This window comes from Streptomyces sp. LBL, assembly GCF_029893585.1.
GTDB lineage: Bacteria > Actinomycetota > Actinomycetes > Streptomycetales > Streptomycetaceae > Streptomyces.
Genome location: NZ_JARXYX010000029.1, coordinates 56,407 through 112,028 on the forward strand (window position 1 = coordinate 56,407; position 55,622 = coordinate 112,028).

The 55,622-nt window shown below is 68.6% G+C and carries 53 protein-coding genes and 8 pseudogenes (1 of these 61 running past the window's edge); 37 read left to right on the forward strand and 24 right to left on the reverse strand.

Annotated elements, in window-relative coordinates:
- The first annotated feature begins 111 nt into the window (after positions 1-111).
- Together M2271_RS30345 and M2271_RS30350 are read left to right on the forward strand one after the other, a co-directional pair.
- Positions 112-621 carry an inclusion body family protein gene (locus tag M2271_RS30345; RefSeq protein ID WP_280890585.1) on the forward strand — a complete coding sequence of 170 codons (510 nt, stop codon included), beginning with the start codon at positions 112-114 and terminating at the stop codon, positions 619-621.
- 251 nt (positions 622-872) lie between these two features.
- Complete coding sequence (locus tag M2271_RS30350) at positions 873-1,169, forward strand: GYD domain-containing protein (RefSeq protein ID WP_280890586.1); 297 nt, start codon at positions 873-875, stop codon at positions 1,167-1,169.
- Between the two features lie 127 nt (positions 1,170-1,296).
- On the opposite strand, the pseudogene M2271_RS30355 reads toward M2271_RS30350, so the two are convergent.
- Positions 1,297-1,416, reverse strand: a pseudogene (locus M2271_RS30355) (Uma2 family endonuclease); the annotation flags it as partial.
- 378 nt (positions 1,417-1,794) lie between these two features.
- Between M2271_RS30355 and M2271_RS30360 the strand changes: the two are divergent.
- From M2271_RS30360 to M2271_RS30375, 4 genes are all read left to right on the forward strand, one after another.
- Complete coding sequence (locus M2271_RS30360; RefSeq protein ID WP_280890587.1) at positions 1,795-2,559, forward strand: (5-formylfuran-3-yl)methyl phosphate synthase; 765 nt, start codon at positions 1,795-1,797, stop codon at positions 2,557-2,559.
- 8 nt (positions 2,560-2,567) lie between these two features.
- Positions 2,568-3,968, forward strand: a complete 1,401-nt coding sequence (locus tag M2271_RS30365) for an aldehyde dehydrogenase family protein (RefSeq protein WP_280890588.1) — start codon at positions 2,568-2,570, stop codon at positions 3,966-3,968.
- Between the two features lie 2 nt (positions 3,969-3,970).
- Positions 3,971-5,074: an NAD(P)-dependent alcohol dehydrogenase gene (locus M2271_RS30370; RefSeq protein WP_280890589.1), complete on the forward strand. Its 1,104-nt coding sequence runs from the start codon at positions 3,971-3,973 to the stop codon at positions 5,072-5,074.
- A gap of 66 nt (positions 5,075-5,140) precedes the next feature.
- Positions 5,141-6,049 (forward strand): class I SAM-dependent methyltransferase, encoded by a 909-nt coding sequence (locus M2271_RS30375; RefSeq protein WP_280890590.1) that lies wholly within the window; start codon positions 5,141-5,143, stop codon positions 6,047-6,049.
- On the opposite strand, the pseudogene M2271_RS30380 reads toward M2271_RS30375, so the two are convergent.
- A pseudogene (locus tag M2271_RS30380) lies at positions 5,990-6,214 on the reverse strand (NADP-dependent oxidoreductase); the annotation flags it as partial. The gene M2271_RS30375 and the pseudogene M2271_RS30380 sit on opposite strands and share 60 nt — an antisense overlap.
- A 233-nt stretch (positions 6,215-6,447) precedes the next feature.
- Here M2271_RS30380 and M2271_RS30385 point away from each other — a divergent pair.
- The 3 genes and pseudogenes from M2271_RS30385 to M2271_RS30395 all read left to right on the forward strand — a co-directional run.
- Entirely contained in the window at positions 6,448-8,043 is a 1,596-nt protein-coding gene (locus M2271_RS30385) for an SDR family oxidoreductase (protein ID WP_280890591.1), read from the forward strand.
- Between the two features lie 17 nt (positions 8,044-8,060).
- Entirely contained in the window at positions 8,061-9,431 is a 1,371-nt protein-coding gene (locus M2271_RS30390; RefSeq protein WP_280890592.1) for a deoxyribodipyrimidine photo-lyase, read from the forward strand.
- A 354-nt stretch (positions 9,432-9,785) separates the two neighbouring features.
- Positions 9,786-10,115, forward strand: a pseudogene (locus tag M2271_RS30395) (hypothetical protein); the annotation flags it as partial.
- Positions 10,116-10,946: 831 nt separating this feature from the next.
- On the opposite strand, the gene M2271_RS30400 reads toward M2271_RS30395, so the two are convergent.
- Positions 10,947-12,845: a transglycosylase domain-containing protein gene (locus tag M2271_RS30400; RefSeq protein ID WP_280890593.1), complete on the reverse strand. Its 1,899-nt coding sequence runs from the start codon at positions 12,843-12,845 to the stop codon at positions 10,947-10,949.
- Positions 12,842-13,963 (reverse strand): sigma factor-like helix-turn-helix DNA-binding protein, encoded by a 1,122-nt coding sequence (locus tag M2271_RS30405; protein ID WP_280890594.1) that lies wholly within the window; start codon positions 13,961-13,963, stop codon positions 12,842-12,844. The genes M2271_RS30400 and M2271_RS30405 overlap by 4 nt, the downstream gene beginning before the upstream one ends.
- Positions 13,964-14,253: 290 nt before the next feature.
- Here M2271_RS30405 and M2271_RS30410 point away from each other — a divergent pair, with 290 nt between their 5' ends.
- Complete coding sequence (locus tag M2271_RS30410; protein WP_280890595.1) at positions 14,254-14,790, forward strand: SigE family RNA polymerase sigma factor; 537 nt, start codon at positions 14,254-14,256, stop codon at positions 14,788-14,790.
- Positions 14,780-15,748, forward strand: coding sequence for a hypothetical protein (locus tag M2271_RS30415; protein ID WP_280890596.1), 969 nt, complete (start codon positions 14,780-14,782; stop codon positions 15,746-15,748). Before M2271_RS30410 ends, M2271_RS30415 begins: the two co-directional genes overlap by 11 nt.
- Here the strand turns inward: M2271_RS30415 and M2271_RS30420 are convergent.
- Positions 15,709-16,254, reverse strand: a complete 546-nt coding sequence (locus tag M2271_RS30420) for a DUF4232 domain-containing protein (protein ID WP_280890597.1) — start codon at positions 16,252-16,254, stop codon at positions 15,709-15,711. The genes M2271_RS30415 and M2271_RS30420 overlap by 40 nt on opposite strands.
- Positions 16,255-16,562: 308 nt before the next feature.
- Here M2271_RS30420 and M2271_RS30425 point away from each other — a divergent pair, with 308 nt between their 5' ends.
- The 5 genes from M2271_RS30425 to M2271_RS30445 all read left to right on the forward strand — a co-directional run bounded on the left by M2271_RS30425 (position 16,563) and on the right by M2271_RS30445 (position 20,652).
- Positions 16,563-18,122: a helix-turn-helix transcriptional regulator gene (locus tag M2271_RS30425; protein WP_280890598.1), complete on the forward strand. Its 1,560-nt coding sequence runs from the start codon at positions 16,563-16,565 to the stop codon at positions 18,120-18,122.
- A gap of 325 nt (positions 18,123-18,447) precedes the next feature.
- The gene (locus M2271_RS30430) at positions 18,448-19,596 is read left to right on the forward strand and encodes a hypothetical protein (protein ID WP_280890599.1); all 1,149 of its coding nucleotides are present in this window, start codon (positions 18,448-18,450) and stop codon (positions 19,594-19,596) included.
- A gap of 27 nt (positions 19,597-19,623) precedes the next feature.
- Entirely contained in the window at positions 19,624-19,872 is a 249-nt protein-coding gene (locus M2271_RS30435) for a hypothetical protein (RefSeq protein ID WP_280890600.1), read from the forward strand.
- Between the two features lie 73 nt (positions 19,873-19,945).
- The gene (locus M2271_RS30440; protein WP_240865240.1) at positions 19,946-20,212 is read left to right on the forward strand and encodes a CopG family transcriptional regulator; all 267 of its coding nucleotides are present in this window, start codon (positions 19,946-19,948) and stop codon (positions 20,210-20,212) included.
- Entirely contained in the window at positions 20,209-20,652 is a 444-nt protein-coding gene (locus M2271_RS30445; RefSeq protein WP_280890601.1) for a PIN domain-containing protein, read from the forward strand. The genes M2271_RS30440 and M2271_RS30445 overlap by 4 nt, the downstream gene beginning before the upstream one ends.
- A gap of 1,436 nt (positions 20,653-22,088) precedes the next feature.
- Here the strand turns inward: M2271_RS30445 and M2271_RS30450 are convergent.
- Positions 22,089-22,463 (reverse strand): sensor domain-containing protein, encoded by a 375-nt coding sequence (locus tag M2271_RS30450; protein WP_280890602.1) that lies wholly within the window; start codon positions 22,461-22,463, stop codon positions 22,089-22,091.
- A gap of 171 nt (positions 22,464-22,634) precedes the next feature.
- On the opposite strand from M2271_RS30450, the gene M2271_RS30455 reads away from it, so the two are divergent.
- Both M2271_RS30455 and M2271_RS30460 read left to right on the forward strand, forming a co-directional pair.
- Positions 22,635-22,877, forward strand: coding sequence for a hypothetical protein (locus tag M2271_RS30455; RefSeq protein ID WP_280890603.1), 243 nt, complete (start codon positions 22,635-22,637; stop codon positions 22,875-22,877).
- A pseudogene (locus M2271_RS30460) lies at positions 22,874-23,305 on the forward strand (ATP-binding cassette domain-containing protein); the annotation flags it as partial. The gene M2271_RS30455 and the pseudogene M2271_RS30460, both read left to right, overlap by 4 nt.
- 61 nt (positions 23,306-23,366) lie before the next feature.
- Here M2271_RS30460 and M2271_RS42610 read toward each other — a convergent pair.
- Positions 23,367-24,656 (reverse strand): nucleotide disphospho-sugar-binding domain-containing protein, encoded by a 1,290-nt coding sequence (locus tag M2271_RS42610; protein WP_348539200.1) that lies wholly within the window; start codon positions 24,654-24,656, stop codon positions 23,367-23,369.
- A gap of 150 nt (positions 24,657-24,806) precedes the next feature.
- On the opposite strand from M2271_RS42610, the gene M2271_RS30470 reads away from it, so the two are divergent.
- On the forward strand, positions 24,807-25,697 hold the full coding sequence (locus M2271_RS30470) for a LysR family transcriptional regulator (protein ID WP_280890605.1): 891 nt from the start codon (positions 24,807-24,809) through the stop codon (positions 25,695-25,697).
- A 157-nt stretch (positions 25,698-25,854) separates the two neighbouring features.
- Here the strand turns inward: M2271_RS30470 and M2271_RS30475 are convergent, their stop codons facing one another.
- Together M2271_RS30475 and M2271_RS30480 are read right to left on the reverse strand one after the other, a co-directional pair.
- The gene (locus M2271_RS30475) at positions 25,855-26,040 is read right to left on the reverse strand and encodes a hypothetical protein (RefSeq protein ID WP_280890606.1); all 186 of its coding nucleotides are present in this window, start codon (positions 26,038-26,040) and stop codon (positions 25,855-25,857) included.
- Positions 26,041-26,315: 275 nt separating this feature from the next.
- Positions 26,316-26,741, reverse strand: a complete 426-nt coding sequence (locus M2271_RS30480) for an organic hydroperoxide resistance protein (RefSeq protein WP_280890607.1) — start codon at positions 26,739-26,741, stop codon at positions 26,316-26,318.
- Between the two features lie 300 nt (positions 26,742-27,041).
- Between M2271_RS30480 and M2271_RS30485 the strand changes: the two genes are divergently transcribed.
- Positions 27,042-27,974 (forward strand): helix-turn-helix transcriptional regulator, encoded by a 933-nt coding sequence (locus M2271_RS30485; protein ID WP_280890608.1) that lies wholly within the window; start codon positions 27,042-27,044, stop codon positions 27,972-27,974.
- A 954-nt stretch (positions 27,975-28,928) separates the two neighbouring features.
- Here the strand turns inward: M2271_RS30485 and M2271_RS30490 are convergent.
- Positions 28,929-29,432 (reverse strand): annotated as a pseudogene (locus tag M2271_RS30490) (mobilization protein); the annotation flags it as partial.
- Between the two features lie 329 nt (positions 29,433-29,761).
- On the opposite strand from M2271_RS30490, the pseudogene M2271_RS42615 reads away from it, so the two are divergent.
- Positions 29,762-29,893 (forward strand): annotated as a pseudogene (locus tag M2271_RS42615) (VapC toxin family PIN domain ribonuclease); the annotation flags it as partial.
- Between the two features lie 351 nt (positions 29,894-30,244).
- A complete protein-coding gene (locus M2271_RS30495; RefSeq protein WP_280890609.1) occupies positions 30,245-30,403 on the forward strand; it encodes a hypothetical protein in 159 nt (52 codons plus the stop codon).
- A gap of 5 nt (positions 30,404-30,408) precedes the next feature.
- Here M2271_RS30495 and M2271_RS30500 read toward each other — a convergent pair whose 3' ends face one another.
- From M2271_RS30500 to M2271_RS30510, 3 genes are all read right to left on the reverse strand, one after another.
- Entirely contained in the window at positions 30,409-31,851 is a 1,443-nt protein-coding gene (locus M2271_RS30500) for a DMT family transporter (RefSeq protein ID WP_280890610.1), read from the reverse strand.
- 356 nt (positions 31,852-32,207) lie between these two features.
- Positions 32,208-34,211, reverse strand: a complete 2,004-nt coding sequence (locus tag M2271_RS30505) for an ABC transporter permease (RefSeq protein WP_280890611.1) — start codon at positions 34,209-34,211, stop codon at positions 32,208-32,210.
- Positions 34,208-34,963: an ABC transporter ATP-binding protein gene (locus M2271_RS30510; protein ID WP_280890612.1), complete on the reverse strand. Its 756-nt coding sequence runs from the start codon at positions 34,961-34,963 to the stop codon at positions 34,208-34,210. Before M2271_RS30510 ends, M2271_RS30505 begins: the two co-directional genes overlap by 4 nt.
- A 118-nt stretch (positions 34,964-35,081) precedes the next feature.
- Here M2271_RS30510 and M2271_RS30515 point away from each other — a divergent pair, with 118 nt between their 5' ends.
- Complete coding sequence (locus M2271_RS30515; protein WP_280890613.1) at positions 35,082-36,335, forward strand: histidine kinase; 1,254 nt, start codon at positions 35,082-35,084, stop codon at positions 36,333-36,335.
- Complete coding sequence (locus tag M2271_RS30520; protein WP_280890614.1) at positions 36,332-37,018, forward strand: response regulator transcription factor; 687 nt, start codon at positions 36,332-36,334, stop codon at positions 37,016-37,018. Before M2271_RS30515 ends, M2271_RS30520 begins: the two co-directional genes overlap by 4 nt.
- A 25-nt stretch (positions 37,019-37,043) precedes the next feature.
- Here M2271_RS30520 and M2271_RS30525 read toward each other — a convergent pair whose 3' ends face one another.
- Positions 37,044-37,382: a DUF4333 domain-containing protein gene (locus M2271_RS30525; protein ID WP_280890615.1), complete on the reverse strand. Its 339-nt coding sequence runs from the start codon at positions 37,380-37,382 to the stop codon at positions 37,044-37,046.
- 284 nt (positions 37,383-37,666) lie between these two features.
- Positions 37,667-38,245, reverse strand: coding sequence for a TetR/AcrR family transcriptional regulator (locus tag M2271_RS30530; protein ID WP_280890616.1), 579 nt, complete (start codon positions 38,243-38,245; stop codon positions 37,667-37,669).
- 140 nt (positions 38,246-38,385) lie between these two features.
- On the opposite strand from M2271_RS30530, the gene M2271_RS30535 reads away from it, so the two are divergent.
- Positions 38,386-39,525: an NAD(P)/FAD-dependent oxidoreductase gene (locus M2271_RS30535; RefSeq protein WP_280890617.1), complete on the forward strand. Its 1,140-nt coding sequence runs from the start codon at positions 38,386-38,388 to the stop codon at positions 39,523-39,525.
- A gap of 409 nt (positions 39,526-39,934) precedes the next feature.
- Here the strand turns inward: M2271_RS30535 and M2271_RS30540 are convergent, their stop codons facing one another.
- On the reverse strand, positions 39,935-40,327 hold the full coding sequence (locus M2271_RS30540; RefSeq protein ID WP_280890658.1) for a hypothetical protein: 393 nt from the start codon (positions 40,325-40,327) through the stop codon (positions 39,935-39,937).
- A 91-nt stretch (positions 40,328-40,418) separates the two neighbouring features.
- Positions 40,419-40,478 (reverse strand): annotated as a pseudogene (locus M2271_RS42620) (hypothetical protein); the annotation flags it as partial.
- Positions 40,479-40,903: 425 nt separating this feature from the next.
- Here M2271_RS42620 and M2271_RS30545 point away from each other — a divergent pair.
- Positions 40,904-41,590, forward strand: coding sequence for a DUF4232 domain-containing protein (locus M2271_RS30545; RefSeq protein ID WP_280890618.1), 687 nt, complete (start codon positions 40,904-40,906; stop codon positions 41,588-41,590).
- Positions 41,591-41,884: 294 nt separating this feature from the next.
- Here M2271_RS30545 and M2271_RS30550 read toward each other — a convergent pair whose 3' ends face one another.
- Together M2271_RS30550 and M2271_RS30555 are read right to left on the reverse strand one after the other, a co-directional pair.
- Positions 41,885-42,256, reverse strand: coding sequence for a hypothetical protein (locus M2271_RS30550; RefSeq protein ID WP_280890619.1), 372 nt, complete (start codon positions 42,254-42,256; stop codon positions 41,885-41,887).
- A gap of 47 nt (positions 42,257-42,303) precedes the next feature.
- The gene (locus M2271_RS30555) at positions 42,304-42,444 is read right to left on the reverse strand and encodes a hypothetical protein (RefSeq protein ID WP_280890620.1); all 141 of its coding nucleotides are present in this window, start codon (positions 42,442-42,444) and stop codon (positions 42,304-42,306) included.
- Positions 42,445-42,500: 56 nt separating this feature from the next.
- Between M2271_RS30555 and M2271_RS30560 the strand changes: the two are divergent.
- A pseudogene (locus tag M2271_RS30560) lies at positions 42,501-42,653 on the forward strand (GNAT family N-acetyltransferase); the annotation flags it as partial.
- A 129-nt stretch (positions 42,654-42,782) separates the two neighbouring features.
- Here M2271_RS30560 and M2271_RS30565 read toward each other — a convergent pair.
- Positions 42,783-43,295, reverse strand: a complete 513-nt coding sequence (locus M2271_RS30565) for a PadR family transcriptional regulator (RefSeq protein WP_280890621.1) — start codon at positions 43,293-43,295, stop codon at positions 42,783-42,785.
- An 88-nt stretch (positions 43,296-43,383) separates the two neighbouring features.
- On the opposite strand from M2271_RS30565, the gene M2271_RS30570 reads away from it, so the two are divergent.
- Together M2271_RS30570 and M2271_RS30575 are read left to right on the forward strand one after the other, a co-directional pair.
- On the forward strand, positions 43,384-43,758 hold the full coding sequence (locus M2271_RS30570) for a nuclear transport factor 2 family protein (protein ID WP_280890622.1): 375 nt from the start codon (positions 43,384-43,386) through the stop codon (positions 43,756-43,758).
- A gap of 674 nt (positions 43,759-44,432) precedes the next feature.
- Entirely contained in the window at positions 44,433-44,978 is a 546-nt protein-coding gene (locus tag M2271_RS30575) for a hypothetical protein (RefSeq protein WP_280890623.1), read from the forward strand.
- Positions 44,979-45,181: 203 nt separating this feature from the next.
- On the opposite strand, the gene M2271_RS30580 is transcribed toward M2271_RS30575, so the two are convergent.
- Entirely contained in the window at positions 45,182-45,433 is a 252-nt protein-coding gene (locus tag M2271_RS30580) for a hypothetical protein (protein ID WP_280890624.1), read from the reverse strand.
- 276 nt (positions 45,434-45,709) lie between these two features.
- Between M2271_RS30580 and M2271_RS30585 the strand changes: the two genes are divergently transcribed.
- The 3 genes from M2271_RS30585 to M2271_RS30595 all read left to right on the forward strand — a co-directional run bounded on the left by M2271_RS30585 (position 45,710) and on the right by M2271_RS30595 (position 49,395).
- On the forward strand, positions 45,710-46,474 hold the full coding sequence (locus M2271_RS30585; RefSeq protein ID WP_280890625.1) for a hypothetical protein: 765 nt from the start codon (positions 45,710-45,712) through the stop codon (positions 46,472-46,474).
- 989 nt (positions 46,475-47,463) lie between these two features.
- Complete coding sequence (locus tag M2271_RS30590; protein WP_280890626.1) at positions 47,464-48,123, forward strand: HAD family phosphatase; 660 nt, start codon at positions 47,464-47,466, stop codon at positions 48,121-48,123.
- Positions 48,124-48,153: 30 nt separating this feature from the next.
- Positions 48,154-49,395, forward strand: coding sequence for a hypothetical protein (locus M2271_RS30595; protein ID WP_280890627.1), 1,242 nt, complete (start codon positions 48,154-48,156; stop codon positions 49,393-49,395).
- Positions 49,396-49,665: 270 nt separating this feature from the next.
- Here the strand turns inward: M2271_RS30595 and M2271_RS30600 are convergent, their stop codons facing one another.
- Together M2271_RS30600 and M2271_RS30605 are read right to left on the reverse strand one after the other, a co-directional pair.
- Positions 49,666-50,223 carry a hypothetical protein gene (locus M2271_RS30600; RefSeq protein WP_280890628.1) on the reverse strand — a complete coding sequence of 186 codons (558 nt, stop codon included), beginning with the start codon at positions 50,221-50,223 and terminating at the stop codon, positions 49,666-49,668.
- A gap of 279 nt (positions 50,224-50,502) precedes the next feature.
- Positions 50,503-51,630, reverse strand: a complete 1,128-nt coding sequence (locus tag M2271_RS30605; protein ID WP_280890629.1) for a DUF1152 domain-containing protein — start codon at positions 51,628-51,630, stop codon at positions 50,503-50,505.
- A 78-nt stretch (positions 51,631-51,708) separates the two neighbouring features.
- Here M2271_RS30605 and M2271_RS30610 point away from each other — a divergent pair, with 78 nt between their 5' ends.
- The 3 genes from M2271_RS30610 to M2271_RS30620 all read left to right on the forward strand — a co-directional run bounded on the left by M2271_RS30610 (position 51,709) and on the right by M2271_RS30620 (position 53,987).
- Positions 51,709-52,449 carry a GntR family transcriptional regulator gene (locus tag M2271_RS30610; RefSeq protein WP_280890630.1) on the forward strand — a complete coding sequence of 247 codons (741 nt, stop codon included), beginning with the start codon at positions 51,709-51,711 and terminating at the stop codon, positions 52,447-52,449.
- A gap of 276 nt (positions 52,450-52,725) precedes the next feature.
- Entirely contained in the window at positions 52,726-53,163 is a 438-nt protein-coding gene (locus tag M2271_RS30615) for an ATP-binding protein (protein ID WP_280890631.1), read from the forward strand.
- A gap of 95 nt (positions 53,164-53,258) precedes the next feature.
- A complete protein-coding gene (locus tag M2271_RS30620; RefSeq protein WP_280890632.1) occupies positions 53,259-53,987 on the forward strand; it encodes a GntR family transcriptional regulator in 729 nt (242 codons plus the stop codon).
- A 36-nt stretch (positions 53,988-54,023) separates the two neighbouring features.
- Here the strand turns inward: M2271_RS30620 and M2271_RS30625 are convergent, their stop codons facing one another.
- Positions 54,024-54,437 (reverse strand): hypothetical protein, encoded by a 414-nt coding sequence (locus M2271_RS30625; protein WP_280890633.1) that lies wholly within the window; start codon positions 54,435-54,437, stop codon positions 54,024-54,026.
- Positions 54,438-54,605: 168 nt separating this feature from the next.
- Here M2271_RS30625 and M2271_RS30630 point away from each other — a divergent pair, with 168 nt between their 5' ends.
- Positions 54,606-54,956: a hypothetical protein gene (locus M2271_RS30630; protein ID WP_280890634.1), complete on the forward strand. Its 351-nt coding sequence runs from the start codon at positions 54,606-54,608 to the stop codon at positions 54,954-54,956.
- A gap of 5 nt (positions 54,957-54,961) precedes the next feature.
- Positions 54,962-55,622: the 5' portion of an FtsK/SpoIIIE domain-containing protein gene (locus M2271_RS30635; protein WP_280890635.1), read on the forward strand. The gene runs 725 nt beyond the window's last position; the window shows 661 of its 1,386 coding nt (coding positions 1-661); its start codon is at positions 54,962-54,964; its stop codon lies off the right edge, out of view.

The following is a 55,622-nucleotide window of genomic DNA, read 5'->3' on the forward strand; positions in this document are numbered from 1 at the left end:
GACGGCCGGAGAGACCGGAGGGAAACAAGGGAAACGGGGACGCGCCAAGGCGGCGCGTCTCAGAAAATCCTCGGAAATCTCGGAAATTCTCGTATTCGAAGGAGGCAGGAAATGGCTGATCTCAACGTACTGATCGCGTTCGACGCGGCCACGATCGTCGAGCAGAATCCCAACGCGTCGAGGAACCCGGACGCGCCGACGTACGTCGACACCCGCCTGATCTACATGACGACGCGCCAGGATCACATCGTCGGCACGTCGGGGGCCGAGTTGAATCTCCGGGCCGAACCCGGGGACAGCATCAGGTGGCGGGAGACGACGCTGTCGCTCGGCAGCGACTACAAGGCACTGCTGTACAAGTACGTGAGCAGCGACAACAGCCACGTGCTCATCAGGACGCCGGAGATCGAGGTGATCGACGGCATCTATCCGATGCCGAAGGAGGGGGCCGAGGGCAGGCCGGATTTCGTGACGCAGAACTACGAGGATCACTACTGGCGGACGACCGTCAAAAGGGCCGGCAAGGTCGTGTACCACTTCTACTTCCAGATTTTGGACCACCACCGGCAATTGAAGGGGTATTTCCAGTGGGACCCCTTCATCACCATCGAAAACCCCTGACCTGACGGGTCAGGTGCGGGCGGCGGCCGACCCGGCCGCCGCCCGCACCTCGCGTGGACGGGCGCCGCCAAGCGCTGGAGCTGGGTCCACGTCGACGACCTCGCCGACGCCTACGTCCGCACCGTGATCAACCACTGGTGATCGACGGTGATCGACTGCCGTTGCTCATCAGGGCGCACACCTTGTGCGTGTTTCGGTCGCTACGTACAGGATTGACCTTGCGATGTGCTCCCTCATGAAGGTGAAAGACAATGTCGACGTATGTCATGTTGCTGAACTGGACCGATCAAGGGATCCGGAACTACAAGGACACCCCAGAGCGTGCCGATGCCTTCGCCGCAGCGACACAGAAGCTCGGGGCGAAGCTCCTGAACCTCTACTGGACCGTCGGTTCGTACGACCTCGTGGCCGTTGTTGAGGCGCCCGACGACGAAACCGTCACCGCGGTGCTCCTGCAGCTCGGCGGGGTGGGCAACGTCCGTACCACGACCCTGCGGGCCTTTGGCCGCAAGGAGATGGATCGCATCGTCGCCAAGGCCACTGGCTGAGCTGAGGGGGCCCGGCACGTCAGACCTTGATTCCAGGGCCCCCAAGACCAAAGCCCGCGCAGCCCGCGCAGCGCGAGCGGGCGCCGGACGCGGCCCGATTCCCGTTCCCGGCCTGAGGCGGCCCGGGTCAGATCTGGCCGAGGCCGATCTCCACCGGGAAGGGGGCAGTGACCTTGAGGACACCGGTGAACACGTCCCCGTCCCGGTAAGTCTTCGTCGCAGGGTCAAGGAGGTACGTGTACTGAAGTTCCCCCCTGATCTTGGACAGCGGGTGCTTACGCTGCGGGGGTGAGGTCTTGCTGCAGCCTGGCTCGGGTTTCCGTGCCATCCGATCGTTCGGGCCGGCAACGGCCACTGGCTGGTGTGCAGGTCTGATCCGGTCATCCGTGAACCGCGGAGATCACAGCGGCTGTCGGGCACCTGCCCGTGGCTGGTTCGAACGGGCGTAGGCGGCGCGCTGGGGGGGCGCGGGCACGTCATGGCAATGACCCGTTCGCACTCCGCGCGCCCTGCCGATGGCCACGGGCCGCAGTAATGATGAGCAGACCGCACGTGATCCAGGCGCCATCCAGGCGACTCCGCACACCTGCTCTTTGACAGGTGGACATGGTGGAAGGAATCCACGTTGTTGCTTCTCATTTCTCCGGACAGCGTCGAGGAGGCCCTCGACTGCGCGAAGGCGGTGGAGCACCTCGACATCGTCGATGTAAAGAAGCCCGACGAGGGCTCGCTCGGCGCGAACTTCCCGTGGGTCATCAGGGAGATCCGCGAGGCGGTCCCGGCGGAGAAGCCGGTGTCCGCAACCGTGGGAGACGTACCGTACAAGCCCGGCACGGTGGCCCAGGCGGCGCTCGGTGCGGCCGTTTCCGGAGCCACCTACATCAAGGTCGGTCTCTACGGATGCACGACGCCCGAACAGGCCATCGATGTCATGCGAGGGGTCGTCCGGGCAGTGAAGGACTACCGGCCGGACGCGTTCGTCGTCGCCTCGGGCTACGCCGACGCTCGCCGGATCGGCTGCGTCAACCCGCTCGCGCTGCCCGACATCGCCCGCCGCTCCGGCTCCGACGCGGCCATGCTCGACACCGCGATCAAGGATGGGACACGGCTGTTCGACCATGTTGCGCCCGACGCCTGCGCCGAGTTCGTCCGGCTGGCCCACGAGGCCGGTCTGCTCGCCGCCCTCGCGGGCAGCGTCAAGGTGGGGGACCTCGGCGTGCTGACCCGCATCGGCACGGACATCGTGGGGGTGCGCGGGGCGGTCTGCGAGGGGGGCGACCGCAACACCGGAAGGATTCAGCCGCAGCTGGTGGCCGCCTTCCGGGCGGAGATGGACCGGCATGCCCGGGAACACGCGGCTGCCGTCGCCGCCGTCGCCACTGCGAGCTGACCCCCGGCATGCCGACAAGCCAGACCCGTCGCGCGCCCGGGACCCGCGGCGAGCGCTTCGCCGTCCTCGATCCGGCAACGGGCGAGGCCTTCGACGAGGCGCCCGACCAGCAGCCGGAGTTGGACGCCGTCGTCGACCGGGCCCACGAGTCCTGGCGCAGTTGGCGGACCGACCCCGTCGCCCGGACCACCGCGTTGCTCGCGGCAGCCGACGCGGTGGAGGCGGCCGGGGCCGACCTCGCTCCATTGCTCACCCGCGAACAAGGCAAACCCCTGGCCGAGTCGTATGCGGAGGTCGCCCGCACGGCGGCCCGCCTGCGCTACTTCGCCGAGCCGGCCCCCGGGCCCCAGCCGATCACAGACGGTCGGCCGGTACGCAGCGAGATCCGCTGGAGACCGCTCGGGCCCGTCGCCGCGATCGTCCCGTGGAACTTTCCACTCCAGCTCGCGTCGGCGAAGTTCGCTCCCGCGCTCGCCGCGGGCAACACGATGGTGCTCAAGCCCTCGCCGTTCACGCCCCTCGCCACCCGGCTGCTGGGGTCCGTCATCTCCTCCGCCCTTCCCGAGGATGTGCTGACGATCGTCACTGGTCGTGAACCCCTCGGCGCCCGCCTCGCGTCCCATCCGGGGATCCGCCACGTGACCTTCACCGGGTCGGTTCCCACCGGACGGGCCGTCGCGGAGGGCGCGGCGGCCTCGCTCGCCCGGGTCACCCTGGAGATGGGCGGTAACGATGCCGCGATCCTGCTGGAGGACGTGGAGGTGGAGCGGATCGCGGACCGGCTGTTCTGGGCGGCGTTCCGCAACTGCGGGCAGGTCTGCATGGCGGTCAAACGCGTCTACGCCCCGGCCCGGCTCTACTCCCAGGTGGTCGAGGCCCTCGCGCAGCGCGCGAAGACCGCCGTCGTCGGAGCCGGGCTCGACCCGGGCTCTCAGCTGGGGCCGGTCAACAACGCCCCCCAACTGGCCCGGGTCGAGCGCTGCACGGCCCAGGCCCTGGCCGACGGTGCCCGAGCGGTGGTCGGTGGCCACCGGCTGGACCGACCGGGCTACTTCTTCGCCCCGACGATCCTGGCCGATGTCCCCGCCGACAGCCCGGTGGTGACGGAGGAGCAGTTCGGCCCGGTCCTGCCGGTGCTGCCGTACGGGAGCCTCGACGAAGCAGTCGAGGCAGCCAACGCCACCGAGTTCGGGCTGGGCGGCTCGGTCTGGGGGACCGACCTCGACCGGGCCGAGGCGGTGGCCGACCGGCTGGAGTGCGGGACGGCGTGGATCAACCACCATGCCGAACTGTCCCTCGCCCAGCCCTTCGCGGGTACCAAGAAGAGCGGTGTCGGGGTCGCGGGCGGGCCGTGGGGGCTCTACGGCAACCTCAGGCCGTTCGTCGTGCACCGTCCCGAGGAGACGTGACGATGAGGTTCGGCGCGGCGGTACTGCGCGCGTACGAGAGCCGATTCGCCGTCGAGGAGGTCATCCTGGACGCGGGGCCGGCCGACGGCGAGATCCTGGTCAGGATCGCGGGCTGCGGGATGTGCCGGACCGATCTCGCGGTCCGGCGTTCAGCGGGCCGCTCACCGCTGCCGGCGGTGCTCGGCCACGAGGGGGCCGGGGTCGTGGTGGAGACGGGCGGACCGGACACCGGCCTGAGCGTCGGAGACCATGTCGTGCTGAGCTTCGACTCCTGCGGACGCTGCCGGAACTGCGTCGGCGCGGCCCCCGCCTACTGTGACTCCTTCGCCTCGCTCAACCTCTTCGGAGGGCGCAAGGAGAACGCGGCGCGGTTCACCGACGCGGCCGGGAGCGAACTGGCCCCCCGCTGGTTCGGCCAGTCCTCGTTCGCCGAGTACGCGATGGTTCCGGCCCGCAACGCCGTCCGGGTCGATCCCTCGCTGCCCGTCGAACTGCTCGGACCGCTCGGCTGCGGCTTCCTCACCGGCGCCGGAGCGGTCTTCAACTCCTTCGGCGTCGGCCCCGGCGACAGCCTCGCGGTCTTCGGCGCGGGAGCGGTGGGCCTGGCCGCGGTGATGGCGGCCACCGCCGCCGGGGCGGTGACCGTGGCCGTCGACCGGCACCCCGAACGGCTGGCCCTCGCCGAGCGGCTCGGCGCGATCCCGCTGCACGCCGCATCGGCCGACCTGCCCGACCGCATTCAGCAACTGACCGACGACGGTGCGCAGTACGCGCTGGACACCACGGGCTCCGTCCAGCTGATCAACAACGCGCTCCGGGCCCTGCGCCCGACCGGCCACCTCGGTCTGGTGGCACGGCTCCACACCGCGCTGCCGCTCGAACCGGGGGCACTGGACCGGGGCAGGAAGATCTCCCACATCTGCGAGGGGGACGCGGTGCCAGGACTGCTGATCCCGCGGCTGACCGGGCTGTGGCAGGCCGGGCGGTTTCCCTTCGACCAGCTGATCCGTACGTACCCGCTCGACGACATCAACGAGGCCGAACGCGACTGTGACGCAGGGCGCGTGGTCAAACCCGTCCTGGTTCCGGAGGGGAGGGGCCGATGAGCGAAGCGCTCAACGTCGCTGCCCACCCTGTTCGTTGTCTGCAGTCGCGCCAAGGGAGGACGACACATGGTCGGCACCACACATCGGAACATGGGTGTGGAAGGCGTGGAAGGGGGCGTCGGCCTGACCGCTCTCCTGGTCGCTGCGGCACGGGCCATCGAGACCCACCGCCACGACAGCCTGGCACGGGACGTCTACGCAGAGCACTTCGTGCTCGCCGCACCGGCGTCCGAGGGCTGGCCGGTCCGCTTGCAACAGGTTCCGGACGGGGACGCGAACCCGCTGTGGGGGCGATTCGCGCGTTACTTCGGACTGCGGACGAGGGCCCTCGACGACTTTCTCCTCCGGTCGGTGCACGCGGGGAGCGCCCGCCAAGTGATCCTGCTCGGAGCGGGGTTGGATTCGCGGGCGTACCGGCTCGATTGGCCTCCCGGCTGCGTGATCTTCGAGATCGACCGGGAAGGCGTGCTGGCGTTCAAGCACAAGGTGCTCGGCGGGCTGTCGGCCACCCCGAAGGCAGCGCGCGTACCGATCCCGATCGATCTGCGCGCCGACTGGGTCGGAGCGCTGGCCGACGCCGGCTTCGACCCGGCCGCACCGAGCGTCTGGCTGGCCGAGGGGTTGCTGTTCTACCTGCCCAGCGCCGCCGAGACGTACCTCATCGACACGGTGGACCGGTTGAGCACGGGGGGAAGCGCTCTGGCGTTCGAGGTCAAGCTCGAAAAGGACCTGCTGGAATACCGCGACAGCCCGCTCTACACCGCGACGAAACACCAGATCGGCATCGACCTGCTCAGCCTGTTCGATGGAGAGCCGCGGCCCGACTCCGCAGGCGATCTGGCGGGCAAGGGCTGGTCCGTATCGGTCCACACCCCCTTCGACTTCACCCGCCGGCACGGACGCGGCCCGCTGCCCGAGCAGAACGACGCGCTGGCGGGTAACCGGTGGGTGTTCGCGAACAGGCCCCGGCCGTAGATCGAGGGCCGTCTGGACAGGGCCGAGCTGCCGCACCCGCCGGGCCCGGCCCTCGCCGTACGTCGCGGCGAGGGCACCCAGGGTCCGCGGACAGTCCTGGTTCGCGGCCCCGGCGGTGCCGACAACCGTGATGCCGCGGTCGCGGACGATCTGCAACACCGCCGTTCGCGACGGCGAGGTTGCGGTGCTCGTCCTCGGCCCCAAGCATGGCCTCAAGGGAACAGTGACAGAGCCCCTCGGAGACCTCGGAGGGGCACGTCCCGGGAAGACGTGAGAGCCATGACGTTTCGTGCGGCCCGGCCCGCCGGCCGTCGCCGGGGAAGGTGCCCCCGACCGGCATACGTGCGATCGGCATGCCCCCGACCGGCATACGTGCGATCGGCATGCCCTCGACCGGCATGCCCTCGACCGGCATGACCGGCGACGACCGGCCGCTGCGCTGTCTGGTCACCGGCGCCACCGGTTACCTGGGCGGCAGGCTGGTGCCGGAGTTGCTGGCGGCCGGGTACTCGGTGCGCTGCCTGGCCCGCTCGCCCGGCAAGCTGCGGGACCATCCGTGGGCAGGGCAGGTGGAGGCCGCGCGCGGGGACGTGACGGACGAGGAGTCCGTGCGCGCGGCCATGGAGGGAATGGACGTCGCGTACTACCTGGTGCACGCGCTGGGCACCGGGCGTGGTTTCGAGGAGAGGGACCGGCGCGCGGCCAGGATCTTCGGTGAGCAGGCGCGTGCCGCCGGAATCCGGCGGATCGTCTATGTCGGCGGGCTGACTCCTGCCGGAGTACCCGAGTACGCGCTGTCGCCCCATCTGCGGTCCCGCGCGGAAGTGGGCCGCATCCTCCTGGCCTCGGGTGTGCCGACCGCCGTACTGCGGGCGGCTGTGATCATCGGCTCGGGTTCGGCCTCGTTCGAGATGCTGCGCCATCTGACCGAGCGGCTCCCCGTGATGGTGACCCCGAGCTGGGTGCGCACCCGTATCCAGCCGGTCGCCGTCCGCGACGTGCTCCGCTTCCTCGTGGGGTGCGCGGGGCTGCCGTACGACGTGAGCCGGGCCTTCGACATCGGCGGGCCGGATGTCGTCACGTACGAGGAGATGATGCGGCGGTACGCCGTCGTCGCCGGGCTGCCGAAACGGGTCATCGTCCCCGTTCCGCTGCTCACCCCCCGGTTGTCCAGCCTCTGGGTCGGTCTGGTCACACCGGTGCCGGGCGCTCTCGCGCGTCCGCTGGTCGAGTCGCTGAAGCACGAGGTGGTCTGTGCCGAGCGGGACATCGTCCGTCATGTGCCGGACCCGCCGGAGGGACCGGTCACCCTCGACCGGGCGATCCGGCTGGCTCTGCGGCGCGTGCAGGACGCGGACGTGGCCACCAGGTGGTCCTCGGCCTCGACTCCCCGCGCCCCCAGCGACCCGCTGCCGAGTGACCCGTTGCCCGGCGATCCGTTGCCGAGCGACCCGTTGCCGAGCGACCCCGACTGGGCGGGCGGGAGCCTCTACACGGATCACCGCGAGCGGACGGTCGCGGCGTCGCCGCAGGCGCTGTGGCGGGTGGTGGAGGCGATCGGCGGCGAGAACGGCTGGTACTCCTCGTCGATGGCCTGGTCCCTGCGGGGCCGGCTGGACACCCTGGTGGGCGGTGTCGGCCTGCGCCGGGGCCGCCGGGACGCGACCCGGCTGCGGGTCGGCGACAGCCTGGACTTCTGGCGAGTGGAGGAGATCGAGCCGGGCCGGCTGCTCCGGCTGCGCGCGGAGATGCGGCTGCCGGGCCTGGCCTGGCTGGAGATGGCCGTCGACCGGGATCCACAGGGGCGCACGGTGTACCGGCAGCGGGCCCTGTTCCATCCGCACGGCCTGGCCGGGCACGCCTACTGGTGGGGCGTGGCCCCCTTCCACGCCGTGGTCTTCGGCGGCATGGCCCGCAACATCGCCGCCGCGGCCGAGTCGGCAGCCCCTGAACCGGCCCGTACCCACTCCCGCACCCACCCCCGTACCCACTGAGGGAGGTTCAAGGGACCGTGCGCGTCTCCGTCGCCCTGTTCACCGCGGACCTGCGGGTGCACGACAACCCGGTCCTGCAGGCCGCGCTGAGGGACGCGGAGCGCGTGGTCCCGCTCTTCGTCGTCGACACCGGCATCCGCCGCACCGGCTTCGCCGTACCCAACCGCGCGGTGTTCCTCGCCGACAGCCTGGCCGACCTCGACGCGGCCCTGCGGGCTCGGGGCGGCCGACTGGTGGCGCGCGTCGGCGACGTGGTCGAGGAGACCTGCCGGGTCGCGGCGGAGACCGGGGCCGCCGCGGTGCACATCGCGGGCGGGGTGAGCCACTACGCGGCACGGCGCGAGGACCGGCTGCGGGCGGGGCTGGCCGGCGACCGACGCGAACTACGCGTCCACGACGCCTCGTTGACGGCCGTACCCCCAGGGGCGCTGACACCCGCGGGCAAGGACCACTTCGCGGTCTTCACCCCGTACTTCCGCCGATGGGAGAGCTTCTCCGTACGCGGCGTCCTGCCGGCGCCGGACGCCGTACGGGTACCGGACGACGTACACTCGGCCGGCCTTCCCGGTACGGAGTCCCTCGCGTCGGGCTCCACGTCGCCGAGCCTGCCCGTCGGCGGTGAATCCGAGGCCCGCCGCAAGCTGCGGTCATGGCTGTCCGGCCCGCTGTCCGCATACGACGACCAGCACGACGACCTGGCCGCCGACGCGACCTCCCGGCTCTCCCCTTACCTGCACTTCGGCTGCCTCTCACCCACCGAACTGCTGCACCGGGCCCGCGCACAGGACAACCCCGGGGCGCATGCCTTCGTCCGCCAACTGGCCTGGCGGGACTTCCACCACCAGGTCCTGGCGGCCCGCCCCGACGCGGCCGACCACGACTACCGCTCCCAGCACGACCGCTGGCGCCGCGCCACGAAGGAGATCGAAGCCTGGCAGGACGGCCGTACGGGCTACCCCATCGTCGACGCGGCTCTGCGACAGCTCCGCCACGAGGGCTGGATGCCGGGCCGGGCCCGCCTGCTCGCGGCGAGCTTTCTCGCCAAGACGCTGTACGTGGACTGGCGGGTGGGAGCCCGCCACTTCCTGGACCTCCTCGTCGACGGCGATGTCGCCAACAACCAGCTCAACTGGCAGTGGGTCGCCGGGACCGGCACGGACACCCGCCCGAACCGGATCCTCAACCCACTCGTCCAGGCACGCCGGTTCGACCCCCACGGGGAGTATGTACGCCGCTGGCTCCCCGAGCTCCGGCACCTCGACGCCACGACGGTCCACCGTGTCCCCCACCTGGACGAAGCCACCCGTGCGGGCCTGGACTACCCCGCCCCGATCGTGAACCTCGCGTCGGCCGCCGCCCGATTCAGGGAGCGGCGGGGAGTCGGCTGACCGTACTCCCCGCCCCAATCGGACTGGACAACAACGAACTCCAGGTCACTGACCTGGGGTTTCCTTATGGGCGGGTGACGAGGGGCACGGCTTCGCCCGGACAAGTCATCCGTCATTGACTGTCAATGACGTGACGCCTCGTCAGAAAAAAGGGTGATGTTTTCCCAACCCGCTGACACTCCGGTCCGTCTCTAGGGCGAGCTTCCGGCGAACGGGTGAGGCTCCGGGGTCTCCGGGGTTTCCGAGGTTTCCGGGGTTTCCGGGGGCGCAGGACGCTCCTGTCCGATTTCCGAAGTGGCTGGAGTTCAGGTGGGGTTACGCGCAAGACCAAGGCGTGCGGTCGTGGTGGCAGGGATGGCTTCCACGGCCCTTCTGCTGGGCGGGGTGGCCGAGGCCACGCAGCCCGGCGGGTCGACCGACGGGCGTTCCGGGGCGGTGGCCCAGCGGGCCGGCGGCCCAGGTGCCGCCCAGGTGGTGAGGACCGTGACGCTGGTCACCGGCGACCGGGTCCTGGTGGACGGCACCGGTCGGGTCACCGGGGTGGAGCGGGCGAAGGGCCGGGAACGGATACCGTTCTCGGTCCGGGTGGTCGCCGGGCACACCCATGTGGTGCCCGGTGACGCGGAGTTGCTGCTGGCGCGGGGCAAGCTGGACGCGCGGCTGTTCGATGTGACCCGGTTGTTGACATCCTCGCCTGCGTGAACGCAGGTGATTCCGGTCAGCACCGCTACGCGGTGCTCCCTTGGGTTCCTGCTTCATCGGCCCCTGCCACCCGAGGGTGGTCTGACAAGGTCTCCACAGGCTTGACGTCCCGCCAGTCCGGCGGTAGGTCCGCCAACTACGTTGTCGGACAAGGCGAATTTAGCAGTGCCGCTGCGGCCCTCCGGGCCGCTGGGCTGAGGATGCCCTACACCTCCACCCTGAAGGGTGGAGCCCTGGGCAAGTGTTCGGTAGCGGACGGCTACGACGACACGGGCCGCGCCGACCTGCCGCTGATCGTCACGTTCCGGGGCAAGAAGGCGCCCACGATGAGCCCGTTCACGCGAGCGGGGACCACCATCGGCCGTGCGCTGCCGGTCGTCAACGGCAAGGCGATGCGTCCCGTGAAGAAGCGTGGCGCCGCGTTCTGGGACGCCGTGACCGGCAGCGGCAGCGGCAGTGGCACCGGCGCCGCCGATCGCGATGCGGTGGGAACGGCGGAGTTCACCCCTTCCACGGCGGTGGAGAAGGTGTGGCTGGACGGCAGACGCCGGGCCGCCCTCGACAAGAGCGTGCCGCAGATCGGCGCACCGACGGCCTGGGCCGCCGGTCACCGCCGTTGGCTCGTAGTCCCGGGCAAGGGGGCGCCGGCCACGTCCAGAAAGTCGATAAAGTCGATCGGGACGTACGAGCGATGGCACGACCTGCTCCAGGCCGCCCTGGAGCAGGTCGTGCCAGGTCCGACAGCGGTCTCGCCGACAGCTGCTTCACCGCCCATGCGCTGCTCGCCGCCACCTTCCACGTCAGTTCGCCGCGTCAGTTCGCCGCGTCAGGCTCCGGGGCAATCTTCGCGTCTCTCTCCGCGGCACTCTTCGGCACGCCCTCCGTGGCGGCCTCCCAGATCCGCGCCGCCACCCTCTGTGAGAACTCCGTCGGCGACGGATCGTTCGGCAGCTGCGCGGGCACCGTCGTGCCCTTCCTGCTGCCTGCCCGGTCGGCGAACAGCGCGACCGTCAGGGCGAGCCGCCCGTCGAACCCGGTGGTCCACACGGTCCGCCGAGTGATCCCGCCGCCCGCCCCGGAGATGGCGAAACCCATCGGCTCCGCCGAGCCTGCGTTGCCGTTGCCGTTGCCGTCGGGGACGGCGACGGCAACGGGCTTCGGTCCGGCCCCCGATCGCAGGCCCGCCATCAGCGCCTCCTTCTCGTCCAGGACCTGCCGCACGTCGGGACGTGCCCGGTAGACGGTGCGGCCCCCCTGGGTGATGCGTGCGACGGTGTGCGGGGTGGCGTACCTGCCGTCCGCCGCCACCGTCGCGTACGCCGACGCCAGGTCCAGCGGGGTCGGCGCCGCCGTCTTCAGCAGCTTGCTCAATGGCTCGCCCACCTGCCCCACCTCGCTGAACGGTTCCAGGGCCGTCCCCGCCTCCACCGCCCCGCTCACCGCGTCGTTGAACGACTGCCGCGCATAGTCCGAGCCCCCGTACAGCAGCCGCACCGCTCCGTCGCCGGGCACCATGCCCACGATGGCGGTGTGCACCCGCATGCCTTTGCCCCCAGGATGCTCCTGTACCAGTTGTGTGGCTCTGTCCTGCAGCGCCAGGTCGAAAGTGGTCGTCACGCTGTAGCCGCCGCTCGCGAGCCGGTCCTCGGTGATGCCGAGCCGGTCGGCGGCCTCCTTCGCGGCGACGTCGATCAGGTACTGCCGCTGCCCCTCGGTCTCGCCCGGCGGATAGAACCGGAACGCCGGGAAACGCGCCGCGGCCCGCTGCTTCGCCGTGATGCTCCCGCTCGCGGCCATCGCGTCGAGCACCCACTCCCAGCGGTTCTCCAGCTTCGCGGTCACCTTCGGATCGGAGCCCGCCTTCTCGTAGTACGAGGGGATGTTGACGATGGATGCCAGCGCGGCGCCCTGCGCGACCGTCAGGCTCTTCGCGTCCACGCCGAAGTAGTTGCGCGCGGCGGACTGGATCCCGGCCGCACCCCGCCCGAAGTACACGGTGTCGAGATAGCCCTCGAGGATCTCGTCCTTGGTGCGGGTGCGGTCCAGCTTGATCGCGATGAGCGCCTCACGCGCCTTGCGGGCCAACGAGTGTTCCGGGCTCAGCAGCGCGTTCTTCACGTACTGCTGGGTGATGGTGGAGCCGCCCTGCGGGGCGCCGCCCGTCAGCGTCGCCAGCATGGCCCGGGTGAGGGCCCGCGGCGAGATCCCGCTGTCCGTACGGAAGGAGCGGTTCTCCGCGGCGATCACCGCGTCCTGCACATACCGGGGAACCGCGGACAACGGGATGTCCTGCCGGTCGACCGGCCCGCGCCGGCCCAGATAGGCGCCGCCCGAGTCGAGGAACACGGTGCTCTGGGTGACGGTCTCGGGGTGTGGCTTCGGAACGGACGTCAGGTGGTACGCCACGACGGCCGCCGCACACAGCGTCGCGAGCAGCGTGAGGAAGGCGTGGAACAGCCGGCGAAGCCGCCGACCCCGGTTGCGCCGGAACCGGATCCGCAGCGGTGCGCGCTCGTGGTGCCGGCGCTGGTGCCGGCGCTGGTGCCGGCGCTCCGACAGCAGCCCCTTTCTCGGTCGCCGTGGCGTGCGCGCCGGTCGCGGCAGCCTGTCCGGCCCGTTCCTGTCCTCGGTCGCGTTCCCGGTGCTGTCCTTGGTCCCGTGCCCGGTCCCGGTCCCGTGCCCGGTCCCGGTCCCGTCCCCGATCACGTTCATATCTGCCCCCAACTGCGGTCCAACCGTGCGGCGACCCTGCCCGAGGCGTCGTACACCGTGACGATCCGATCGTCCCCGCGCTCGGAGAGGAGCGCCTGCACGGTCTTCCTGGGCAGTGGCGTGCTCGCGTACCAGATGCCCCACCCCGGACTGCCCGCCAGGACGAGGACCTTCGCGGGGGTCCTGCCGCCGTCGCCGGTTCTCACCTCGACGCGGCCCGGATCGCCGCTCAGGCCGTGGAAGAGGCCCGACATGAAGAACCCGCCGTTCACGCTGTCCACCCGGAGGGAGACGCCCGGTTCGTCGAGTGGGCGGACGCTGTCGTCCCCGGGGAAGGGGCCCGACCGGACGGGCACGGACCAGTGCCCATCGGCGGCCGTCAGCCACATCCGTACGCCCGTCCCTGCGGTCACCCGCTCGCCCGGCGACACGACCCGGATCGGGCTCGTGGCCTGACGACCGCCGTCCCCTGGCCGGGCTCCGGACGTCCCGTCCTGCGCACCGCCACCCCCGAGACGGTCGCCGGCGAAGAGGGCGACGGGTATGAGCAGCGCCGCGCAGGCGGCCGAGGCCACGGCAAGGCGGCGTCGTCGCCGAATGCGGCCCCCTGCCTGGAGGTCGGCCAGCGGCACCTCGGACGGGACGGTGTCCCGGGCGGCACGGGTGAACACCTCCCGCAGCTGCCCGGGGTCTGCCCCGGCCTCCTTCAGACCGTGTCTGGCATGGGCACGCACCGCACCCACCGAGCAGCCCAGCAACTGGGCGATCTCCGCGTCCGCCAGCCCCTCCCAGACCCGTAGCACCACAACGGCCCGTCGGCGCGCGGCCCACCGTCCGCGCAGCCGACGACGCAGGTGGTTACGGACCAGACAGCGCCGCACGTGGAAATCCACGTCGTTGCGCGGAACGCGTCGCCACCGCGCGCACATCCGCACCAGCGTTCTCCGCGCCAGTTCCTCCGCGGCACCGGGGTCGTCGGTGAGCAGCCGAGCGGTCACGACCAGCCCGGACCAGTGCTTCCGGGCGTACGCGGCGAAGTCGTGGCCGGTGGGGAGCACGGGGAGTACGGGGAGCACGGGGAGTGGGGGTGCGGGGAGTACGTCGGGGGTCGGTGGCACGTGGGCGGTCCTTCGGCTCGGGAACTCGGTCGTGGCCGGACGCATGGGGCCGTCCGTCCTGGTCGGGCAACCCGTCGGTCGTGCAAGTAGGTTGAGCAGGCAGCGAGCCAACACCGTGAGGAAAGAGGGAGCCTGGAACCCGTGTGCGCCGTCTTCCTGGTGGGGTTGCGCTTCGCTGGATGCGTCCTACGCGTCCTGCGCGACCTACGAGACCTACGAGACCTACGCGATCTGTACGCACGGCGGAGGTGGCCAGGTTGCAAGGAAAGGGCAGAGATTCCGGTGGGGGCATGACCGAGGAAGAGTTCGACGTTTTCTACGCGACCGCGTTCCCCCGGCTGACCGGACAGCTCTACGCCTTCACCGGAGACCATGACGAGGCCCAGGACGTCGTTCAGGAAGCGTTCGTACGGGCCTGGGACCGGCGACAGCATTTCCTGTCGGACAGCGCTCCCGAGGCGTGGATCCGCACGGTGGCCATGCGGCTGGCGGTGAGCCGCTGGCGGCGCGCGAGGCGCTGGCTGGAACTCGTACGGCGCACTCCGCCGCCCGCCTCCACCCCGGGACCGGGTCCTGAGCACACCGCGCTCGTGGCCGCCCTGCGCGAACTGCCCCAGGCTCAGCGGATGGCGGTCGTACTGCACCATTTGTGCGACCTGAGTGTGGAGCAGGTAGCCTCCGAGACCGGCGCGCCCGTGGGAACGGTCAAGACGAGGCTGTCCCGGGGGCGGGCGGAGCTGGCGAAGCGTCTTGCGGGGGACGGGGCCGACGGGCCCGTCGACGGGGCCGCCGGGACGGTCCGGAAGGAGAGCCGCCGTGTCCGATGAACTTTCCGTCGCGCTACGCGAGTTGGCCGCCGCCCGGGCGACCGCTCCGATCGTCGGCGGCCCCGCGACACGTGTCCGGGCGATGCGCCGCAGGCGCCGCCGCCGTGCCGCCGCGGCCCTGGGTGCGGGGACCGCGGCCCTCGCGCTGCTGGGCTTCGCCCTGACCCTGCAGCTCGGCGAGGACCCGGACCACCCGGCCGGGCGCCGAACCTCCGCCGTGCCACCTTCGGTTTCCGCCTCGCGGTCGGCGGCCACCCCGATGCCCGTCCCCGGCACACTCGACCTGCCCGGGAGCGACCTCACGTTCGACGGTCGGGTGATGCGGATCCTCTCGAAAATCGACCTCCCCCCCGGGTCCACGAGCACGACCTCGATGACGGTGGTCGCGAAGCCGGTCCGGATGGCAGTGACCGTCGAGGTGCCCTCCAAAGGCTCCGCCGTGGTGGACGTCGCGCATGCGGTCGAGTTGCGCGACGGGGAGGGCGGCCCGCTCTACGTCGGAGCCCTCGCCCCCGACATCAGGTCCTTCGGGGACCACGACGCCAGAGGTGGCGTGATCGGCCTCAGTGCCGAGGACGCACAGTGGTTCTACGCCCGGATCCGCCTCGGCGCCAGCATCTCGGTGACGACCGGCAGCCCGCCGACAGTCACGCCGCCGACAGTCACCCCCTCGGCGCCCGACCCCTCGGCGCCCGACCTCTCGGCGCCCGACCTCTCGGCATCCGACCTCTCGGCATCCGACCTCTCGGCATCCGACCTCTCGGCATCCGACCTCTCGGCATCCGACCTCTCGGCACCCGCTGCCACAGCGTCTCCGGCCGACGAGGCACACGTCGCCGCCGCCAACGGCACCGCGTCCCCGGTGAAGGCGGGACACCCGGTGCGGCCGGACGGCGGCTGTGTCGTGGGGCGTCAGGGCTACCAGGTGAGGGCGTCCGCCGCGTTGTCCTGCCAGTAGGTGACGGCGGCGGCGCTGTTGAAGAAGACACCGCCGTTCGGCAGGTTCAGGGTCTTCTCCTGGTCCATCGCGTTGCCCTTCTTGTCGGCGAGGAACACGCCCAGGGTCTTCTCCGTGCTGCCCCCTTCGCCGTCGGGGGAGTACGTCAGGATGCCCGCGTACGCCGACTGACCGGGCTCGAGCGTCACCACGGCCTGCGGCGTGCTCTCCTCGACCCACGCCATCACGGACTGGGCATCGGCGCCGGCCCTCAGGTAGGGGGCGCTGTAGGCGAAGCAGGGCTTGGTGCCCGTGTTGGTGGCCTTGAGCAGCAGGTGGTTGATCGGGCGGGCCGCCTCGGTGACGGTCAGCTTGGTGTTCGCCGTGGTGCAGGTGACGACCGAGGCCTCCTTCGTGGCGGCGGAGGCAGTCTGCCCGGCGGCCTGGACGCCGACGAGCGCGAGGGCGGCGGCGACAACCATGGAGGAGGCGGACGCGCGGGAGACGAAGCGAGTGGCGATACGCATGAAGAGACTGCTTTCTCTGAACATCGGAAGGTGACCTTCCGGTTATGAACTGTGCGGTCGGTCGGCCTTGTCCCGGTCGTGCTGCGTGGCGTGCGGGTGGGCGCGCCGGAAGCGCGGGCCGTGACAGCGGAGTTGAGTGGGACCGATCACCGAGTCCGGCGAGGCGCCGTGCTTGGATGACCCGAGCCTGTGCCATGCGGCGTTCCATCCGCCATTCCATCGGGAATTTCGGAACGCCGGGACGCGCGAACCGACTCTCACCTGGAGAAACATGACCCTCCTGGGACGTCGAACGGAATGGAGGACTGGTGGAGGCGGCTGAAGAGATCGCGGATTTCGCGGCGTTGCTGTGCGAGTTGAAGCAGCGATCCGGGCTGAGCTACGAAGCTCTGGCGAAACGGGCGCACATGAGCACCACGACGCTGCACCGGTACTGCAAGGGGGAAGGAGTACCGGGCGACAACGCGGCCGTCGCCCGCTTCGCCCGGGTGTGCAGGGCGACCCCCGAGGAACTGGTCGAGTTACACCGGCGCTGGGTCCTGGCGGACGCGGCACGGGAACGCGCCCGGCGGGCCGCAGCGGATTCGGAACCGGACTCCGCGGACCGGGCCGGAGCGTCCACGTCCGTCGCAGGCCCGGAGCCACGCGCGGCGCAGTCCCGCACGGACCAACCCCAGCCGGAGGCCGCGTCGGACCCCCGGCCCGCATCCGCGCTGCCGCCCGCACCCGCGCTGCCGCCCGCACCCGCGCCGCAGACCGCACCCGCGCCGCAGACCGCACCCGCGTCGCAGACCGCACCCGCGTCGCAGACCGCGTCCGCGACTGCGCCCACATCCATGAGCGACCCCGGGAACCCTCCCGGGTCCGTCACCGAACCGTCGCCCGAGGCGGCTGTCCTCGCTCGCCGCACGCCGACGCTCATCCGGACAACTCGCAGGCGGTGGGCCCTGATCGCGGCGAGCACCGCCGCCGCCGTCGCCGTGACCACCGCGCTCACGCTCGACCTGAAGGGCAGGGCCACGGACCTGGCGGGGAACGGCCGGCCGACCGACACCGCGACCTCCTCCGGACAGCAGTCCTCCGCCAGGTCCGCCTCCTCCGTCCCCTCCACGACGCCCCCACCGGCGTCCGTGTCCCCCTCCGTGCGTCCGAGTCTCTCCCTGTCTCGGGTTCCGGCCCCGGCCCCGTCCTCCCGAACGACCGACGACGCCACCCCGTCGGCCCGCAGCACTGACACGGGCCGTGCCCAGGACGGCGACGCGGTCCCGCTGACGGTGAGCACCCGCACCTATGCCTGGGAAGACCCACAGTGCGAGGGGAAGTACCTGATCAACCGGCCTCCCGGTGAAGTCTCGCCGCCGGTGATGGGGCAGGACGTGCCGGGCTGGGTGAAGGCGCACGGCGCCATCGCCGCCGACGGGCAGCGGGTGGCGCTGACCGTTCAGGGCACCGGGGACGAAACCGTCGTCATCGAGTCCCTGCACGTCCGTGTGGTCGACGAGAGCGCGCCCCCGGCCTGGAACGCGTACGCGGGGTCGTCGGGTTGCGGCGGAGGTGTGGAGACGAGGTCGTTCGGCACCAACCTCGACGCCGGTCACCCCACCATCGTGCCGAAGGCCGGCCAGCGCGGTGTCCCCTACAAGGTCAGCCAGTCCGATCCCGAGGTGCTGTACATCACCGCCCATGCCAGTGCCCACGATGTGAAGTGGTACGTGGAGCTGCAGTGGTCCAGCGGCGGCCGTCAGGGAACCATACGGATCGACGACCACGGAACCCCGTTCCGCACCAGCGGCAGCCAGGGTCGCCCCCTCTACCAGTACCTGCTCGGAGGCACCGAATGGTTGCGCGTGGCGGAGAACACCGTCTAAAGGTACGAATGCATCAGAGGATCACAAACAAGCCCCAGGTGGCGGCGGGCCTGACCTGCGGCGGAGGGGCGCAGGCGCTGGGTGGACGCGGGATGGGCTCCGGCTCCCCGCTGTTCACCGTGGTTCCCCGTACGACCTGGCACGCATCTGGCGCAGGCCTCATCGCGAAGGCGGCTTCGCCACATGGCTCAAGGTGACAAGCCCGACATCCAGCACGCCTGGCGGTCATCACCCTCGCGGGGACGAACGGTGCTGACCGCGCACCGATTCCCATAGTGGATAAAAATGGTAGAAACACATACGCCAAATCTGCGGAGGCGTGGCGATGCGCGGCAACGCCGAGAACGACGAGGGCTCCGTCGAGGAGTACGACGACGAGCACGGTGACGAAGTCGACGCTGAGGACAGTGACGAGTACGCCGACCTCGAGGATGACGGCGAGGAGTCGGCATCGTACGAAGAGGAGCCGGTGCCCTACGACGAGGAGGACGCAGCCGGTGCGAACCCTGACGTCTTCCTCGACGTTCCGATCCTGAAGGTCGACGAGATCGACCTGGACGTCGAGGACCTGCGGGCGCATGTCTCGCTGCAGGCCGAGGTGCTGGATCTGCTCAAACTGAATGTGGGCGCCGACGTCACACTCGGCCGGGTGCACCTGGGCATCTCGGGCGTCGAGGCACAGGCTCAGCTCAAGGTGCGTCTCCACCACGTCGCACAGATCATCGACCGAGTGCTCACCACGCTCGACCGCAACCCGGAGATCCTGCATGAACTGGCGCGTGGAATCGGGTCCGCCGTGCAGGACGTCGGCGGCGGAGCCCGCCAGGCCGTGGGGGAGCTGGGTACGGGTGCCGGAAAGGCCGTCCAGGAGGTCGGCCAGGGCGCGGGGACCGCCGTACGGGATGTGGGGCAGGGCGCCGGAGCTGCCGTACAGGACGTGGGCCGGGGCGTCGGGTCCGTGGCGCAGGATGTGGGGCAGGGAGCCGGGAGGGCCGTCCAGGAGGTCGGCCAGGGCGCGGGGACCGCCGTACGGGATGTGGGGCAGGGTGCCGGAAAGGCCGTTCAGGACGTGGGCGGTGGTGCCGGGCGTGCGGTGGAGGGCGTCGGACATGAGACGAGCCGGACCGTCGGAAGCGCCGGAGAGGCGGTGGGCCGCACCGCCGGGAGCGTGGCCGGACAGGCCGCGGGAGAGACGGAAGCGGCGGGGGACACGGCACGGGACGGCGGCCACGCCGTTGCGGACGCTGCCGAGACGGCGAACGCCACCGGGGAAGGGGCCGAGCCGGCCGAGCCGCGTGCGGTGCGCAAGGGCGCGAAGGGCGCGAAGGGCGCGAAGGGCGCGAAGGGAGAGCGGAGTCGAGCCGGCCGGAGCCAAGGCGGCACCCGCACGCGCCGGGTGCGCGGAGAGGACGGGAAGCTGCCACCAAGGTCCAGTCGCCTTCACGTCGGCAGGGGGTCGGAGGAGCCGCCCTGAACGCGAGGCACGGGAGTCGGGAGCCCGGTGGGGGACATCTCGTTCCGGTCGACGGTCCACGCCGAACGTCTCCGCTTCACGCAGGGACCCCAGACAGCCGTCCGCTTCCCCGGCACCGGGAAACGGGAGTCGACGAGCCACAGCGATCGCACCCACCTACCGGACCCGGTCGTCCCCGGTCAGGACTACCAGGACGTCACCGCCGCCTACCGCCTTGCGACCAGAACGCGCTCCCGCTTGGTGAGGTTCTTCGGCGTCGGGCGTCCGCTGGCGTGAGCCCAGGCGTCTGACCGGGTATGGATGAGGCGTGCCGGATACATCAATCCGGTACATGGACTACTCTTGGTACATGTCCATGAAGCGCACGAACGTCTACGCGGACCCCGAGGACCTGGCGATCATCAAGGAGGCCGCCAAGCGCCGGGGTATAAGCGAGGCCGAGATCATCCGCCAGGGCATCCACCTTGCAGCCATGGCGAACCGGGTCTGGGACGAGCCACTGTTCTCACGCACCTTCGAGGGGCCGGGGCGCACGCTGCCCAGGTCGGAGGTCCGCGACACGGTCGCCGAGGCCGTCCGGCGTGAGACCGGCTCGGGTTCCGGATCCGCCGCGTGATCATTGTCATCGCCGATACGTCCGGCCTTCTGGCAGCGCTGGACTCGGCTCATCCAGAACATGGGGCGGCGAACGAGGCGATCATGGCGGCGGGCCTGCTGGTCATGTCTCCGCTCCTGTTGGCCGAACTGGATCACGTGGCGACGCGTGAGCTCGGCAGGGCGGCTGCCCTAGGCGCGGTCGACGACCTGCGGCGCTGGATGAGCCGGGGTCGTGTCGTCCTGCCGGAGATCACGGAAGACCACCTGGGCGCAGCCCAGTCCGTCCGTGTCCGTTACCGCGCGCTGGACCTCGACCTCGCCGACGCGGTGAACGTGGCGCTTGCCGCCGACTACGACACGGACGCGATTCTCACCCTGGACCGACGAGACTTCCGGGCCGTACGCCCGCTGGGCCGTTACAAGGCGTTCCGTGTACTCCCCGACGACCTCCCGCTCTGACGCAGGACCCAAAGCGGTCAAGTGCCTGCTTCCACAAGGGGTTTGGGCGCCGCCCACGACGAAGACATGCAGGACGGGTGTCCGCCATCGCCCAGGAACAGCGGGCTGAGGGCTCGCCTCCGGCTCATCTACGTGAAAGTGCAGGTCAGCGCCACGCTGCGACGTGATGGGGGCGCCCTCTCAAGGCGCGCGTGCCCGCTGCGTGCCCCATCTCGGGGTACAGGAGTACTCGCAAAACGCAGCAAAGGCTTCCCAATGAAACAGCCCCAGGCCGCTGACCTGGGGCTTCAAAAAGAGCGGGTGACGAGAATCGAACTCGCACTCTCAGCTTGGGAAGCTCGGGTTCTTTGGCGGTAGTTGCTGCTCTGACCTCCGGCGAAGCTGCTGTGAGACGTGGCGAGCCGACTCGTGTTCCCCGCCATTCCCCGTGGTCCCCCGCACGACCTGGCACGGATCTGGCACGACCTCTTCGTCCCGAACTACGGGCAGGTAGGTCGCTGAGGTTTGCAGGCCCGCTCAGTTGGCCTCTGGTGGCTATAGGCGTTCGCTGATGGTCGGGGTGGTTGCGGTACACCGTTGCTGTACCGCTCCCGCGCAGAGAGCCGTCATCAGCTCTAGAACATTGACGAAGGTGGTCGCCACGTCAGCGACCGCATGCCAGGTGATCACTACGACCACGACAACTGTGACGCCCCAAGGCCTCAAGTTGGGGTTTGACAAGCTCCATGGTGTAGGGGACAGACTCATTCCTGGACCTCCAAAGGGTTCGTGCCCGCCTCGTCGCCTCGCCGGGAAGCCTGTGCGACTGGGCGGGTTTTCCGTGCCCTCAGGGTGGCGCATGTGGTTCGTCGACGCGAACCTGTAGATCCCGATACCGCCCAGGCCGTACAGAATGCCTGAGTAGCCGGCGTGTCGACGACGGCCCCAGCCACGGGGCATCTCCCCCGGTAGCGAGGTAGCCCGCGGGGAACCGTCGCCGCGATCCGGCCTTCTCGGTAACACAAAGCGTCGTTGGCCTGGTGTGCGGCAATCCCCGCTGTTCCTAGGCAAGTGCCCCCGGCAGGATTCGAACCTGCGACACCCGCTTTAGGCTCCGTCATGCTGGACTATACAGAAGACGACGACGAAGAGATTGCCATGATGCTGCTACAGGAAATAGGTAACGAGGGTTTCGAGCCTATTCTGATCGCAAACAAAGAGCGCAGAACGTGGCAATCTGAAGGGGTATTTCCTGCGCATCAGCTGCTTGGTGAACTCCCAGCGTCCCGCGACGAAGACTCTTACCATAGAGGCGTCCGCTCCATCGAAGAGTTCGCGCTAGCTCACGAGTATGCCCACCACCTTCTAGGTTACACGAATGACGAATACCCGAGATCGCACTACATTAACGGAAGACTGGATCGCGAACTCGTCGAACTGGGGGTTGATCTAACCGTCTACGATGTCAACGCGATGCAGATAGTGCCTCGTCGGGGGTGCCCGCGGTCGCCGACGAGAGCGGCCCGCAGCTGCGTCGGCGGAGGCTCGGGGGCGACGACCTCGGAGCCCCAGCGGCCGAGCCGTTCGCGCTCCTGTCCGGCCAGGGAGTGCAGGGCGCGCAGCACGACGGGCACCATGAGCAGCCCCACGCCGACCAGGCTCGTCACGGCGGTGACGGCCAGCCAGAGCAGCACGAGAACGGCCAGGAACGCGGTATTGAGTCCGGATGCGAGCTGCGCGATCGCGATGCCGGTGGCGCTCAGGGCCCGTACGACGTTGTCCTTGAGCCCCGTACTCCGCTCACCGGCCGCGGCGTCCTGGTGGATGGCCATACGTCCTCCCTTCGTCGCGAAGGACCTTATGCCGGTGGACCGTTCGCCGTCAGCCCGGGGGCCGAGGAGTACAGCCTGCTGTACCTCGAACCGGGCGGGCTACGGGATCGGCCGAGGGGGGCCGCGATCCATAGCGTCGGTGACGACAGCCGACCTCAGGAGGAAGCCCCCATGCCGAACAACGACCCCTACCGCCTGACCGGTGCCGACGCAGCACCCGGCGCACCGTCGCCCGCCCTCACCCGCGGGGAGATCGCCCGCTCGCTGCTGTGGATCCTGGTGGTGATCAGCGCGGTCGCCAACATGGCGGCCTCCTACGGCGAGGCGAACACCTGGGTGCACCTGGCCTGCGGCGCGGTCACCGTGCTCTGCGGCGGAATCCTCATCGTGCGCAACCTGCGAGGCCGTCGATGAGGCCCGCCTGTGCCAGCGCCCCGCGCCCGGCCACGACCGCGGATCACACACCCGCGCCGGCCATCGTTCTGGACCGGGTCGGCAAGGAGTACCCGGGAGGCGTACGCGCCCTCGACGAGGTGTCGCTGACCGTGGAACGCGGCATGTTCCTCGCCGTGATGGGCCCCTCGGGCTCCGGCAAGAGCACGCTGATGCGCTGCGCCGCGGGTTTTGACTCCCCGACGTCCGGCAGCATCCGAATCGACGGTCACGAGATCGCCGGGCTGAACGAGACCCGCCGCACCGAACTGCGCCGTGAGCGCATCGGGTTCGTGTTCCAGACCTACAACCTGATCCCCTCCCTCACCATCGAGGACAACATCACGCTGCCCCTGCGGCTGGCGGGACGCACCCCGGACATCGAACGCCTCCCCCAACGGCACGGGAGCCACGTGCGTTGCCCACACCACCAGCATCACCCGATCAGTGGCCGTACTGAAAGCGCTCCGTCTACCGGCCGAGTTCGGTCACGGTTTCGTGTATCGCGGTCAGCGCGTCGTGCCGGGCGTACTCCGCCGCCAGCTCCGCGGCGCGCTCTCGATAGGCCGTCTCGGTCAGCACCCTCTCGACCGCCACGCGCACGTCCTGCGCCTCCGGGCGCTGTGTGGCCAGGTTGATCGCAGCGCCCACCCACGCGGCACGTGCCGTCACCTCGGCCTTGTCCTCCGTCTGGCCGGCCAGGACCATCGGCACGCCGTGGCCGAGTGCCTGCTGCACCCCGCCGAATCCGCCGTTGCTCACCAGGACGTCGGTATGCGGCAGCAGATCCCCGAAGGGGATGAACTCAGCGACTCGGGCGTTCGCCGGCACCCTCTCCAGCTCGGCGTCACGTCCCAGCGTCGCGACCACCAGCACGTCCAGATCGGACAGGGCATCGAGCGTCGGCTGGACCAGCTCGGTGAAGTCGACGTTCGCCGCGGTCCCTTGAGACACCACGACCACGCGGCGCGCTGACGCGACCTCGTCCCACCACGTCGGAAGGTCCGCCTTCCGGCCCGCCCCGGCAGGCAACGCGCCGACGTAGCGGATCGAGTCCGGCAGGTCGCCGCGCGGATAGTCCAGCTGCGCGATCGACAGCTGCAGGAACCGGTCCGGCAAGCGTGACATCCCGTCCATGACGAACGGTGCCTGCTCTGTCGCCCCGCAGGAGGCGAGCATCTTCACCAGGTGCTCCTGCGTCGAACCGAACAGTGTCTCCTGCACCATCGTGTTCGCCGCCCGGTTGCGCTCCCTGCCCTCCGGCGAGCTGTCCGGCGGGAGCCCGAGTCCGAACGGCGCGGTGTCCTGACTGCTGATCGTCAACGGCACCACCCCGAGCCCGACCACCGCGGCCGGCCGTGCCCCCGCCGCCCCGAGCAGTACCGGCCACGCTCCGAGGAAACCCGTCTCGTGCAACAGCACCACCGGCTCGCCGTCGGCCGCCGCGAGCAGCCCCTGTACTGTGCGGTGCTGATCCGGAACCGGATCGATGAACAGGTGTCGCAGCCCGAAAGCTATCTGCTCCGGCCCCGGCGCGATCGAGAGAATCTCCGGGAACAGCGCCGGCACGTCGTCGCCGTCGAAGTCGGCCGCACCCAGCAATGGCGCGAACTCGGCGCCGACCGCCTCCACCGCCTCGCGATAGTTCGAGCCCGTGGTCACGGTGACCTGGTGACCGCGCCGCACCAGATCGGCGGCGATCCCACGCATCGGCGCGAAATGCCCGTAGATCGGTGACGCAGCGACAACGACTCGTGTCATGAAAGGAGCCTCTTCCTTTGGGATACCCCGGGCCGTTCCGTCAAGCCGGGCTTCATGGCCTTCCCCCGCACCATGATCAGGCAGACCGGACGACATCGGAAACGAATATGATCGCTATCGCTTATCGCAGATCGTGATGAAAGGTCGACGATGGAGCTACGGCAGATCAGGGCGTTCGTCGTCGTCGCGGACGAGGCGAGCTTCACCCGCGCGGCGGCCCGACTGAACAGAGTGCAGTCGGCGGTCTCGGCCTCAGTACGGAACCTGGAACGGCAGTTGGGGGTGGAGCTGTTCGAGCGCACGACCCACCACGTGCATCTGACCGAAGCAGGCCGGCTGTTCCTGCCCGAGGCCAGGCGAACGCTCGCCGCTGCGCAGGAGGCCCAGCATGTGCTCGAACAGTTGCGCGGCGGACTGCGCGGCGAGGTCCGACTCGGGCTGATCCAGACCCCCCGGCACATCGTCGTCCAACCGGCCCCGCTCATCGCGGAGTTCCGCGCCAAACATCCCGGCGTGACCGTGTCCGTACAGGCCGCCGGCAGCGTCAGACACGCGGAAGACCTGCGCAAAAGACGCCTCGACGTCGCCTTCGTGATCCTCCCGCCCGAAGCCACGGCCGGACTCGACCTGCATGTCCTGGCGTCGGAGAAGATCCAGCTGCTGTGCCGCGCCGACCATCCTCTCGCCGAACGCGACCAGGTGGAGCTGGTGGAGCTGGTGGACCAGCCGTTCATCGAGACCCCGACCACCTGGGGCAACCGCCTGGCGACCGACACGGCCTTCGCCCGCGCCGGACTCACCCGCAAGATCGCCTACGAGATCGGCGACGCGGCCGGCCTGGCCTCCCTCGTCAAACACGGACTCGGAATAGCCCTCGGCCCGATGTCGTTCATCACCGAGGACGAGATCCGCGCGGTCCCCCTCGCTTCCGACGCACCCAGTCTCGCGCTGTCGCTGGCCGTGCCCGCCGGACATGCCGTGAGCGCCCCCGTCAAGGCTCTGCTCGAAACGGCCCGGGAGTTGTCCCGGCCCACGGCGTAAGGTTCGACGGCGGGGCAGTGAGCTTCTTCGGGTTGGCCACCGATCGGGTGACGCTCCACAGACCGCAACGAGCGAGGCCCCCGGGGCTGCCGATCGAGATGCCTGACGTCTCAACCACGCTGCTCGGGGGCCTCGTTGCCCATCTGACCTGCCGCTCTCAACCTGCCGCATGCGCTCGTGGCAGCAGGAGAGGTCCGAGTACGGCGAAGCCCAGGCAGTTGCGCCAGAAGGCCATGGCGAGCGGCGAGGCGGAGGCGGCGGCGGTGAGCGGGGCGGTGGCCGCGACGGAGACCACGGTGACCGCCATCGCCGCCATGGACAGCGGATCGAGCCTGGACTTCACGCCTTCGTACCGCCGTCCGCGGTATGTCCGATATTGGTCACTGGGCACGCGGTTTCTGGGAAGTCGGGGCGGCGGCTCAGGGCTTCGCCGGCGGAAGTGAGACGGTTCGGCGCCGACGTGAGCCGAGGTTGCCGGGCGACCCGACGGGGAGAGTCCTCACCGGCCGAACAGCCCCCGGCTGTGGTGGCCAACGGGCCTGGTGGGCACGGCTGCCGCCACCACGCGGCGGCGGCAGCCGCTGAGTTTCTTCGGGGGCGTCGGCCGTCCGAAGTCCCTTACTGGACCGTGGCCGTGAGGGTCACCTCGATGTTCCCCCGGGTGGCGTTGGAGTACGGGCACACTTCATGGGTGGCCTTCATCAACTGGTCGGCGGTGGACTGTTCCAGGCCCGGCAGGTGCGCGGTCAGCGACACGGCCAGGGTGAAACCGCCGGCCTCCCGCGCCAGCAGGCTCACCTTCGACTGCACGGTCGAGGCCGGCAGTTCGACCCCCTGTCCGCGCGCGATCAGGCGGAGTCCGTTGTGGAAGCAGGCGGCGTATCCGGCGGCAAAGAGCTGCTCCGGGTTGGTCCTGTCGCCGCCGGGGCCGCCCATCTCCTTCGGGACCGCCAGGACTTCATCCAGGACGCCGTCGAGGGACCGGACTTCGCCGTTGCGACCGTCACCGGTCGACAGGGCCTCGGTGGTGTACAGCGCAGACATGTTGTTTCCCTTTCGTGAGACGCGGTCCGGCCGGTACGCCGGACATCGCGTCCGGGACGTGGTGGGCGGGGATGCCGTGGCCAAGTGAGTCGGGCCGAGCCGAAGCCGGGACCGCGTGGACGGCGAAGCCGCCGTGCCGGGTTCCGGGCCGGTGACGCCGGTTGACCCCCGCCCGTGTTCCGTTCCGGGGGCCGACTCTGCGTCCTGCTCGTGGGCTCCGAGTGTGCTGGCGCCGGCCGCTCGCAGCCTGCCCTTACCAGGGGCAGGCTGCCTGGCGTCCCGGTGATCGATACTCGGCGCATGGACAAGAAGCCGCGGTTGGGGGAGTTCCTCAAGATGCGCCGGTCGCAGTTGCAGCCGGCGGACGTGGGACTCCCGGATTTCGGGGAACGCCGTCGCGTGCCGGGTCTGCGCCGTGACGAGCTGGCACAGCTCGCCGGGGTGGGCCTGTCCTACTACACGCGGCTGGAGCAGGGGCTCTCGCTCAACGCGTCACCGGAGGTGCTGGACGCGCTGGCTCGTGCCCTCGGGCTGGACGAGGTGGAGCGGGCCCACCTGCACGACCTGGCCCGCGCCTCGCGCCGCACCGGCACCCGGCGCAGGCCCGCGCCGGAGCGGGCGGGTGACACGACCCAGCAGCTGCTCGGCGCGTTCGGCGACGCGCCCGCGATCGTGCTCGGGCGCCGCAGCGACGTACTGGCCTGGAACCGCACGGGACACGCACTGTTCGCCGGGCATCTGGACCCGCACATCCCCGATCAGCCCGACCAGCGCCCGAACACGGCTCGGCTGGTCTTCCTGGACGCGCACACCCGGGACCTGTACGTGGACTGGCCGAAGAAGGCCAGGGACGTGGTGGGGAAGCTGCGGCTCGCCGTCGGACAGCATCCGGACGATCCTCGGCTGGCCGCGCTGATCGGTGAACTGGCCATGAAGAGCGCGGAGTTCGCCACGATGTGGTCCGAGCACCGGGTCAGGAAGTGGGACCTTGCGACGTACCGCATGCACCATCCGCTGGTAGGCCGCATGCAGCTCAACCTCCAGACCCTGAACGTCCCGCAGGAGGAGGGCCTGCGCATAGTCGTGGCGACCGCCGACGCCGGCACCACGTCAGCGGCAGCGCTGTGCCTACTCGCCCAGACCGGCGTCCCGACAGCTATTCCCACCACACGGCAGGCGGGACGCATCGAGACTCCGGAATCCCCACGGGACGGGGCCGACAGCCGGAGCTAGGCGCTTATGCGGAAGCGATGACCGCGCCGCGCCACCCAACGAGACCGGGCCGACACAGGGGGCGGCCGCCGGCGACTTCGCCTTCTCATCGCAACCCGTTCCACTACTGCCACATCTCTGCGATCGACCCGCTGCACTCTCTCGGCCGTAGGGACCCTGTTTTGACACGTTCGATGACTCTGTTGCTGAATTCGTCAGCCGGCGAGTTGGTGGCTGAGGCGCTCGAGTCGGCTGGTGCGAGGCTTGCGTAGGGGGTCGGTGGTCCACCAGGCGTCGAGGCGGACGATGTTGAGGGCGGTGGCGGAGTAGATGCCCTCGTCGTCGGCGTCCCGCTTGCATCGGCGAACAACGAGTCGTCGAAGACCTCGGCAAGGTGGTCACGCAGGCGCATGGGCAGGCTGCCACCAGGGAAGGCGGCGCGAGCCGTCCTGGCGGTCTGTTCAGGAACAGGCGGCAATTCCCCCGGTCGCATGGACACTGCACCGACCCCCTACGGCCGGAGCAGACAGAACGACCGCACCAACGATCATGCCGGGCCGCCCCGCACCCCGGCAGGCAATTCACCAACAGAGTCACAACCTCAACGACCGCCGAGGACACGGCAGTTACGCCCCCGGATCACTCCTCGCGACGACCGCCGGCAGCCGTGCTGGTCACAGGCGCATGATGAAGCGGCCGTCGGGAAGCTTGCGCAGCCAGCCCCGCTCAGGGAGCTTGGTCAACTTCCCCCGCAGCGGCTCCAGTCTGCCCCGCACGCCCGTGTCCAGACCCGGCAACCTCGCCGACCGCCCGGGTCGCCACCGGCGCCCCGGCCTGGCAAAAGCCATCCTGTACCCGGAGGCCGACGAGCCGTCGCCCCCAGGTCCGGTGCCGAAGCCGCTCGGCTCCGGCACCGGCAAGCACCGCAAACCTCCGGCACCCAGGCCGGATGGTGGCGGTCGGGCGCAAGGGTGATCAGCGTCGCCGCGCCTGCGGCTCCTGTGGAGCGGCGGAGTGCACCACGGCGTGATGCGCATTGGGTGCCTGGGCTCGTGGGCCGGGTGCGTGGCGTTCACCGAGGCGTTGGATGCGCCAGGTGAGGGTACGGGCGGTGGAGCGGGCGTCGTCCAGTGCACGCTGGTCGGCGGCGTGTTGGAGGAGTTGTCGGGGGTCGTGGCCGGCGGTCTCGGCTTGGGCGAGGGCGGCGGCCAGGGCGGGCCAGGCGGGGTCGTCGAGGACTTGCTCGGCGTGGTCGGGCAGGACGGCTCGTAGGTGCTGGGCGTGGCGTTCCACGGTGTGGGCGGGTGGCTTGTGCTGGGCCAGGGCGGCCAGCGGTGAAGCCGCGGCGTGTTCGTAGGCCGTCTGGAGGTAGGCCAGGGCCTGGTGGGCGGCGGCGACCTGCTGGTCATGGTGGCGGGCTTGGTGCCAGCGGGCTGCGGCGATCACGACCAGGATCGCGACATCGCGGAACATCGCCAAGACAACAAGCAAACCCCAGGCCGCTGACCTGGGGTTTCATCATGGAGCGGGTGACGAGAATCGAACTCGCACTCTCAGCTTGGGAAGCTACGGCGCTTGGGCGGCCGTATGGTCGCTGACCTGGTCAGATTCGTTGTGCTGCGGCAGCAGTGAGCGTCTGATGACACCACTATTGACCGTGGTTGTCCGCTCTTACGGGCACACTGTGGGCACGGGCGTGACCAGCAGCCGGGCCGTACAGCCCGTAGTGCCGGCGCTGACCGGACCGCATCGTCTGTGGGGTATCTGGAGGGTCCGTCGCGACTGCATACACCGGAGCCGACGGGTGGAGCCGTGACCTCGTCATCGCCGCTACTGCCGCCCACCACGGCTTGGCTGTCCTCCACGACGATGCCGACTACGGCACTGTCGCCCGGCACGCATCCGACCTGACCGAGCACCACATCCACGACGTCGTCTGAGGCGATTCCAACGCCTGACAGGTTGTGGAGTTGTCCTCACCGTCAGGCGCAGGTGGCGATCAAAAGCGGAACTCACCAGGGATACGAGTCCAGGGATGCCGTCGCATTTGGTCAGGATCTGTTCCAGCGTGGTCCTTGCCACGCTGATCTCGATCGCGCCAAGGTTTGTCCGACGTCGACCGGGCGGACGCGGCCCCCTTTTGCCCGGCTCAGAGGCCGCTTGACAAAGGCGCTCGGATTGCTGATCCGTAGCTCTGAAGAGTTCGGTCATTGGAGGTCATATCACTCGCCATGGCCCTGGACCGTATTGGAGGGCACCGTTCGTCAGCGCCGTTCAGTCAGGATGACGGCATGGCGGACTTCACCCTGACCGGTCTGCGCGTCGTCCACGCAGTCGCCTGGCTCGGCCGAGCCGTCGTCGCCGTCACGGTCCGCGACCGCTCTCCCGAGGTGACGGCCACCGTGGGGGCACTGCGCCACGAGGCCGCACAGCTTCGTGCGGCCCCCTGAGGTGCTCACTCCTGATGGGAGTGAACGGGCTTGTGCAGCGGGCGTCTGTCCAGGGCGGCAAGCATCTCCGTGCTGTAGTACGGGTCCTGCCGGCACATTGCCCGTAAAGCCGAGGCCAGTTCGTCGATGACATCTTCGTCCGTCACGCTGCACCACTCCTGGTAGGCGTGGTCGAGGCAGGTGCGAGTGCTGGGGAGATCCCGGCGCGCCGAAGAGGAGTGGAACCGGGCGGCGGTCAGCCACAGCCGGGCGGAGAGGGCGTGGTCCGCGGCGATACGGGCGACGACGGCGCGTACCTCGATCCAGTGCGTCGCCTCGGTGGACTTGGTGCCGTGAACGCGGACGGCCTCGTTCTCCAGACTTCTGATGGTGTCCTCGACCGCCCTGAAGCGCCCCCTGTGCGCTTCGCGCCACAGAAAGGCGTGGATGTCGCCACCGGGTATGTGGTTCAGGGCGAGGAGCGGATGCTGCGGGAAAGCGACGAGAGCACGTACCTCGCCTGTGGTGTCCATGTCCGTGACAGTGTCCGTCGCCGGATCCGCGCGTCGCGCGTCCGCGACCACCACCGCGGTCACTCCCAGCATGATCATGAGCAGTCCCGGCCACGCTGTCGCAGCGGGCAGCTGGCCGAGCCACAGCCAGGCGATCAGTGCGGCCACGGGTGCCTCCAGCAGCAGCAATATGCTCACCGCCGTGGCCGGCGCCCGGCCGAGCACGAAATTGAGGGAGAACAGGCCGAGCAGCTGAGGAAAGATCAGCAAACCCAACAGGGCGAGCCAGGTGCCACCGTTGAAGGCGAACACAGGCGTTCCGGTCACGAGGCAGAGGATCAGCAGTTCCACCGTGCACACCGAGGAGCACAGCACCGAGTACACCATCGTGCTGACATCGGGCCGGGCCTGTTCGCTGATCGCCGTGTAGCCGGCGAGTGCGATCGCGCCCGCGAGGGCGAGCGCGTCACCCACGACCGCTTCGGTGCCCGCCCGCCCGTCCATACCGCTGGCGATCGCCGCGCCCGCCACGGAGACGCCGAGGCCGGCCCAGGTCGCGCGCGGCAGCCGGTGGCCCTGCAGCGTCGAGATGAGGGCCTGCCAGACGGGCTGGGTGGCGACCAGGGCGGTCGCCATGGCGACACTCGTCATCCGGGTGCTGGACATGAAGGTGGCGAAGTGCGCGGCCAGCGCGGTACCGGCGAGAGCGCCCAGGAGAGCGCCCCGGCGTTGCTCCTTGCGTACGAGAAAACGCTCGCGCCGGAAGACCTTCCCGAACTCGCGCCGGCGGATCAGCGCGACCACCGGACCGAGGGTCAGGAGCCCCAGCGCGTTGCGGCCCAGCGCCAGCGCGAGCGCGGAGCCGGTGGCGAACGCGGTGAGAGGCGCGGTCGCGGAAAACGCGCCGACCGTCACCAGCACGGCGGAGAGGGAGATGGCATCAAGCTTTGTGCGCACGGCGTGGGGGAACCTTCTCGTGACATGGGGTTCAACACCTGCCCATGACAGGTGGATTGGTCTGGTTTCAGCCCGTCAAGAGCGATCAGCAAGGCCAAGGTCGGCGACACAGTCCCGGCTGGTCCCGGCTAGTGCCGCGACAGGCAACGTTCGCCCCGTCGCGACGCCTGGCACGCTCCCCCAGCCTTCGGCCGGGGGACCCCCACTCGCCGCACCGGGCGAAAGCCCAAGTACGTCCAGTACGAGGGCTTCCGCCCGGCACGCCGAGAGCACGCTCCCCCACTCTCGGCTGCGCTCGAGCGGGGGGACCCCCACGACGCCGCTCCTTCTCGGGCAAACATTGCCTGTCGCGGCACCTAGTCCGGGCGCGGGCCCGCTTCCCTCGCGACCGAGCGGAGCAGTGGGCGGCTCGCCGCGCTCGCGCCGGCCAGGCCCGCGAAGCCCAGTGCCAGGCAGCCGGCGAGGAGCGCGGTGCCGGGGCCGTCGAGCTGCGGGGAACCTCCGGCGAGCGTCAGCGGCGCCGCGCAGAACAGCCCCGTGATCACCGCGCCGCCCACGAGCACGGCGGCGGGCAGCACCGACTCCGTACGCCGGGCCGCGTCCAGGACCCGCAGCGAGGTGCCCGCGAGGTGCAGCAGGCCGTACGTGCGGCGGCGGTCCAGGACGGACGAGGCGGCGGTGATGCCCGTAGCGGCGATGGCGATGGCGAAGCTCGCGCCGAGCACGGCCAGTGTCACGAGGTGGAAGTCGCGGTTGAACTGGCGCGACTGCCAGTCGACGTCCGGGCCCGTGAGCGGGTACTGGCCGGGTACGAGGCCGGTGAGCGCACCGCGCGCCGCGTCCAGGCGGCCCGGGTCCGTGGCGGTCGCGGTGACCTGGCGCTCGCCACCGCCGCCCACGCCGGTGGCGACCCAGTCGTCGTTCGCGCCGACGGTGGCGTGGATGCCCGAGCGCTCCAGGCGGGCGGCGGCCTGCTGCCGCACGGCGGCGACGCGCTCCTTCGGCACGGACAGCGCGAGTTGGTCCGCGCTGCCCCACGGCGAGTCGCCGCCGAGGCTGAACAGCGCGAAGAAACCGGCCACGAAGGCCGCCAGCGTCAGCGCCGACACCGCACGCCACACGGACTTCGGGTCGTCGAGCAGGCGGCGCCCCGCGAGCAGCGTCGCCGGTCGCCGCGCCGACTGGGCGACGAGGCCGCCGAGTACGCCGACGACCCAGGGGCCGATGACGGACAGCGCGGCGAAGACGGCGGCGCAGCAGTACACCACCGCGTCGATGTCCATCGACTTGCCCTTGGACAGCTGCCAGTAGCCGAGCAGCACTGCGACGAACAGCAGAGCGCGTACGGCCTTCAGACGGGGCGTGCGCGAGCGGCGCACGACGCCGAGCGGGCCAACGACCACCTGCCGCAGCCCCGCCAGCGCGCTGGCCGCCACCATCAGCACCACGCCGGCGAGCACGATGAGCAGGACCCCCGTACCGACCCAGAGGTCGGAGGCGTACCAACGTCCGCCTTCCAAGGGGACCTTGGCCGCGACCGGCAGCAGCACCGCATAGCCCAGCGCGCCCGCGACGGCGCCCGCCGTACCGGTCAGCGTCGCCTCGGCCACCGCGATCCCCGCGATCCGGCCCGGCGCCGCACCCAGCAGCCGTAGCGTGGCCAGCCGGGTGTCGCGACGCGAGACGGACAGCCGGGCCGAGGAGGCGCCGAGCACGAGCAGCGGCACGATCAGCAGTGCCGTGGCGATCTTCACCAGGGCCTGGTACTGCGCGCCGAGGCCGTCCGCCGTGCGCTTGCCCGCGAAGTCCGCGACGGGCGTGGGCGTGACGATGTCCCCCGGGCGGCGCGGGTCGGTGCCGCGCTTCACCGTCATCGCCGGGTCGTCGGCGCGGTGCCCGACGACGGCCACCTTCTCGCCGGGCCTGACCAGCGCGGCGCGGCCGAGCGTGCCGGTGGTGTTCCTGCTGCCGGGCAGCTTGCCGAGCGCGGGCGACGTCCACACCTCGCCCGGCTCGGGGAAGCGCGGCGTACCGGGAGGCGCGGGCACCTCGCCGCTCCGGCCCGGCAACGCGGCGACATCGACGACGGTCACGGGCTCACCGCCGATGAAGGTGGTACTCACCGCCTCGACGGCCACCGCGCGCGAGAGCTCGGCCTCGGCGGGGGTACGCCAGTCGGCGTGCGCGGCGCGTGAGGCGAAGCCGAGGTTGGCGCCGACGCACAGGAGCAGCAGCGTGGTGCAGATCGCCGCGGCGGCGACGGACAGCCCGGCGCCGAGACGGCCGTGCCTGCCGCCGCCGCGCAGCAGCCGCCAGGTCAGGGTCCAGGTGGTGCGGTCCAGGGTCCTCGCAGTCCTCATCGCGCAACTCCGCCGGGCACGCACGCCGTTGAGCCGATCACGCCGGTCCAGGACGGGCCGGCGTCCGCGTCCCGTACGATCCGCCCGTCCCGCACCTGCACCGTACGGTCGCACCAGCGGGCCACCGACCGGTCGTGGGTGACCACGACCAACGCCGTGTTCTGCCTCCTGGTGACCTCCGTCAGCATCCGGATCACCTCCTGCCCGGTGGCCTGGTCGAGCGCGCCGGTCGGCTCGTCGGCGAAGACGACCTGGGGGCCCGCGACCAACGCCCGTGCGAGCGCGACCCGTTGTGCCTGCCCGCCGGACAGTTGGCCGGGGCGGCTGTCCTCCTTGCCCTCCAGTCCCAGCGGCACGAACCACTGGCGCGCGCGCCGCTCCGCCTCGCGGCGCGAGGTACCGCCGAGCATCAGCGGGAGCGCCACGTTCTCCACTGCCGGCAGTTCGGGCAGCAACTGCCCGAACTGGAAGACGAAGCCGAAGCGGGTACGGCGCAGCTCGCTGCGGTGCGGCTCGCGCAACTGGTCGATGCGTTCGCCGTCCAGCAGCACTTGGCCGCTGTCCGGGCGCTCGATGTTCGCGAGGCAGTGCAGCAACGTCGACTTGCCGGACCCGGAGGGGCCCATCACGGCCAGCGACTCGCCCGCCTGCACGGCGATGTCCACGCCGTCGAGCGCACGGGTGGATCCGAAGGACTTGGACAGTCCGATGCCGTTCAACACGGTAGGCGGCCAGGAGGTGTTGTGGGTCATGTGCTCCAACATCCGTCTCGGCGACGGCCCTTCACCTCGGCCGGCCGACCGGTTCGAAGCCGCCGCGTCGTCCTTTCGGCCGAGGCCGCACGGCGGGGGCCGCCCCTACGCTGCGGATGTGCGAGACGCGAGATACACAGACGATCACACCAGGAACCCCCCGCTGCTCCAGCGCACCACCCTCACCGCCCTGGGGGTGGTCATGGCGCTGTTGTGGGTGGTCGACGTGACCGGCGCCGCGTCAGACGCCGGACTCGAAGGCGGCAGCGCATGGTGGAGGCTGGCCCCGGGCCTCGCGGCGGCCGTCGCGCTGCTGCTGCCCCACAGACAGCTCGCGCCGGCCTGGGGTGCGAGTGCCGCGGTGCTCGTCTCCTGGACGGTGACGCTCGCCCTCTTCACGTCCGTGAAGCCGTGGCTGATCGCCGACTGGGGCCTGCTGGAGACGCTGTGCCTGCTGCTCCTGCTGGTGCGCACCACGAGAGACACACCGCAGCCCTGGCTGGCCGCCACGCTGGGCACCGCACTCGCCTCCGCCGTGATCGCGGCACCGATGCGGATGCTCGACAACGGCAACGTCTACTTCTCCCTCCTCCTGATCTTCTTCACGGGCGGCGCCGTGGGCATCGGCTCCTACCTCCGCAGTCTCGACGACCGCAGAAGCCGTGCCGTCGCCGACACGCGCCAGAACGAACGCCTGGAACTCGCCCGCGAACTTCACGACTTCGTCGCCCACCACGTCACGGGGATCGTCGTCCAGGCCCAGGCGGCCCGGACGATCCGCGAGATCGCGCCCGAGCAGGTGGACCCGCTGCTGCACGGCATCGAGCAGGCCGGGGCCGAGACCCTGCAGTCGATGCGCAAGCTGGTGCGCGTGCTGCGCGACGACACCACACGGGCGGTGCGGCCGGGGGAGCTGTACGCCGAACTGGGCGAACTGGTCGCCACGTTCTCCGAACGCGACGTCCCAGCCACCCTCCAGGTCGCGGCTGAGGCCCGGCAGACGCGGCCGGCCCCCGAGGTGGAGACCTCCGTGCGGAACGTCGTGCGCGAGGCGCTGACGAACGTACGCCGCCACGCGCCGGGATCACCGTCCGTCTCCGTACGGGTCGCCCTGTCGAACGATGACGGCGGTGATGCCGACAGCGCGGCTGCCCGGCGGCTTCGGGTCGAGGTGCACAACGCACCACCGCCCCGGCCTGCGGCACCGAACGCCGAACCCCTCGGCGGGCGCGGCGGCCTCGGCCTCATCGGGCTGACCGAACGTGCCGAGGCGGTCGGCGGCACGCTCCACGCGAGCCGGGCCGAGGACGGCGGCTGGAGGCTGACGGCGGAATTCCCGCTGCGCGGCGCTGTGGCAGGATCCCCTGCATGACCAACGCCAGCGGATCAGGCGGATCGGTGATCCGGGTCCTGATCGCCGACGACCAGGAAATGGTGCGCACGGGCTTCCGGTTGATCCTCCAGACCCAGCCCGGTATCGAGGTCGTGGGCGAGGCGGCCGACGGCGCGGAGTGCGTGGACCTGGCCAGGAAGCTGCGCCCAGACGTGTGCCTGGTCGACATTCGGATGCCGAAACTCGACGGGCTGGAAGTGACCCGGCTGCTCGCGGGCCCGAGGGCCGTCGATCCGCTGCGCGTGGTGGTCGTGACCACCTTTGACCAGGACGACTACGTCTACGGGGCGTTGAGCAACGGTGCCTGCGGGTTCCTGCTCAAGGACGCGGGCCCCGCACTGCTGCTCGAGGCCGTCCGCGCGGCGGCGCGCGGCGACGCACTGATCTCCCCGTCCGTGACCGTACGACTCCTGAAACGGATCGGCGAGCAGCGGACCGCCGCCCGCGACGAGGTGTCTTCCGGTCCGCTGACGGAACGGGAGTTGGATGTGGCCCGGCTGGTCGCCGAAGGGCGGACCAACCAGGAGCTCTGCGCCGAGCTGTTTGTCTCGCTCTCCACCGTCAAGTCCCATCTGACCAACATCCAGGCCAAGTTGGGGCTGCGGAACCGCGTGGAGATAGCCGCCTGGGCATGGCGCTACGGCGTGGTCGGCGACCGCTGAGTCTCCAACTCCACCTCTTCTCCCCCTACTTCGCCAGGCCGTAGTCGAAGGTCACCCGGTCGCCGTTCACCCCGGTCACGGAGATCAGCATCGTCTTCTTCTCGCCCTTGAAGACGGCGGTGCACGTCACGGTGTAGTCCATCTTCGCGTGCAGCCCGCTCGGGCAGTTCACGGACTGCGGGCCGTCTTGGACGAAGGGGATGCCGTAGTTCTCCTTGGCCAGCTTCTCGACGTCCGTGCGTGAAACCGTGTGATCCGCACCGCCCGCGGTGGCGACCGACGAGTTGTCGAACACGTTCCACGCCGTGACCACGCCGCCCGCCAGCACGGCGGCCACGGCCAGGGCTATGACGATGCGCTTCATGGGGTGCTCCCTCGATTCCCGTGACGGCCGGACCCTACCGGCTGTTCCCCACAGAGCCTCCTCTGCCACCTGCTCAACTGCCTCGGCACAACGGCCGGTAGTGACACCCGAGCCCCGGCCAAAAGAACGACGGCCGTTCGCTGCGACGCACCCACGTCCAGCTGTGGGTCGACTTCCTGGCCGAGGGCCGAGCAGCGGGCGTGCCCCTTTGTGAGAACGGGCCGCCCTTCCGGGTCCGCGCCGCCTGACGGCAGGCACCAAGGTCAGTGGCGGCCGTCGCCGAATCACGGGGCCGGGGCGCTCCATCCGTGTTCGAGGAGATCGAAGGCGGCGTCGACGGCTCGTTCGGGGTCGTCGGCGCGCTGGGCGAGCGCGGAGGTCTCCAGGGCGAAGCGGGCCAGGGCGGCGCTGCGCGGGTCGTCGGGTGTGACGCCGAGGTCTTGGGCGATGGCGCGGGCGAGGGCGTCCTGGTGGCGCATCCACATGCGGTGGGCGTAGTCGCTGAGGGCCGGGGTGGTCTTCACCAGGTTGAGGAAGTCGGCGTAACGGGTGTCGGAGTCGGCCCGGATACGGACGCGCTTGACGTGCGCGCACAGGGCCTGGGGGATTGTCATGCCGGGCGCGCGGTCGCTGACAGCGGCGACCAGGCCGGCTTCGTGGTCGGCCTCCTCGTCGAAGACGAGCGCCTCCTTGCTGGGGAAGTGCTTGAGCAGCGTGGTGGTGGAGACGTCGGCGGCCTCGGCGATCTCGTGCAGGGTCACCGCGTCGTAGCCGCGTTCGATGAAGAGGTTCAGGGCGGCGTCGGCGAGCGTCTGGCGCGTGGCGGCCTTCTTGCGCTCGCGCCGTCCCACAGGTGTCGTCATGCTCTCATCGTACACAAAGGTGTCTGATGAAAAAAGTTGTACCGTTGCACTTATTTGGTGGTCGTGCTTTTGTGGAACAGCCGGACCGGGACCCGCCCGTGCCGGCCCCTGCGCCGCACACCCCGACATGGAGAACGACCATGAACCGCATCGCCGTAATCGGCGCCGGACCCGGCGGCCTGACCTGCGCCCGCATCCTCCAGCGCCACGGCATCGACGTCGCCGTCTACGACTCCGACGCCTCCGCGACCGCACGCGACCAGGGCGGCACCCTCGACATGCACCCCGACACCGGACAGCACGCCCTGCGCGCCACCGGCCTGTGGCCCGGCTTCACCGCCCTGGCCCGCCCCGAGGGCGAGCAGATGCGCCTGATCGCCCGCGACGGCCGCATCCTGTTCGACGCCGCTCCGCCCCAGGACGGTCAGGGCAACCCCGAGATCGACCGCGGGCAGCTCCGCGACCTCCTGCTCGGCTCCCTCGCCCCCGGCACCGTCCGCTGGGGCCACAAGCTGGAGCGCGCCGAACCGCTCGGCGACGGCCGCCACCGTCTGCACTTCGCCCACGGCCACAGCACCGAGACCGACCTCGCCGTCGGTGCCGACGGCGCCTGGTCCCGCGTACGCCGCCTGCTGACGGACGCGGTCCCGCTCTACACCGGCGTCACCTTCGTCGAGACCGGCCTGAACGACGCCGACACCCGCCACCCGGCACTGGCCGCCCTGACCGGCGACGGCACCATGATGGTCCTCGACAACAACCTCGGCTTCATAGCCCAGCGCAACAGCGGCGGCCACATCCGCATCTACGTCGGCATGCGCACCCCCCAGGACTGGCACCAGCAGGCCGGCGTCGACCTCACCGACCCCGCCGCCGTCCGCGACGCCCTCCTGCACCGGTTCGCCGACTGGAGCCCCGCCCTGCGCGGCTTCATCACCGACACCGACACCGGCTACACCAACCGTCCCCTGTTCGCCCTGCCCGTCCCCCACACCTGGGAACCCACCCCCGGCGTCACCCTGCTGGGCGACGCCGCCCACCTGATGTCCCCCTTCTCCGGCATGGGCGCCAACCTCGCCATGCGCGACGGCGCCGACCTCGCCCAGGCCCTCACCGAACACGCCACCGTCGACGACGCCGTCACCGCCTACGAGAAGATCCTCATCCCCCGCTCCGTGGAAGCAGCCGAGGGAGCCGCCGAAGGCATCGACGGCGCCTTCGCCCCCGACAGCGCCGAGCAGACCCTCGCCCACATGACCGCCCACGATGAGGCCCACTGAAACCGGGTCTGGTCGGCATTTCGTGACGGTCACGATCGTGCGTTCCGCGCGGGGCTCGGGGGGTGCTTCTATCTGTTCGGTCAAGGTCTGCGGGGTTGGTCAGGGTCTCCAACTGTGCGGCGATTGGCTTGGGGAAGCTGCGGCAAGTTGATTCCGGCTCGGGCGTAACCCGATGGACTGACTCTCGTTCTACCTGACATACACGCCGCGTGCTTGAAGTGCGCGCGGTCCCCGCCACTGGCATCGTGTTTCATCTGCGGTGACCGGTTCAGCGTCCGGCGGGGCAGCGATCCCCGGGTGTGCCTGACTCGAAAGAGCCGGACACAGTCCAGACGCTGGCACCGCGTCACCGCCAGTGATGCCGCACACGGGCTCTACCCAAGGATCGGCCCGGAACCCTCCGCGCTCGTCACCGCTTCCACCTCTCGAGGCCACGCGATGACCCAGGATCCTTAAGAGTTCCAGAGACGCTGCTTGTTGGTGCCCGGGTTGGTAGGGGGTGCGGCGCATGGGAGGGCGAGTCGCTTCGGCAGTTGCGACCACGATGCGTTGGTCCGGTTTCCTGTGGGATCGGCAGGGTCTGCGGGGTCGGGTACATCGGGCCGACCAGCGGGTGGTGCATCCGGTAGGTCGCGAAGTCCCACTTCCTGACCTTGTGCTCGGACGACATCGCGGCGAATTCGGGGCGCCTCATGGTCAGTTCGCCGATGAGGGCGGCCAGGCGCAGCTTGCCCACCACGTCGCGGGCTTTCTTGCGCCAGTCCACGAAGAGGTCGCGGGGGTGAGCGTCCTGGAACACCATGCGCGGTGGTGTGCGGGCGCTGGCCCGGATGTACGGTGCGGTCTGGCTCGAAGTGTCCGGCGAACAGAGCGTGCCCGATGCGGTTCCAGGCCAGTACGTCGCTGCGGCGGCCCAGCACGAATCCAGGGGCGTCGCCGAAGGCGTGATGCACCAGTTTGCTTGGGTGGCACTGGCGAGGTCGTGCGGATGCAGTCGCTCCGCCTCCTCCAGGCGCAGGGCTCGGGCGAGCGCATCCAGCACCTCATCCGAAGGGCCGTCGTGATCCGCACGGATCCACTCACCCCCGTCTGCCAGACCGACCTGCGGCAACTGGAGATGAAGCCAGGATGAACCCGTGGGATGTCGCGCACTTCACCGCGTGTGCCTTCAGGGCCCGGCCAGCCGTTGCAGTACGCCCCGTCTGTCCGTGTTTCTCTGCCTTGCCGTAACGGCGCGTCAACTCGTCTGTCACAGCGGTGTCTTGGTGCAACTCCTACCGCAACGCATCGCCCGGTGTGGGCCTCCTGTGAATCAACCGTGGCCGCTCAGTCGGAGCCGGCGACCGATACGACACCTCTTCTCTTCCCAGGAGTACCGATGCGCGTCAAGAAGATGTCCGCCCTCGCCCTCGTCGTCGCTGCCGCCGGCCTCTCGCTGACCGCATGCACCAGCAGCGGCGGATCGAGCGCTTCCGCCAGCGCCGGCCCGTCCATCGCCGCGAGCAGCTCCACCGGCGCGAGCAGCTCCACCTCCACCAGCGGCCAGGGCTCGACCTCAAGTTCCTCCTCGTCCGGCTCCAGCGGCTCCAGCGGCTCCAGCAAGGGCAGCGGAACCACCACCCAGGCCCAGTCCTCGACGTCGGGCTCCAAGTGCACGACCGACCGTCTCAGCTACAGCGTCACCGCCTCCGGGACCAAGAACGAGATAGTCGTCAACATGAAGAACATCGGTTCCCGCACGTGCAGCATGCACGGCTTCCCAGGCGTCCAGCTCGTGGGCCCCGACGGACTGGGCGACACCGGGCCCGACGCCGCCCGCTCCGACGCCACGCCCTCCACCGTCACCGTCGGACCCGGCGAGGAGACCCGCTTCCTGCTCCACTTCAGCCCCGACACCAGCGGCTCCGGCAAGACCTACACCCGGCTCGACGTCACCCCGCCCAACGAGACGATCTCCCAGATCGCGAACCTCAACGACCTGACCATCACCGTCTCCGCCACCACTGGCAGCGTGCCGGACATCGTCGTCGACCCCGTCGGCTACCACGTCGGCTCCGGCAAGTAAGCCGAGCAGCCAGGGGTCCGTGCGGATCGCGACGGTCCTTCGGAATTCCTGAAGAATCATCATGATCTACGCGCGGACGCGTAGGCCCAGAGCGGCGAACCGCCTGATCAAACCCCGCGCCGAGGAACTGAGGGGCCCGGCGAACTCGTAGGACATTGCACACACGGCCGGACGGTGATCAGGTATCGCTGACCGAGTCAGTTGTTTACCACACAGCCCTACCGCACCCCTTCATCCCAACGCATACGGTGGGCAACGGCCCGCAGTTCGGCGACCAGCTCTGGAGCAGTTCAGTCAGTCATCCCGCTCGGTGTCGGTGTCCGGCCCGGGTTTCATCGCGGGTTTGTCCGGCACGACGACGAGGCTGACGATGTGTCGGGTGCGGCCGTCGTCCCGGTCGTGGCCGACCCGCGCGAGGACCGCGCGCTCGATCTCCTCGACCATCACAACGTGTTCTTCCTTGGTCAACCACACCGCTGCCTGCCGGTAGACCACGCCGTCAGAGTGGGGATCGGCATCCTCGTAGGCGAGGTAGCGGCCGAAATCCGTCATCAACGATGTCGCGAACGTGGTGAACGCCCGTTGATGGTCCTCCCGCGTCATCGCCGCCCGCGCCGCGGGGTCTATCACCGCCTGCTCCGGGCGCACCTGGTAGCTGCGCTCCAACGGGCGCCGACTCGCTGTGGCCGAACGCCCGGTGACGTGGTGTGAGGTCAGGTCTTGTCGGTGCGGGGCCGCGTCCGCACCGGGTCGGAGGAGGGGCCGGCCTGCGTGGTGGCCTCGCTGATCGCCTGGGCGAGCAGGGCGAGCGCGGCCCGCGAGGGTGAGCCCGGTTCTGTGGTGGCGACGACCACGCTGGGGCCCGGCCCGCTGTTCAGGGTCTGCTGAATGACCGTCAGGGGCCGACCAGACAGAGGTGGTGGGCGTCGGCGGGGTGGCCGTCGCACCCGGTATGCAAGGTCAGGGCCTGGCTCGGCTCGTCGTCGCGGCTGCCCTGGAGCACGCCCGCACGATGGGTCCCCAGCACGCGCTCCTGTTCTGCCGGCCTGCCCTTGTGTCGCTCCCCCATGTGACGGGACGCTTCAGGGAGGGGCACCCAGCGCGGCGACAAGGATTCACCCATCCCGCACTGGGCACGTTCGCCGTCAGGTGTTGAGGGTGGTGAGGCGGAATCTGCAGGCGTATGACTGGGTCAGGACAGCGCCGCGCGGGCCTCGCCGATCCACGTGAGGTCCGCCTCGACGCGGTTGATCGCGAACCGTGCGGTCAGGCTGCGGCCGGTGTGGTCCGCGTACTCGGCGAGGAGCTCCTTGCACAGCTCTAGGGTGCTGCGCAGCTCCGCTTCCCACTGATCGAGCTGTCCGAGAAGGTGCTCGGTGCTGGTGTGCTGGGCGAAGTGCAGCTGGATCTGCAACGGTTGACGGGCGCGTTCGGAGACCGTGTTGAAGCCGTCCAGCCACCCTCGGAAGGCGTGCAGGCCGGCGTCGGTTGCGGTGTAGACCCGCTTGTCCGGCACCGCCTCCTGGACGACGTGTTGCACTGTGGCATGCCCGCGATCCACCAGTTTGGGAAGCTCGGCGTAGATGTGCGACCGAGTGATCGGCCAGAAGTAAGCCACTGCCCTGGACGCCCGCGCGCCGAGCTCGTAGCCCGAGGCGGGACCGTCCAGCAGTAGGCCCAGTACGAGATAACCACCGACCGACATGGGCACCACCCTAGTCCGGTCTTGACTAGCTGCTCAGTATCGGCCTACCGTCCAGGTATATTCAAGTCTGGACTAGTCAGGAGTGGACATGGAACGGCTGCAGGCGGTCGCCGACTACGCGGCGGCGTGGAGCGGGGAGGATGCCGAGACCATTGCGGCGGCCTTCGCCCGGTGCTGGGCACAGGACGGCACCTACACCGACACGATGACCGACACCGTCGTGGGCATTGACGGCATGGTTCGGCTCGTCCTCGGCACGGCCGAACGGTATCCCGGCTTCACTCTGCGCCCCACCAGCGGCCTGGACACCCACCACGGCGTCGGCAGGTTCAGCTGGCTGATGACCGCACCTGATCCCATCGTCGCCGTAGGCGTGGACTACGGCCGGGAACTTCCAGGACTCGACTTCGTCGAGTTCACCCCGGACAACCGGATCGCCCGGATCGTGGGCTTCTTCGGCTGAGCGAGCGAGACAGCCCCAGTCGACGGCCAGGTCGTCCATCGCGCTCCAGACGGTCATGGTGCCGTAGCTCAGCGGCTGTGCGCGGATCGACCTCATTCACCCCAGCACGGGCGCGTGGCCGACGATGGAGCGGTTGCCGGGTGTCCCGGACGCGGCGTATTGGCCTAGCCCACTTGCCTGTTGCCCCGGTTGCCGAGATAGCCCTGACCGCCGCCGAGCGCGAGCGGGGCCGTGGCACAACCGTTCCAGTGGAGGTTCACCACCTCCGACCTGGACAGAGGGCACGCCGCCCTCGAAATGGACTAGACAACAAACAAACCCCAGGCCACTGACCTGGGGTTTCTCTCTGGAGCGGGTGACGAGAATCGAACTCGCACTCTCAGCTTGGGAAGCTGCGGGCATCGAGGGCCTGTTGTAGGCGCTGGCCTGCTCAAACGGCCGGTTCGCGGCCTCTGCCGGACCGGCCCCTTTCACCGTGCTTCCCCGCTGTTCCCCGCTCGATCTGGTGCGGTTGTGGTGCGGTGCTCAGGGCACGTTGTCATCAGGTTGCCGGTCTTGGCCGAGGCCTCTGCCGCTCCTGGCGTCTGCGCAACGACCGGTGCAGATCGATCTTTCCGCGGGGGCAGTCGGGTCAGTACTGTCCCCACTAGCGTCTATCTGATCGGCAGGGGGACATGTCAGGAGAGCTGTTCACCTTGATGGGTGTGCTCGTCGGCGCAGCTGCTTCCTACGTCGGCGGAGCGTTGATGGAGAGGGCACGGTGGCGCCGCCAACTCTCAACGAGGTGGGACGAACGCCGCTTGGAGGCTTATCTCCGATACGCCGACGCCATCAAGAGGTTCACGTCGGTGGCCGGCCGCCTGGCAGCAGGTAAAGGGCTCTTCGACTTGCCCCAACCACTTGCCCAAGACGTCGGCTTGGAGCGGTTGGCTGACGCTGAACTGGAGCGTGGGTACGCCTTCGAGGCCGTCCTCCTCATGGGAGACGCCGAGACCATCTCGGCAGCAAGGACGCTGCAACGCCATGCATGGGTCCTGGAGCAGTTCGTTCGTGAGATGCGCTCTGGTACGGCGGAAGACTGGACGCGGGCGTTCAGACAGTTTCAGGAGAAGCGCGATGAGTACTACATCGCGGCGCGCAAGAGCCTGGGCGTGTACGCAGCGTTTCGGCTGCGAGCCGAAGACCCGGTCATCCTCGGACAGGACCCTCGCCAGCTGTAGAGCAACCGAGGCGCAGCGCGGATGGGCTTGATCGCCCACACGCTTTCCAACTGTGTTGGTGGGGTGTTGGTGTGGGTGCAGGGGCGTTCACCTGCGTTCAAGGGCGGCTGGCTTCAGGTGCCGGGACGGCTCCGAGTCCTGCCTGAACGGCCGTGAACGGGGCTGAATGAGACGGAAACTGAGACGGTCGGGGCCGACGGGTTTCACTCGATGATCTCGGCCCGCTCTCTAACCCGGTCGTCTAGCTTGCCCTCTTCCAGGTCGCTCATCGCGGCTGCGTATCCGGCCATGACCGCTTCGTGTACGACATCGTGGAGGTCCACGGGGATCTTGACGAAGACGCCGGAGCAGACGTTCTGGGCTGCGTCGTGCGCGGATCGGTAGTGCGCGTCACGGATGCCAGCGCCCAAGTGGCTCACGAGATCGCGTAGTTCTTGGCTGTGGTCATCGCTCACGGCGACCTGTCTACCCTCGCGCCTCAGCCGAGAACCGTGACTCGTAGACCTTGGCCGACGATAGTCGGCCAGGATGTCGGGTGGACCAGGGGCGGGCTCGTGTGTTCCTTCGCACCTGACCAGCTTCACGCGCGCCCCGAGGGAGCCGTCGACCAGCGCAACTCACGGCGGCCAGCCCGTGACGTCAGGCATGATCGCAGGGCTCAGGGGTGATCGCGTCTCCGTCAGGCCCCGGAGCTACTTCCTCGGTAGGGACATGTGATAGAGGATAGCCGTATGATCGAAATCATCAAGACCCTGATTGACGCCTTAGCTAATGGATTTCCTGGCATCAGAGGAATGCGAGAGGATAAGCGTCGACGGCAGTTGGGCGTCGAGCTATTTCTACTCTGCGCGCAGATAAACCAACTGATGGTCACTGCCGAGGACATCATCCAACACCTGGAGAATTACGCGGCATCCATAGGTAGCGACATTAATGACGGGAGAGAAGGCGGAGGCCCGGAATACCCTAGACGAGTAAGGCATCTGGTTGACCGACAGCGGGACGATCTCCTCTATGTCCGTCTCCTCTTGGAGAGTCAATCTGCCGTGGTGCAAATCATTGAACCCGAGGCATACAACCGACTAGTTCCCTTGCTTGGAGTCAAGCAAGGTGCCCTCGACATGTTGTTCAGACTGATGTACGTGGGTGATCTGCCGCTCGGCCCCTCCCAAGCAGAGATTGATGCATGGGTAACTAGAATCCCGCCTCTCCGAGAGGGGCAGGCGCGGGGTGCAGTGCAAAGCCTCCGGGCTGTGGATAGGCTCCTACAGGAAGCCGAAATTCGGTGGCGAGAGAATGTGCTACCACATGATTCCTGGGGACGAGACGTGCACGCAATCGTGGTGCAGTACCTTGATGAGCGGCAACCGCGTAGGCAATTGGAAGAAATCCGGTCCTCCTTGTCTATCTTGCGTTCGACCCTTCTAGACAACTTCACTATTGCTGATGTGCTTGTCGAAGTAGGAGAAAGAGGGCGTGGCATTAGAAGGCTATGACCTGCTGCAATGGTCCATTGCGCGTGCGGTTGGAGGAGTCGCGATGGGCGAGCCAAGACCTGTCTTCTTGCCTTGGGTCCGGGGATCTTGGGAAGCTGGGTTTTTGCTGGTCAGGGGCGGTGGACTCGTGCGCCGGGCGGTCGTTTTTGGTCGTCCTTGGCTACTGTTGAGGAGCCTCGGACGGCCCCCGGGGACAGCCCAGCTCGACCGCACTCGGCGGATGGCCGGCACCACTTATGGGCCACGCCTGAGCCTCAGCCGACGAAAGCTCGCCACGATGGCGGGTGCGCCGACCGATCAGATGCGCGTATGCCTCGCCGCACCCTCACCAAGCGCAGCCACGCTATCGCCCGTCGACCAGCGCATGCCCCGACTGCCGGTCCGGAAGGACGATGCCTGAGCCATCAGCTTGGGAAGCTCAGGTGGTCTCGGAGCTGCTGTCCCGTTGACCTGGGACGGAATGCTCTCGGCACCCATCGGGCCTTCGGCCGATGCCCCGGTGTTCCCCCGTGATTCCCCGCCTGATCTGGCACGTGACTGGCACGAGTCCTTCTGCTTCAGGTGGTCATGAGAGGGCGGTATGCGAGTTGACAGGTGATTTGTCGTCACCTGAACGTGTGGGACTGCGGCATCCCTGCCGGTCGGAGGGCTCGGGCGTGCTGGAAGGGTGGACTCCGACGACTCCAGGCTCCGCGTTCCACCTCGACCAGCCCGCTGGCTTCACGCCCTCGCGCTGAACAGAGCCGGGGAATCGTCGGTGCTCGTAGCTCAGCCGACGACAGTCCGCCAGGATGGCGGGTACGTCGACCGATCAGGCGCGCGTGTGCCTCGCTGTACCCCCACCGGGCTCAGCCACGCTGCCTGGTGACGTCCACCAGAGCAAGCCGCGACGGCGGAGGCGTGTTCATCAGGCGTCGGCGCCGCGACTTCTTCTGTATTGACCTGCGGTGGGACGGGTCTCGGCGACCCTGTGCTTTGCGGTCGCGAGGATGGCAGGTAAGCAGCAGAATGTAGGTATGACTCTGAGGGAAGCACTCAACGGTCGGGTGAAGTGCCTCCTGTTCGACTTCGCAGGGGTGCTCGCCCAGCACCAGCCGATGCAGGCCCGCCGGAACCTGACAGAAACTGCGGGAGTAAACCCGGAAATATTCTGGCGTGCTTACTGGAACGAGCGCACCCCCTATGATGCGGGTGCGATATCGGCACGCAACTACTGGGGGCGAGTTTCCTCCCGAGTAGGAGTGACCTGGTCGACTGATCAGATTCGCATGTTGGGTCGCTTGGACATAGCGAGCTGGCTGAGCCCTGACGCGGAGATGTTGGAACTTCTACCTCAGTTGTCTGAGAAGAGTTTGCACCTAGCCATCCTCTCGAATGCGCCCCATGAGCTTGCCACGGCTGTCGAGAAGCTGGACTGGGTGGCCCCATTCAACCCGCTCATCTTTAGTTGTCGACTAGGCGTGACAAAGCCTGATCGGCGCTGCTATGAATCCGCCATCCGTCTGCTTGATATTGCAGCGAATGAGGTTCTGTTCATAGATGACCGGCAAGAGAATGTTTCTGGCGCCGCTGCGATTGGTATGCAGTCTGCTCTTTTTTGTGGCGCACTTCAGCTGAGAGATCAAATTCTTGATGCACCCTCCGGATAGTCGATTAGGATCGCGGTACGGAGGCTTACGATGGGCATATTCCTGATTATCGCAGGGATAGTCGTTGCTGCAATCCTGGCCCTCATCCAGATAAAGATATCCAGGCGTCCTCTGGGTCCTAAGAGTGTCGCAGAATTCAAGGGAATTCGGCGACTCCTTAGACAGGTCAATATGACCGAGAAAATAATTAACTATTCCATCAGGGATCAGAAAGGGCGTTTTGCCCCGCAGGTTCCCCCTGACGTGCCGTTGCTCGCCAAGTCGGGATGGATTCTGCAAGAGCCGGTCACGCTGGACCGGATCGAACTTCGGTACACGCAGGCAGCGAACGAAGGTGATCTGGATAAGGCACGTAAGAAGCTGATCAAATATTGGCCGCGAGACGACTCGGGTCAGCACCTGCCAACCTACCATGAGGCGGTCGATCAATTTGATCCACCGAAGCTCTGGTTTAATGGTGCATCCTATAGGCTTCTCGACGTGACCCCGAAAGATGATGGCCTCGCTTTGAATCTAACGCGCGGCTGGTATTGGGATTCATTCGACACAACGGAGCCGCTACTTTTTGAGGCTGCCCGGAACTTTGCCAGATCCCAAGGGCGTGAAATCGACGGAAGATATCGGAAATGGCTTGAAGATCCCTATGATTTCTCGCAACGCTGTGCAATTCCGGGGGTAAATACCTTGACGGTTCGCCAAGGCGAGTATGGTTCAACATTCTATATGCACGATCGAACCGATGTTGCTACTGCTGCTGGAACGGTTCACGTTATACCGGCAGGTGAATTTCAACCGTCTCACGACTCGCCTCAATCTGCAGCCAGAGAGGTGGATTTGTGGCTCACCATTGTGCGTGAATACGTAGAGGAATTCTTGGGTCACAAAGAAGCGCGAGACCGCAGTTTTGCTCCTGTTGACTTCGAGCGGCAGTGGCCGTATAGCAGATTGTATGAGGCGCGCAAGGGTGGGCGGATTGGCCTTTATTTCCTCGGGATTGGACTCTACCCCCTAACTTGGAAGCCTGAAATTCTGACGGTGTGCATATTTGACGCCGATAGTTTCGATGAGATCTTCCCTTGCATGGTTCCAGAAAATGAAGAGGGTAAGCTTGACCTACCATTCCAGCGGAGAATGGAGAGTGGCATCTATCAGGGTTGGCCATTCGATGACGCTACAGTGACTGAATTCATTCATAGACCCTCCGCCCTGCCTGCCGGTCGCGCGTGCTTGGCTCTGGCTTGGAAGCATCAGCACACCCTGGGGCTTTCGTGAGTGCCAGCGTGTGCTGACTCGCTGGGTCGTGGCCGTAGAGCCGGCTGCCCCACCCGCGAGACGTACCCCTTCGCTGGGATCAGGTGGCTGATTGCTGTGTGCGCGGCGCGGGCGCCGGCCGGGCTGGAGCGGGGCGGAGACAGGAGCGCAGGCCCGGCCGGGGGCCGGGCCGCGCGCGGGGAGCGGAGCGAGCCGCCTTGAACCAGTAGAGAAGGTTGTAACTCACTCTGGGAACCGGGCTGTCGACGACCGGGTCTGGGCGTTCGTCACTTAGATGGCTATATGGGGGGACTTTAAAGGATCGGAGAGCTGATCCAAGTCGCCGACAGACCTGAGCATGAGCGGCGGCCACGAGACAGTCTCTTGGATAGGCCACAGCTGCCTCACGTAGGGAGCGAAGCCGGACAGAGCGATCTCGTAGTCGTAGCCAAGTGGACCCACGCTGATGAGTTGAAGGACTGCCCAACCGATGCGCAGCGTAACGACAGTGCTCCAGAGCCTGTGCTGAACGCCGTCAGCGGTCGTGAACCGCGCCTCTGATGGGATCGATCGGTACTCGATGGGACTTTCGCCGTTCAGGTACTGCGGCGGGGGCATGTATGCGGTGAAGACACGCATCTGCTGGCTTGGCAGCCGATCCCGAGAGAGATCGGCGTAGTGAGATGTTGGAAGGTTCTGCACTGTCTTGGACTGCATGAGCTGACACATCAAAGCTGTTTTCAGCGTCCAGGTCGCCAGTACTTCTTGCCCAGCTGGACTGATCTCAGTGATCTCGCCCCTGACCATGGGTAGCAGCGTGGGCTTGGCCGCGCCTTCAAGGTCGCTCATCCATCCACTGTTGCAGTGCGTGCAAACAGACTTGACCGTCGTGGTGAACATCCGGCCGGTGTGACGCCGCTCGGACTTTTCCGTGTGAGAGACCATGATGGCTTGCTCAGTCAATACCTCAGGTGGGAAGCCTTCGGCCATCCACCTGGGGAAGACGTGCTCGTTGGTAAGCGGGGTACTGCCGCAGAAAACACACGAACGTGCCATGCAGGGACGGTAGCTGCTCCGGTGCTGCTGGCGCGATTGACTTGGGGTTTCACCACGACGCGCGTTGGACAGTCAGGGGCATCCTGGAGAGAAGGCGCACCCGTCGGAACCTTGCTTGATCTGCCACAGTGGTGCAACGTGGCTCTCCGGTCGGCTGTTGATGAGTAGTCGGCGCAAATCACCACGCTGTGAGCCGTCGAGGTTCAGGACCTCGGTGAGGTGGCGGAACGTCGTGTGAGTGATTCCGCGGCTTCGGGCCTCTGCCTCGAACTGGGCGAGTTGAGGTAGCACCGACTCGGCGTCGAGCTTCGCTGGCCGTTGCTCCTTGAGCCAGAGGGCCTTGTTGCGCTCGTAGTCGATTTCGGAGAAGCCGCAGATTTCGCGGCTCAGTGCCTCCACCTGGTCCAGGGTGGTTGTCGACATGATGGCGCGGGCCAACTCGTTGCGGCTCAGAGCCTCGTCCAGGTCGACCTCGTGGACCGTCGGGCTCTCGTCGGTGAGGGGAATGGGAAGTCCGGCGTCTCGGACCTCGCATGTGCCGCGTACGCCTCGGGCTGTTGCCGCGAGCATGCCCGTTGCCTCTGAGGGGTGCCACTCCAGGACCGGGCAGATCGGCTCCGTGTCCTTCGCTGTGAGGGTGTGCACGACTGGGCCGAGCACGTCTCGCAAGTCATCGTGCGGCAGCTCGCCGTCCAGGCCGGGACCTGCGATCAACAGGCGTATGGGCGCGTTCACTTGGCCGCACGCTGCCAGAGTCAGGGAGTCGGCGAGGGGGCTTTTCAGCGTCGGTTCGTTGCCTCGGGCCAACACGTCGCCGCCGACGTCCAGGAGATCGATCGAGGTCGGCTTTAAGTGGGTGACGAGTTCTTCGAGTTGGTGCGTGACTCCCTCGGCGCCGTGCCTCGGTTCGATCAGCGCGAACGTGTGCCGGAGCTCTGCGGCGAGTCGCGGGAGTGTGGAACCTGCCGGTGCGACCGGGCGGGCATCCGCCGGCACCTTCCAGACGGCTGGGGTGAGCGGTTCGAGGCCGGTGAAGTCGTCGGCTCCTCGGGGGCCCGGTAGTGGGTCGATGAGCAAGCGGTCCCACGCGTACGTGAGGATCACCGCCTGTTCGCCGGCGTCCCCGTACAGGGCGGCGTCAAGCATTGCGGCGGCGACTGCGTCGCCCCCTCCTCCTGCTGCGACGATCAACCGCGTCATGTGCTCAAGACTACGGGGTCGGCTCTTGACCACTCACCCTATAGTGGCTAGAGGCTATAGCCACTTGGAGGAGGAGACATGCCTCAGATTGAGGAGGCACAGCCGAAGTATCTTCAGATCGCCCACTTCATTCGCGATCAGATCCTTCGGGGTGACCTGCGACCGGGGGACGAGGTTCCCTCGGAGCGACAGTTGGCGGCCGACTGGAAGGTGTCCCGGCCGACGGCGGCGCGGTCGCTGGAGGCACTGAGCCATCAGGGACTCGTCGAGAAACGGCAGGGCTCGGGCACGTATGTGCGGAGCCTCGAAGTGAACCGACGGGCAAGGGAGTTGTACGGGCGGGCCCGGCAGACCGGGAAAATCTACACGGCCGGTGAGTACGCGGTGATCACGTCGGCCGGGTGGCTGGACGCGCCAGATCATGTCGCTGAGGCGTTGGGCCTGGTGAAGGACCGTCGGGCCGTGCACCGCCGACGGGTCACCAACAACCAGGACGGGCCCATCAATCTGTCCACTTCTTGGTTCGCGCCGGACGTCGGGCAGCGGGCGCCCAAACTCCTGGAGCCCGAACGGATCCAGGAGGGCACCCTGATGTACGTCGAGAACATGACGGGGCGACAGGGGAGTTACGCCGAAGATCGCATGTGTGCCCGGCAGGCGACGGACGAGGAGACGGCAGACCTCCAGCTTGAGCAGGGATCGGCTGTCCTGATCGTGCATCACGTCGTCTTCGACCTCCAGGACCGGCCGTTGGAGTTCGCTGAAGCCACCTACCCGCCGCAGCGCTGGGCGTTCGAGCAGGGGTATCCGCTCGCCTGATGGTTCATCACTTCGGCGAACGGCTTGCGCGACGCAAGTGGCTAATGCCACCATCCAATAAGTGGCTAAGGCCACTTGATCGGGAGGAGGCACGGTGTGACGAGTCAGCGGCCGGACCAGGGAGCGCACTTACCTTGCCGGGGTTGCCGGGGGCGTGGCTGGAAGCGGGTCAGTTCGCGTACGTCCCTGGCGCTCGCCGCTGTCGCCGACCGCACCCGTGCCACATCGAAGCGGCGCTGCCTCGACTGTGACGGCAGCGGCAAGGAGTGAGTGCGGATGGCTTACAGGATCGACCGCTACCCCTCTGAGGACTCACCGCGGCTCGGAGCAATGACCTTGCATCCGGCCCCGGAATCCGCACCCCGGGCGCGACGCTGGTTCCGGAAGTTCATCGCCCCCTACAACCCCTCCTGCTCGGTCGAGGACTGCGAGCTGATGATCTCGGAGTTGGTCACCAACGCCATCCGCTATGGGCAGGCTGATGATCCCTGGGTAGTGCGGGTGGAATGGTTCCGCGAGGAGACCTCGCTGCGGGTCGAGGTGCACAACCCGGGCTTCCCGGCGAACGTCCGGCTGAGGCGTCCGGACGCCAACGACGCGCACGGCCGCGGGCTGCTGCTCGTCGACTCGATCGCCGAATCGTGGCACTCCGGGCCCAGTTGCTTCGGGGGGACGGTGGTCAGTTTTGTGGTCGCCGATGCCTGGCCGTCGTGACGAGGGGAATACCCTCCCTTGGTACTGCGCCGGCGGATTCGTCGCTAGTCTGGTTGACCAGTTGACTTGGCCAATCATGACAGGCGGCGGCGTTCATGGCGTATGAAGTGGAGGCACCGAAGTACGTACGCCTCGCCCAGACGATTCAGCAGCGCATCGAGGACGGCACGTACCCGCCCGGGACCCGCGTGCCCAGTGAGAACCAACTGGTGCAGGCCTTCGGAATGTCCCGTCCGACCGTCGTCCGGGCGCTGGAACTGCTGAAGCGTGATGGCTGGCTGGAGTCCCGCCAGGGGTACGGCACGCTGGTGCGCGGGCTACCGGCGGTCGTCGAGCAAAAGGGTCGCCGGGGGAATGAAGCGCTCACGCGTGACGAGACACAAACCCCGGGGCGGCTGGTCGAAGTCGGTCATGTACCTGTTCCGGCGCGCATCGCCTCGGTGCTTGGGTTGCCGAGGCGTGCGAAGGTCCTCGTGCGTCGGTTCCTGGTCGTTGATGACGGCGAACCCTCCGAGCTGGTCTCGTCGTACTTCCCCGCCGGCCTGGTCGAGGGCACCGAGTTGGAGAGTGCCACCCCCTTGAGCGGCGGCACCCGTGCTCACCTTGAGGCGCGGAAGAAGGCTCGCTTCGACCATGTGAAGGAGCGTGTCTCGGCTCGGCTGCCTGAGCGGGGTGAGGCTGAGCTTTTGGAGCTCCCGGACGGAGTGCCCGTCCTTAGCGTCCTGGTCGTCGCGTGCGACGCTTCCGGTCAAGCTCTGCAAGTCTCTGACGTGCTGCTTCCCGCCGATCGGCAGGAACTCGAAGATACGTACAGGCTGAGCTGAACCTGCGGGCCGGCCACTGCTTGGCTGTGATGGCCTTTATCTGGTGCGGCGGGTGGCGAGCCGGTAGACCACGTATGTAAAGCCAAGGATGACGTCGGCTGCCGCCCATAGGGCGATGATGAGTCCCACGCCGATGGTGGTTCCGACATCGCTTGCGTCCTCGCACAGCTTCAGGGCGTCGCCTGTCCGGCCTCGGCACTCCGCGGGTGTGCCGCTTCCGCTCGCGGCGCCCGTGATCACCCAGATCAGGAACGCGATCTGGAGGGCCAGGAAGAGCCACAGGAAGACGCGACGTTGCTTCTTCGGCGGGGGTGTTGTCCCGCCCTGGTAGGAGCTGTTTGGCGGGGGCCCTTGCTGCGGTGCCGGCCGGGCGTCCGGCGGTGGTTCGGAGCCTTGCGGGCTGCGTGGGCCCCATGACTGCGGCTCCTGAGCGCGGTGTTGTCTGCCCATGTCGCGCCCTCCTCTGCGCTGATGGCTTCATGGTGCGCTCGTGATGTCGGTGGCGCTCGTTGTGGTCACCGAAGCCACTTGACAAGTCAACTTGGCATCTCTAGCTTCGAACTTGCTAAGTCAACTTGTCAGGAGACAAGTTGATCGATCTCAGAAGGAGAACTCTCTGTGCGTGTGATCCGTGTTGACGCCTCGTCGGCCACGATCCTGCTGACCGAAGCGCCGACCCCGAAGGTGCGTGACCGGCAGACCGGTGAGATCGCCAAGGACACCGTGAGCGGTGAGGCGTTGATGACCGTCGGCGTTGTCTTCATCGACGAGGGGGACTCGTCGCTCATCCAGGTCACCGTTCCCGAAAGCGGTGTGACGGAGGGCCTGGCCGTTGGTTCTCCGGTATCGCTGCCGGGCCTCATCGCCCGGCCGTGGGAGAGCGTGTTCAACGGCCAGCAGCGGCATGGCATCGCCTACCGCGCCACGGCGATCGCGCCGGGCGCCTTCCCGGTCGCTCAGGCGGGCTGATCGCCGTGACGGACCTGATCACGTTTGCCGAACTGGGCGGCTCGCTCGCTGCGATAGGCGGCGCCGCCTACGTCCGGCACGCCAACCCCGCCGCGTACTGGTCCACGGTCGGGCTGCCGGTCTCGGTGGCCCGGCTGCTGGCCTCGTACTCCTCGACCATGGACGCCTGTGGCCTGACTGTAGAGCCATCCCGGTTGCGGGTGCTGACCATCAAGGCGACCAGCCGTCGGGAGATCCGTCCTGTCCCGCCCCGCCGGGGCATCATCCGGCCCACCACGACGGGCCTGTGTGTCCGGCTGCGGCTGGCTCCGGGCCAGGAACCCGCGGACGTCGCCGCCTCGGCGGAACGACTCCGTCACGCCTGGGGCGTGCACGCCGTGTACGTGAAGGACGTGAAGCCTGGCGTCGTCGAACTGCGGCTCATCGGCTTCGACGTCCTGCGCAAGGTCCGAATGCCTCGGCGAATCGAGGGCGGATTCCTCAAGGTGCCGGTGGCGCTTCGGGAGGACGCCATGGCGTTCTTACGCGACTACCGCGCCGTGCCACATGAACTCGTCCTTGGCGCAACGCTGTCGGGCAAGTCCATGTACCTGCGGAACCTGATCACCGGGCTCGCTCGACAGCCCGTCGCCCTCGTCGGTATCGACTGCAAGCGGGGTGTCGAGC

Excerpts from the sequence above, each read along its gene's own strand:
- M2271_RS30570 (WP_280890622.1), top strand. The coding sequence starts at position 43,384 with ATGGAACGGCTGCAGGCGGTCGCCGACTACGCGGCGGCGTGGAGCGGG.
- M2271_RS30470 (WP_280890605.1), top strand. The coding sequence starts at position 24,807 with ATGGAGCTACGGCAGATCAGGGCGTTCGTCGTCGTCGCGGACGAGGCG.
- M2271_RS30575 (WP_280890623.1), top strand. The coding sequence starts at position 44,433 with ATGTCAGGAGAGCTGTTCACCTTGATGGGTGTGCTCGTCGGCGCAGCT.
- M2271_RS30385 (WP_280890591.1), top strand. The coding sequence starts at position 6,448 with ATGCCCTCGACCGGCATGACCGGCGACGACCGGCCGCTGCGCTGTCTG.
- M2271_RS30620 (WP_280890632.1), top strand. The coding sequence starts at position 53,259 with ATGGCGTATGAAGTGGAGGCACCGAAGTACGTACGCCTCGCCCAGACG.
- M2271_RS30350 (WP_280890586.1), top strand. The coding sequence starts at position 873 with ATGTCGACGTATGTCATGTTGCTGAACTGGACCGATCAAGGGATCCGG.
- M2271_RS30400 (WP_280890593.1), bottom strand. The coding sequence starts at position 12,845 with ATGAACGTGATCGGGGACGGGACCGGGACCGGGCACGGGACCGGGACC.
- M2271_RS30590 (WP_280890626.1), top strand. The coding sequence starts at position 47,464 with ATGGCAGGTAAGCAGCAGAATGTAGGTATGACTCTGAGGGAAGCACTC.
- M2271_RS30345 (WP_280890585.1), top strand. The coding sequence starts at position 112 with ATGGCTGATCTCAACGTACTGATCGCGTTCGACGCGGCCACGATCGTC.
- M2271_RS30485 (WP_280890608.1), top strand. The coding sequence starts at position 27,042 with ATGGACAAGAAGCCGCGGTTGGGGGAGTTCCTCAAGATGCGCCGGTCG.
- M2271_RS30520 (WP_280890614.1), top strand. The coding sequence starts at position 36,332 with ATGACCAACGCCAGCGGATCAGGCGGATCGGTGATCCGGGTCCTGATC.
- M2271_RS30585 (WP_280890625.1), top strand. The coding sequence starts at position 45,710 with ATGATCGAAATCATCAAGACCCTGATTGACGCCTTAGCTAATGGATTT.
- M2271_RS30530 (WP_280890616.1), bottom strand. The coding sequence starts at position 38,245 with ATGACGACACCTGTGGGACGGCGCGAGCGCAAGAAGGCCGCCACGCGC.
- M2271_RS30505 (WP_280890611.1), bottom strand. The coding sequence starts at position 34,211 with ATGAGGACTGCGAGGACCCTGGACCGCACCACCTGGACCCTGACCTGG.
- M2271_RS30545 (WP_280890618.1), top strand. The coding sequence starts at position 40,904 with ATGCGCGTCAAGAAGATGTCCGCCCTCGCCCTCGTCGTCGCTGCCGCC.
- M2271_RS30410 (WP_280890595.1), top strand. The coding sequence starts at position 14,254 with ATGACCGAGGAAGAGTTCGACGTTTTCTACGCGACCGCGTTCCCCCGG.
- M2271_RS30430 (WP_280890599.1), top strand. The coding sequence starts at position 18,448 with ATGCGCGGCAACGCCGAGAACGACGAGGGCTCCGTCGAGGAGTACGAC.
- M2271_RS30595 (WP_280890627.1), top strand. The coding sequence starts at position 48,154 with ATGGGCATATTCCTGATTATCGCAGGGATAGTCGTTGCTGCAATCCTG.
- M2271_RS30510 (WP_280890612.1), bottom strand. The coding sequence starts at position 34,963 with ATGACCCACAACACCTCCTGGCCGCCTACCGTGTTGAACGGCATCGGA.
- M2271_RS30370 (WP_280890589.1), top strand. The coding sequence starts at position 3,971 with ATGAGGTTCGGCGCGGCGGTACTGCGCGCGTACGAGAGCCGATTCGCC.
- M2271_RS30565 (WP_280890621.1), bottom strand. The coding sequence starts at position 43,295 with ATGTCGGTCGGTGGTTATCTCGTACTGGGCCTACTGCTGGACGGTCCC.
- M2271_RS30365 (WP_280890588.1), top strand. The coding sequence starts at position 2,568 with ATGCCGACAAGCCAGACCCGTCGCGCGCCCGGGACCCGCGGCGAGCGC.
- M2271_RS30420 (WP_280890597.1), bottom strand. The coding sequence starts at position 16,254 with ATGCGTATCGCCACTCGCTTCGTCTCCCGCGCGTCCGCCTCCTCCATG.
- M2271_RS30375 (WP_280890590.1), top strand. The coding sequence starts at position 5,141 with ATGGTCGGCACCACACATCGGAACATGGGTGTGGAAGGCGTGGAAGGG.
- M2271_RS30480 (WP_280890607.1), bottom strand. The coding sequence starts at position 26,741 with ATGTCTGCGCTGTACACCACCGAGGCCCTGTCGACCGGTGACGGTCGC.
- M2271_RS30535 (WP_280890617.1), top strand. The coding sequence starts at position 38,386 with ATGAACCGCATCGCCGTAATCGGCGCCGGACCCGGCGGCCTGACCTGC.
- M2271_RS30615 (WP_280890631.1), top strand. The coding sequence starts at position 52,726 with ATGGCTTACAGGATCGACCGCTACCCCTCTGAGGACTCACCGCGGCTC.
- M2271_RS30450 (WP_280890602.1), bottom strand. The coding sequence starts at position 22,463 with ATGGCCATCCACCAGGACGCCGCGGCCGGTGAGCGGAGTACGGGGCTC.
- M2271_RS30495 (WP_280890609.1), top strand. The coding sequence starts at position 30,245 with ATGGCGGACTTCACCCTGACCGGTCTGCGCGTCGTCCACGCAGTCGCC.
- M2271_RS30605 (WP_280890629.1), bottom strand. The coding sequence starts at position 51,630 with ATGACGCGGTTGATCGTCGCAGCAGGAGGAGGGGGCGACGCAGTCGCC.
- M2271_RS30600 (WP_280890628.1), bottom strand. The coding sequence starts at position 50,223 with ATGAGCGACCTTGAAGGCGCGGCCAAGCCCACGCTGCTACCCATGGTC.
- M2271_RS30610 (WP_280890630.1), top strand. The coding sequence starts at position 51,709 with ATGCCTCAGATTGAGGAGGCACAGCCGAAGTATCTTCAGATCGCCCAC.
- M2271_RS30540 (WP_280890658.1), bottom strand. The coding sequence starts at position 40,327 with ATGGTGTTCCAGGACGCTCACCCCCGCGACCTCTTCGTGGACTGGCGC.
- M2271_RS30625 (WP_280890633.1), bottom strand. The coding sequence starts at position 54,437 with ATGGGCAGACAACACCGCGCTCAGGAGCCGCAGTCATGGGGCCCACGC.
- M2271_RS30455 (WP_280890603.1), top strand. The coding sequence starts at position 22,635 with ATGCCGAACAACGACCCCTACCGCCTGACCGGTGCCGACGCAGCACCC.
- M2271_RS30440 (WP_240865240.1), top strand. The coding sequence starts at position 19,946 with ATGTCCATGAAGCGCACGAACGTCTACGCGGACCCCGAGGACCTGGCG.
- M2271_RS30525 (WP_280890615.1), bottom strand. The coding sequence starts at position 37,382 with ATGAAGCGCATCGTCATAGCCCTGGCCGTGGCCGCCGTGCTGGCGGGC.
- M2271_RS42610 (WP_348539200.1), bottom strand. The coding sequence starts at position 24,656 with ATGACACGAGTCGTTGTCGCTGCGTCACCGATCTACGGGCATTTCGCG.